The 54531-nt window shown below is 61.9% G+C and carries 60 protein-coding genes (1 of these 60 cut by a window edge); 31 read left to right on the top strand and 29 right to left on the bottom strand.

Annotated elements, in window-relative coordinates; translation table 11 throughout:
• The 8 genes from AC2YI2_RS25635 to AC2YI2_RS25670 form a co-directional block, all read left to right on the top strand.
• Positions 1-83: the 3' portion of a hypothetical protein gene (locus AC2YI2_RS25635; RefSeq protein WP_487389352.1), read on the top strand. It extends 856 nt beyond the left edge of the window; the window shows 83 of its 939 coding nt (coding positions 857-939); the start codon falls outside the window, past its left edge; its stop codon occupies positions 81-83.
• 112 nt (positions 84-195) lie between these two features.
• On the top strand, positions 196-1617 hold the full coding sequence (locus AC2YI2_RS25640) for an ArnT family glycosyltransferase (RefSeq protein WP_487389353.1): 1422 nt from the start codon (positions 196-198) through the stop codon (positions 1615-1617).
• Positions 1618-1901: 284 nt separating this feature from the next.
• Positions 1902-2345 (top strand): 30S ribosomal protein S6, encoded by a 444-nt coding sequence (rpsF, locus tag AC2YI2_RS25645; RefSeq protein WP_487389354.1) that lies wholly within the window; start codon positions 1902-1904, stop codon positions 2343-2345.
• A 12-nt stretch (positions 2346-2357) separates the two neighbouring features.
• Positions 2358-2612 (top strand): 30S ribosomal protein S18, encoded by a 255-nt coding sequence (rpsR, locus tag AC2YI2_RS25650; RefSeq protein WP_487389355.1) that lies wholly within the window; start codon positions 2358-2360, stop codon positions 2610-2612.
• 195 nt (positions 2613-2807) lie between these two features.
• Entirely contained in the window at positions 2808-3770 is a 963-nt protein-coding gene (locus AC2YI2_RS25655; protein WP_487389356.1) for a YybS family protein, read from the top strand.
• 14 nt (positions 3771-3784) lie between these two features.
• Positions 3785-4360, top strand: a complete 576-nt coding sequence (gene rplI / locus AC2YI2_RS25660) for a 50S ribosomal protein L9 (RefSeq protein ID WP_487389357.1) — start codon at positions 3785-3787, stop codon at positions 4358-4360.
• A gap of 319 nt (positions 4361-4679) precedes the next feature.
• Entirely contained in the window at positions 4680-5957 is a 1278-nt protein-coding gene (locus AC2YI2_RS25665; protein ID WP_487389358.1) for a cyclopropane fatty acid synthase, read from the top strand.
• Positions 5958-6205: 248 nt separating this feature from the next.
• Positions 6206-7705 (top strand): replicative DNA helicase, encoded by a 1500-nt coding sequence (locus tag AC2YI2_RS25670; protein WP_487389436.1) that lies wholly within the window; start codon positions 6206-6208, stop codon positions 7703-7705.
• Positions 7706-7738: 33 nt separating this feature from the next.
• Here the strand turns inward: AC2YI2_RS25670 and AC2YI2_RS25675 are convergent, their stop codons facing one another.
• From AC2YI2_RS25675 to AC2YI2_RS25690, 4 genes are all read right to left on the bottom strand, one after another.
• Entirely contained in the window at positions 7739-9682 is a 1944-nt protein-coding gene (locus AC2YI2_RS25675; protein ID WP_487389359.1) for a putative bifunctional diguanylate cyclase/phosphodiesterase, read from the bottom strand.
• A 255-nt stretch (positions 9683-9937) separates the two neighbouring features.
• Positions 9938-10240, bottom strand: coding sequence for an AzlD family protein (locus AC2YI2_RS25680; RefSeq protein ID WP_487389360.1), 303 nt, complete (start codon positions 10238-10240; stop codon positions 9938-9940).
• Positions 10237-10935 (bottom strand): AzlC family ABC transporter permease, encoded by a 699-nt coding sequence (locus tag AC2YI2_RS25685; protein ID WP_487389361.1) that lies wholly within the window; start codon positions 10933-10935, stop codon positions 10237-10239. The genes AC2YI2_RS25680 and AC2YI2_RS25685 overlap by 4 nt, the downstream gene beginning before the upstream one ends.
• Positions 10936-11014: 79 nt before the next feature.
• Positions 11015-11875, bottom strand: a complete 861-nt coding sequence (locus AC2YI2_RS25690) for an AraC family ligand binding domain-containing protein (RefSeq protein ID WP_487389362.1) — start codon at positions 11873-11875, stop codon at positions 11015-11017.
• Between the two features lie 88 nt (positions 11876-11963).
• Between AC2YI2_RS25690 and alr the strand changes: the two genes are divergently transcribed.
• The 5 genes from alr to pssA all read left to right on the top strand — a co-directional run bounded on the left by alr (position 11964) and on the right by pssA (position 15336).
• Positions 11964-13085: an alanine racemase gene (gene alr / locus AC2YI2_RS25695; RefSeq protein WP_487389363.1), complete on the top strand. Its 1122-nt coding sequence runs from the start codon at positions 11964-11966 to the stop codon at positions 13083-13085.
• 126 nt (positions 13086-13211) lie between these two features.
• A complete protein-coding gene (locus AC2YI2_RS25700; protein ID WP_487389437.1) occupies positions 13212-13343 on the top strand; it encodes a type II toxin-antitoxin system CcdA family antitoxin in 132 nt (43 codons plus the stop codon).
• Positions 13343-13645: a CcdB family protein gene (locus AC2YI2_RS25705; protein ID WP_487389364.1), complete on the top strand. Its 303-nt coding sequence runs from the start codon at positions 13343-13345 to the stop codon at positions 13643-13645. The genes AC2YI2_RS25700 and AC2YI2_RS25705 overlap by 1 nt, the downstream gene beginning before the upstream one ends.
• A gap of 104 nt (positions 13646-13749) precedes the next feature.
• Positions 13750-14448, top strand: a complete 699-nt coding sequence (locus tag AC2YI2_RS25710; RefSeq protein ID WP_487389365.1) for a phosphatidylserine decarboxylase — start codon at positions 13750-13752, stop codon at positions 14446-14448.
• Positions 14449-14457: 9 nt separating this feature from the next.
• Positions 14458-15336: a CDP-diacylglycerol--serine O-phosphatidyltransferase gene (gene pssA, locus AC2YI2_RS25715; RefSeq protein ID WP_487389366.1), complete on the top strand. Its 879-nt coding sequence runs from the start codon at positions 14458-14460 to the stop codon at positions 15334-15336.
• Here pssA and AC2YI2_RS25720 read toward each other — a convergent pair.
• The 9 genes from AC2YI2_RS25720 to AC2YI2_RS25760 form a co-directional block, all read right to left on the bottom strand.
• The gene (locus AC2YI2_RS25720; RefSeq protein WP_487389367.1) at positions 15313-17454 is read right to left on the bottom strand and encodes an AMP-binding protein; all 2142 of its coding nucleotides are present in this window, start codon (positions 17452-17454) and stop codon (positions 15313-15315) included. The genes pssA and AC2YI2_RS25720 overlap by 24 nt on opposite strands.
• 99 nt (positions 17455-17553) lie before the next feature.
• Positions 17554-18291 (bottom strand): SDR family NAD(P)-dependent oxidoreductase, encoded by a 738-nt coding sequence (locus AC2YI2_RS25725; RefSeq protein WP_487389368.1) that lies wholly within the window; start codon positions 18289-18291, stop codon positions 17554-17556.
• A 67-nt stretch (positions 18292-18358) separates the two neighbouring features.
• Positions 18359-19846 carry an amidophosphoribosyltransferase gene (gene purF / locus AC2YI2_RS25730; RefSeq protein WP_487389369.1) on the bottom strand — a complete coding sequence of 496 codons (1488 nt, stop codon included), beginning with the start codon at positions 19844-19846 and terminating at the stop codon, positions 18359-18361.
• Positions 19847-19890: 44 nt separating this feature from the next.
• Complete coding sequence (locus AC2YI2_RS25735) at positions 19891-20523, bottom strand: CvpA family protein (RefSeq protein WP_487389370.1); 633 nt, start codon at positions 20521-20523, stop codon at positions 19891-19893.
• A 92-nt stretch (positions 20524-20615) separates the two neighbouring features.
• Positions 20616-22019, bottom strand: a complete 1404-nt coding sequence (gene radA / locus AC2YI2_RS25740) for a DNA repair protein RadA (protein WP_487389371.1) — start codon at positions 22017-22019, stop codon at positions 20616-20618.
• 26 nt (positions 22020-22045) lie between these two features.
• The gene (locus AC2YI2_RS25745; protein WP_487389372.1) at positions 22046-22351 is read right to left on the bottom strand and encodes a type II toxin-antitoxin system RelE/ParE family toxin; all 306 of its coding nucleotides are present in this window, start codon (positions 22349-22351) and stop codon (positions 22046-22048) included.
• Positions 22338-22673: a hypothetical protein gene (locus AC2YI2_RS25750; RefSeq protein WP_487389373.1), complete on the bottom strand. Its 336-nt coding sequence runs from the start codon at positions 22671-22673 to the stop codon at positions 22338-22340. Before AC2YI2_RS25750 ends, AC2YI2_RS25745 begins: the two co-directional genes overlap by 14 nt.
• Positions 22674-22736: 63 nt before the next feature.
• Complete coding sequence (locus tag AC2YI2_RS25755; RefSeq protein WP_487389374.1) at positions 22737-24626, bottom strand: ABCB family ABC transporter ATP-binding protein/permease; 1890 nt, start codon at positions 24624-24626, stop codon at positions 22737-22739.
• 161 nt (positions 24627-24787) lie between these two features.
• Complete coding sequence (locus tag AC2YI2_RS25760) at positions 24788-27490, bottom strand: LysM peptidoglycan-binding domain-containing protein (protein ID WP_487389375.1); 2703 nt, start codon at positions 27488-27490, stop codon at positions 24788-24790.
• 160 nt (positions 27491-27650) lie between these two features.
• Here AC2YI2_RS25760 and AC2YI2_RS25765 point away from each other — a divergent pair, with 160 nt between their 5' ends.
• Positions 27651-28265, top strand: a complete 615-nt coding sequence (locus tag AC2YI2_RS25765; protein WP_487389376.1) for an LOG family protein — start codon at positions 27651-27653, stop codon at positions 28263-28265.
• A 12-nt stretch (positions 28266-28277) separates the two neighbouring features.
• On the opposite strand, the gene rarD is transcribed toward AC2YI2_RS25765, so the two are convergent.
• The 10 genes from rarD to cysS all read right to left on the bottom strand — a co-directional run bounded on the left by rarD (position 28278) and on the right by cysS (position 35909).
• A complete protein-coding gene (rarD, locus tag AC2YI2_RS25770; protein ID WP_487389377.1) occupies positions 28278-29195 on the bottom strand; it encodes an EamA family transporter RarD in 918 nt (305 codons plus the stop codon).
• A gap of 128 nt (positions 29196-29323) precedes the next feature.
• Positions 29324-29446: a hypothetical protein gene (locus AC2YI2_RS25775; protein WP_487389378.1), complete on the bottom strand. Its 123-nt coding sequence runs from the start codon at positions 29444-29446 to the stop codon at positions 29324-29326.
• Positions 29447-29503: 57 nt separating this feature from the next.
• Positions 29504-31123: a citramalate synthase gene (gene cimA / locus AC2YI2_RS25780; protein ID WP_487389379.1), complete on the bottom strand. Its 1620-nt coding sequence runs from the start codon at positions 31121-31123 to the stop codon at positions 29504-29506.
• A gap of 231 nt (positions 31124-31354) precedes the next feature.
• On the bottom strand, positions 31355-32311 hold the full coding sequence (gene pip / locus AC2YI2_RS25785) for a prolyl aminopeptidase (RefSeq protein WP_487389380.1): 957 nt from the start codon (positions 32309-32311) through the stop codon (positions 31355-31357).
• Complete coding sequence (locus AC2YI2_RS25790; protein ID WP_487389381.1) at positions 32308-32796, bottom strand: GFA family protein; 489 nt, start codon at positions 32794-32796, stop codon at positions 32308-32310. Before AC2YI2_RS25790 ends, pip begins: the two co-directional genes overlap by 4 nt.
• A complete protein-coding gene (locus tag AC2YI2_RS25795) occupies positions 32793-33308 on the bottom strand; it encodes a GFA family protein (RefSeq protein WP_487389382.1) in 516 nt (171 codons plus the stop codon). The genes AC2YI2_RS25790 and AC2YI2_RS25795 overlap by 4 nt, the downstream gene beginning before the upstream one ends.
• Complete coding sequence (locus tag AC2YI2_RS25800) at positions 33305-33775, bottom strand: GFA family protein (protein ID WP_487389383.1); 471 nt, start codon at positions 33773-33775, stop codon at positions 33305-33307. Before AC2YI2_RS25800 ends, AC2YI2_RS25795 begins: the two co-directional genes overlap by 4 nt.
• The gene (locus AC2YI2_RS25805) at positions 33768-34193 is read right to left on the bottom strand and encodes a PIN domain-containing protein (RefSeq protein ID WP_487389384.1); all 426 of its coding nucleotides are present in this window, start codon (positions 34191-34193) and stop codon (positions 33768-33770) included. Before AC2YI2_RS25805 ends, AC2YI2_RS25800 begins: the two co-directional genes overlap by 8 nt.
• Positions 34190-34441 (bottom strand): antitoxin, encoded by a 252-nt coding sequence (locus AC2YI2_RS25810; RefSeq protein WP_487389385.1) that lies wholly within the window; start codon positions 34439-34441, stop codon positions 34190-34192. The genes AC2YI2_RS25805 and AC2YI2_RS25810 overlap by 4 nt, the downstream gene beginning before the upstream one ends.
• A 58-nt stretch (positions 34442-34499) precedes the next feature.
• The gene (cysS, locus tag AC2YI2_RS25815; RefSeq protein ID WP_487389386.1) at positions 34500-35909 is read right to left on the bottom strand and encodes a cysteine--tRNA ligase; all 1410 of its coding nucleotides are present in this window, start codon (positions 35907-35909) and stop codon (positions 34500-34502) included.
• A 358-nt stretch (positions 35910-36267) separates the two neighbouring features.
• On the opposite strand from cysS, the gene AC2YI2_RS25820 reads away from it, so the two are divergent.
• Entirely contained in the window at positions 36268-36432 is a 165-nt protein-coding gene (locus AC2YI2_RS25820; protein WP_487389387.1) for a hypothetical protein, read from the top strand.
• Here the strand turns inward: AC2YI2_RS25820 and AC2YI2_RS25825 are convergent.
• The 3 genes from AC2YI2_RS25825 to AC2YI2_RS25835 form a co-directional block, all read right to left on the bottom strand.
• Positions 36429-37043 carry a LysE/ArgO family amino acid transporter gene (locus AC2YI2_RS25825; RefSeq protein WP_487389388.1) on the bottom strand — a complete coding sequence of 205 codons (615 nt, stop codon included), beginning with the start codon at positions 37041-37043 and terminating at the stop codon, positions 36429-36431. The genes AC2YI2_RS25820 and AC2YI2_RS25825 overlap by 4 nt on opposite strands.
• A gap of 309 nt (positions 37044-37352) precedes the next feature.
• Complete coding sequence (locus AC2YI2_RS25830; RefSeq protein ID WP_487389389.1) at positions 37353-37763, bottom strand: VOC family protein; 411 nt, start codon at positions 37761-37763, stop codon at positions 37353-37355.
• Positions 37764-37790: 27 nt separating this feature from the next.
• Entirely contained in the window at positions 37791-38132 is a 342-nt protein-coding gene (locus AC2YI2_RS25835) for a cupin domain-containing protein (protein ID WP_487389390.1), read from the bottom strand.
• A 159-nt stretch (positions 38133-38291) separates the two neighbouring features.
• Between AC2YI2_RS25835 and AC2YI2_RS25840 the strand changes: the two genes are divergently transcribed.
• Complete coding sequence (locus tag AC2YI2_RS25840) at positions 38292-38834, top strand: MarR family winged helix-turn-helix transcriptional regulator (protein WP_487389391.1); 543 nt, start codon at positions 38292-38294, stop codon at positions 38832-38834.
• A 51-nt stretch (positions 38835-38885) separates the two neighbouring features.
• On the opposite strand, the gene AC2YI2_RS25845 is transcribed toward AC2YI2_RS25840, so the two are convergent.
• Positions 38886-39665, bottom strand: coding sequence for an SOS response-associated peptidase (locus AC2YI2_RS25845; protein ID WP_487389392.1), 780 nt, complete (start codon positions 39663-39665; stop codon positions 38886-38888).
• Between the two features lie 65 nt (positions 39666-39730).
• On the opposite strand from AC2YI2_RS25845, the gene AC2YI2_RS25850 reads away from it, so the two are divergent.
• The 9 genes from AC2YI2_RS25850 to AC2YI2_RS25890 all read left to right on the top strand — a co-directional run bounded on the left by AC2YI2_RS25850 (position 39731) and on the right by AC2YI2_RS25890 (position 45291).
• Entirely contained in the window at positions 39731-40135 is a 405-nt protein-coding gene (locus tag AC2YI2_RS25850; protein ID WP_487389393.1) for an NUDIX domain-containing protein, read from the top strand.
• Positions 40136-40171: 36 nt separating this feature from the next.
• Positions 40172-40603: a TIGR02301 family protein gene (locus AC2YI2_RS25855; protein WP_487389394.1), complete on the top strand. Its 432-nt coding sequence runs from the start codon at positions 40172-40174 to the stop codon at positions 40601-40603.
• Positions 40604-40712: 109 nt separating this feature from the next.
• A complete protein-coding gene (locus tag AC2YI2_RS25860; protein ID WP_487389395.1) occupies positions 40713-40970 on the top strand; it encodes a hypothetical protein in 258 nt (85 codons plus the stop codon).
• Positions 40971-40982: 12 nt separating this feature from the next.
• Positions 40983-41741 (top strand): hypothetical protein, encoded by a 759-nt coding sequence (locus tag AC2YI2_RS25865; protein WP_487389396.1) that lies wholly within the window; start codon positions 40983-40985, stop codon positions 41739-41741.
• A 272-nt stretch (positions 41742-42013) separates the two neighbouring features.
• Positions 42014-42856 (top strand): CAF17-like 4Fe-4S cluster assembly/insertion protein YgfZ, encoded by an 843-nt coding sequence (gene ygfZ / locus AC2YI2_RS25870; protein ID WP_487389397.1) that lies wholly within the window; start codon positions 42014-42016, stop codon positions 42854-42856.
• A complete protein-coding gene (locus tag AC2YI2_RS25875; protein WP_487389398.1) occupies positions 42853-43470 on the top strand; it encodes a YfbR-like 5'-deoxynucleotidase in 618 nt (205 codons plus the stop codon). Before ygfZ ends, AC2YI2_RS25875 begins: the two co-directional genes overlap by 4 nt.
• Positions 43470-43982: a tyrosine phosphatase family protein gene (locus AC2YI2_RS25880; protein ID WP_487389399.1), complete on the top strand. Its 513-nt coding sequence runs from the start codon at positions 43470-43472 to the stop codon at positions 43980-43982. Before AC2YI2_RS25875 ends, AC2YI2_RS25880 begins: the two co-directional genes overlap by 1 nt.
• Before the next feature lie 55 nt (positions 43983-44037).
• Positions 44038-44544 (top strand): pyridoxamine 5'-phosphate oxidase family protein, encoded by a 507-nt coding sequence (locus AC2YI2_RS25885; RefSeq protein WP_487389400.1) that lies wholly within the window; start codon positions 44038-44040, stop codon positions 44542-44544.
• Positions 44545-44700: 156 nt separating this feature from the next.
• On the top strand, positions 44701-45291 hold the full coding sequence (locus AC2YI2_RS25890; RefSeq protein ID WP_487389401.1) for a DJ-1/PfpI family protein: 591 nt from the start codon (positions 44701-44703) through the stop codon (positions 45289-45291).
• 20 nt (positions 45292-45311) lie between these two features.
• Here AC2YI2_RS25890 and AC2YI2_RS25895 read toward each other — a convergent pair whose 3' ends face one another.
• Positions 45312-45596, bottom strand: a complete 285-nt coding sequence (locus tag AC2YI2_RS25895; protein ID WP_487389402.1) for a hypothetical protein — start codon at positions 45594-45596, stop codon at positions 45312-45314.
• Positions 45597-45740: 144 nt separating this feature from the next.
• On the opposite strand from AC2YI2_RS25895, the gene AC2YI2_RS25900 reads away from it, so the two are divergent.
• The 6 genes from AC2YI2_RS25900 (at position 45741) to AC2YI2_RS25925 (ending at position 53462) form a co-directional block, all read left to right on the top strand.
• A complete protein-coding gene (locus tag AC2YI2_RS25900; protein WP_487389403.1) occupies positions 45741-47045 on the top strand; it encodes a diguanylate cyclase in 1305 nt (434 codons plus the stop codon).
• A gap of 557 nt (positions 47046-47602) precedes the next feature.
• Positions 47603-47911 (top strand): hypothetical protein, encoded by a 309-nt coding sequence (locus AC2YI2_RS25905; protein ID WP_487389404.1) that lies wholly within the window; start codon positions 47603-47605, stop codon positions 47909-47911.
• 313 nt (positions 47912-48224) lie between these two features.
• Complete coding sequence (locus tag AC2YI2_RS25910; RefSeq protein WP_487389405.1) at positions 48225-48869, top strand: DUF47 domain-containing protein; 645 nt, start codon at positions 48225-48227, stop codon at positions 48867-48869.
• Positions 48869-49870, top strand: a complete 1002-nt coding sequence (locus AC2YI2_RS25915) for an anion permease (RefSeq protein WP_487389406.1) — start codon at positions 48869-48871, stop codon at positions 49868-49870. Before AC2YI2_RS25910 ends, AC2YI2_RS25915 begins: the two co-directional genes overlap by 1 nt.
• A gap of 88 nt (positions 49871-49958) precedes the next feature.
• Positions 49959-52259 (top strand): Tex family protein, encoded by a 2301-nt coding sequence (locus AC2YI2_RS25920; RefSeq protein ID WP_487389407.1) that lies wholly within the window; start codon positions 49959-49961, stop codon positions 52257-52259.
• Between the two features lie 99 nt (positions 52260-52358).
• Positions 52359-53462 (top strand): acyltransferase family protein, encoded by a 1104-nt coding sequence (locus AC2YI2_RS25925; protein ID WP_487389408.1) that lies wholly within the window; start codon positions 52359-52361, stop codon positions 53460-53462.
• Positions 53463-53464: 2 nt separating this feature from the next.
• On the opposite strand, the gene AC2YI2_RS25930 is transcribed toward AC2YI2_RS25925, so the two are convergent.
• A complete protein-coding gene (locus AC2YI2_RS25930) occupies positions 53465-54466 on the bottom strand; it encodes a glutathione S-transferase family protein (RefSeq protein WP_487389409.1) in 1002 nt (333 codons plus the stop codon).
• Positions 54467-54531 lie beyond the last annotated feature (65 nt).

The raw sequence follows: 54531 nt of genomic DNA on the forward strand, positions 1-54531 counted from the left end.
TCGACAAGGGCGCGCTCGAGGGCAAGGTCCCGAGCTTCAGCTTCGACATGGACAACGGCAGCTACGTGCTGCGCATCCGATAGGCCCTCGCCGAGGCGATTTCCGGCCGGGCGGCAATTCGTCCCTCTTTCGCAGGTTCACAAACCTTGCGGCACCTCTGTATAAGGAGCGCCGTCCGCGAAAGGTCCTCGCCGAATGAATGCCAGAATTGCCCTCTTCCTGATCATCGCCGTCACGGTCTGGCGCATCGCGCTCCTGCCCTATGGCACCGACCTGTTCGTCGACGAGGCGCAGTACTGGTTCTGGGGCGAGAATCTCGATCTCGGCTATTATTCCAAGCCACCCATGATCGCCTGGGTCATCCGGACATTTACGACGCTTGCCGGTTCGGACGACGCCTTCTTCATCCGCCTCGCCGGCCCTCTCTTCCACATGGGTACCGCGCTGGTACTGATGGACTGCGCACGGCGCGTCGCTGGTGAAGCCTATGCCGGCTGGACAGGCGTCACCTATGTCACGGCGCCTGCGGTGGCCTTCGCCTCGGTCTATATGTCTACCGACACGCTGCTGCTGTTCTTCGTGGCAGTGACGCTCTGGGCCTATATCGACCTGACTCGTCGCGCCTCGGCGGGACTTGCCCTGCTGATGGGCGTCGCGTTCGGACTTGCCTTCCTGTCGAAATATTCTGTCCTGCTACTGGTGCCTGGCGGTCTGGCGGCACTTCTGCTGGTCAGGGAAGCCCGCATCGGCTGGCGCGATTTCTTCGTCTCCGCGATTGCCGCAGCGGTGATCGCCTCGCCGAACCTGATCTGGAATGTGCTCCACGACGCGACCACGGTGCGCCACACCACCGAGCTCGCCGAATGGGCGACCATGCATCTCGATTTCGGCAATGCGCTGGAATTCTTCGGCGCGCAGTTCGGCGTCATCGGCCCGGTCACCTTCGCCGCGCTCATCTGGGCCAGTCTCGGCGTGCTGGGCGGCAAGGCACTGCCCTGGCAGAAAATCCTGTTCTGGCTCTCGATGCCGGTCGTGGCGCTGATCACGCTGCAGGCGCTGACCGGCAAGGCCTATGCCAACTGGGCAGCGCTCGGCTATGTCGCGGGCGTGCCTCTCGCCGTCTGGTGGCTTGGAGACCGCTGGAAGACCGGCCTCTGGATCTCGCTCGCCTTCAATGGCTTCGCGACAATCGCCTTCCCGCTGATCACGGTCTTTCCGGACGCGGTGACGCTGCCGAACGGCAATCCCGTGCTCAAACGCCATCTCGGCCGCAGCGAGATCAGCCTCTGGGCCGCCGACGCCGCCCGCAAGGCGGGTCTCTCCGTCATCGTCACCGACAACAGGGACATGGTGGCCGACCTCTTCCACACGCTGCGGGGCGATTCTTTCAAGTTCTATGCCCGCGCGCCGGCTGGCTTCCCCGGAAGCTACTACGAGCAACTTTTTGCTCTACCGGCAGACCTTAGTGGCGACGTGGCCTACCTCACGCGCGATCCATTGACCTGCGCCGCGCAGCCCCCGCAACAAGTCGCGACCATCACGCCGGATCACGGCCACTTCGATGGAAAGCAGATCTATCTCTACAGGACCACGGCTGCCTGCCTGCCGGTGCAGTGAGCGAGCGGGAGGGAATGTGCCCCCACCCCTTGCTTTTGCCGCATTTGACTGTATAAGCCGGCCTCATCAAACACCCGGCCGTCGGCTGGTGGCTTTACGGAAGGCCGGTCTCGCGATTGAGACCGTCAGGAACCAGAGGGTTCCGGTTTCCCGTGTCTCCGCTCTCGACCGTACCGAAATAAACGCTTTTCTTGCCGCGGCATCGCCGCTTCCAGGATCAGTCGTTGAGGCTTGGCGCCGTGACCGGGTGGGATTGATGGCAACGCAAGAAAGGCACATGTTTCATGGCTCTCTATGAACACATTTTCCTTGCCCGGCAGGATATAGCCGCTCCGCAGGTCGACACGCTCGTCGAGACCTACAAGGGCGTGATCGAATCCCTCGGTGGCAAGGTTGGTCGTATCGAGAATTGGGGCCTCAAGTCCCTCACCTACCGCATCAACAAGAACCGCAAGGCCTTCTACGTCATCATGGACGTCGACGCTCCGGCTGCAGCGATCCAGGAAGTCGAGCGCCAGCAGCGCTTCAACGAAGACATCCTGCGCTTCATGACCGTCAAGGTCGAAAAGCACGAGGAAGGCCCGTCTGCCATGATGCAGAAGCGCGACCGCGACGACCGTCCGCGCCGCGAAGATGGCGACCGTCCATTCCCGCGTCGTGATGGCGACCGTGGCGATCGTCCGCCGCGCCGCGATGGCGACCGTCCGTTCCGTCCGCGCGAATCGTAAGGAGATCCTGATATGGCTGACACTTCATCCGCTTCGGCCGGAGCACGCCGTCCGTTCCATCGCCGCCGCAAGACCTGCCCCTTCTCGGGCCAGAACGCACCGCGGATCGACTACAAGGACGTCAAGCTGCTGTCGCGCTACATTTCCGAGCGCGGCAAGATCGTACCGTCCCGCATCACGGCCGTTTCCCAGAAGAAGCAGCGCGAACTGGCCCAGGCCATCAAGCGCGCCCGTTTCCTCGGCCTGCTGCCCTACGTCGTCGCTTAATAGGCGACTGACTCGTTGCGAGAGCATGGCTCTCCGGCAACTGACTCTGCGGAAGGCGAATATCGCCTTTCGCCTCCCTTCCAGGATGGGCCTGGATCGGAAAACTCTAAATCCCATGTTGGGGACCTGAATCTTTTTCTCAGGAACTTCCCCTAACTGCTTCATTCGATTGAATGGACAGGACAGCGAGACCTGATGAACAAGACTGCCAACCCCGTTGTGATCGGCATCATTGCCGGACTGGTCGCTGCCATTGGCACGCTCGGTTCGCTCAGCATGCCGCTTTTTGCGCAGCTGGTTGCCATGATCGCGCTTTTCATGGCTGGCCTCGGTTTCGGTCGCGTCGCGGGCCTCGTGGCGGTTGCCACGGCCGCTGTCGCGCTCGGCGTCTATACGTCTTCCGTCTTCGCCACCTTCATCTTCGCAATCACGCTGCTGCCGGCGGCCGTGATGAGCCAGCTTGCACTGCTCGCCCGTCCGGCGAGCGAGATCGGCGGGCCGGACCAGGCACTCGCCTGGTATCCGCTGTCGGACATTCTTCTCGCCGGCGCCATGATCACGGCGGTTGCGGCCATCACGCTGCTGCTCCTTCAGCCGGTCGACGCACTCTACTCGGTCGTGATCGACCGCGCGGTGGAAGTCATCGGCGGGGCGAATCCCGAGATGGTGATCACGCCGGAGCAGAAGGCCGAGGTGCTTTCGATGCTCAAGGTCTTCGGCCCGGTGTCGCAGAGCTTCGGCAACATGATCATGCTGTTTGCCGGCTTCTATTTTGCAATGGTGATCCTGGCGGCCATGAAACGCAACGTTCGTCCGCGGGAAGATATCCGCGTGGCGTTGCGCATGAGCCGCATCTCCGTCGTGGTCTTCTTCGGCGGCCTCGCGCTGATGCTGATCGGCGGTACTGCCGGCATAATCGGCGCGAGCTTTGCCGGTGCCACCGGTGCGGGCTTCACGCTCGCGGGCTTCGCCGTCATCCACAATGCGCTGCGCGACAAGACCTTTGCGCTGCCGGTGCTGGTGCTTGTCTACATCATCACCTTCATCATTCCCCCTCTCGTGGTGCTCGTGGCACTGGCGGGTGGGCTTGCGAATCCGCGTCGGGCCATCGCGCTCACGCCGAATAAACCCAATGAAACTTCCGAAACCAAGAACTGAAAGGAACTCCTGTCATGCAAGTCATTCTCCTCGAACGCGTCAACAAGCTCGGCCAGATGGGCGAGACCGTGAAGGTCAAGGACGGCTACGCCCGTAACTACCTGCTGCCGCTCGGCAAGGCACTGCGCGCCAACGAAACCAACAAGAAGCGTTTCGAGACCGAGCGTGCAACGCTGGAAGCCCGCAACCTCGAGCGCAAGTCCGAAGCTCAGAAGATCGCCGACAAGCTCGAAGGCAAGTCCTTCGTCATGGTCCGCTCCGCCGGCGAAACCGGCCAGCTTTACGGCTCGGTCGCAGCCCGCGACATCGTTGAGGCGCTCGAAGCCGAAGGCTTCAACATCGGTCGCAACCAGGTCGACCTCAACACTCCGATCAAGACGATCGGCCTGCATGAAATCAAGCTGCACCTGCATGCCGAAGTCGAGATCGAAATCTCGCTCAACGTCGCCCGCTCGGCCGACGAAGCCGCCCGCCAGGCCAAGGGCGAGAGCCTGACCTCGGCCGACGCCATCTACGGTGTCGACGAAGATGCCCTGAAGCCGGAAGATTTCTTCGATGCCAGCGAAATGGAGCCGGGCGAAGAAATGTAAGAGCATCCAGCTCGTCATTTTCGCATTCTTTGAGACGCCTCCGGGAACTTTCCGGGGGCGTTTTTGCTTTTTTGGCGTTTTCGGGAGGTGCGTGGTCGGTGGGTTTTGCCCCGTCGATGTTAACCATATCACAAAATTGAATGCGAAGATGTGCATTCTTGAACATTTGACCAGTCAAGCCCCATTGAAAAGTGGCAATTCTTTGTTAGATTTTACCTTCTGTTAATGTTTTGGACATGCTTACCGCCCGGTGCGCATCCATTACGCATCGGTCACCGGCCTGCTGTGAGTTGTACGTAGTTATGCGTGGAGCTGGCATATGAACCGCATTCTGGACCGTTTTCTGCATTCAATCGTCCGCCAAGGACATCTCATCATCACCTACGCCAATGGAGCCAAGCGAACGTATGGCGGCGGCATTGGCAAGCCGGTGCACGTTCGTTTCAACGCCTCGAAGGCCGAATGGCTCGTCGCTTACGACCCCGAGTTCTATCTGGGGCATTGTTACGCAGAAGGCATGCTCGACATCGTCGAGGGCGACATGTACGACCTGCTCAAGACAGCTTTCACCGGCAATCCGGATGGCGGGCTCCGATTCAAACCCTGGATGAAGCTGCTCGCAAAGATCCGCTATGGATTCCGCTTCTTCCGGGAAAACAACGTCACATCGCGCGCGCGCAAGAACGTGCAGCACCATTACGACCTGACCGGCGAGCTCTACGACCTGTTCCTCGATGCTGATCGGCAATATTCCTGCGCCTATTTCGAGACGCCGGAAACCGATCTCGAGGAGGCCCAACTCGCCAAGAAACGCCATATTGCCTCCAAGATGGTCATGAACCGCCCGGGCCTTTCTGTGCTCGACATCGGTTGTGGCTGGGGCGGCATGGGGCTTTATCTCGCGCGCAATCTGGGAGCCAAGGTCAAGGGCGTCACGTTGTCGGACGAACAGCTCGCAATCGCCCGCAAGCGCGCGCGCGATGGCGGGCTCGACGGCGACATCCGCTTCGATCTCCAGGATTATCGCCATGTCGAGGAGAAGTTCGACCGCATCGTGTCGGTCGGAATGTTCGAGCATGTCGGCCGGCCCTACTACGACACCTACTTCAAGAAGTCGGCGCAGCTCCTGAAAAAGGACGGCGTGATGCTGATGCACACGATCGGCCGTGTCGACGTGCCAACTGCGACCAATCCGTTCATCGACAAATACATCTTCCCCGGCGGCTACATCCCGTCGATGTCGGAAGTGATGACCTCGATCGAGCGCTCTGGCCTCACGATCACCGACGTCGAGGTGCTGCGGTTGCACTATGCCGAGACGCTGAAGGCCTGGCGCGAGCGCTTCATGGCACGGCGCGAAGAAGCCAAGAAACTCTACGACGAGAAATTCTGCCGCATCTGGGAGTTCTATCTCGCCTCTTCCGAAAGCGCCTTCCGCTGGCAGGGGTTGGTGGTGTTCCAGTTCCAGCTCGCCCATGACCAGCAGGCGGTTCCGCTGACCCGCGACTACATCCAGGACGCGGAAAACTGCCTGCGCCAGATCGAGAAGAAGAACGACGCCGGCTCGATCCGCTTCCCGCACGAGGCGGCCGAATAGGCCGATTCTCGCCGAACGTTTTGAGAAGCCTGCATCTTTGCATGCAGGCTTCATTGTTCTATATATGTTCCGAAAGCTTGGCGTAATCGAGTCAATGGAAAGATGCGTCAATGGTAATCTTATCCACCGTTGCCCCAAACTGTGGACATCGTCCAAAAGTCAACGATTGGTTAAGATTTCCCTGCGTCTAGGAGTGGCCCGGTCTATAGGATCGGGTGAATCACGACAGATCTATGACGGGACAGACAATGAAGGATGTTGCGCGGAAACTAGCCGCCATCAGCAATACTGAGGCGACGCCGCATTATCGCGAGGCGCCCGGCAACCTTGAAGCGGAACAGGCGCTGCTGGGAGCAATCCTGGTCAACAATGACGCCTTCTATCGCGTCTCGGATTTCCTGAAGCCCGTGCACTTCAATGAGGCGCTGCATCGCCGCATCTATGAGGTCGCGGGCGACATTATCCGCATGGGCAAGATCGCCAATCCGGTGACGATCAAGACCTTCCTGCCCGCCGATGACAAGGTGGGCGAGATGAGCGTGTCGCAATATCTCGCCGCTCTGGCGGGCTCGGCGGTGACGATCATCAACGCGGAGGACTATGGCCGGGCGATCTACGATCTGGCGCTCCGCCGCTCGCTGATCACCATCGGCGAGGACATGGTCAACATCGCTTACGACGCGCCTCTGGACATGCCGCCGCAGACGCAGATCGAGGACACCGAGCGCCGCCTGTTCGAACTAGCCGAGACCGGCCGCTACGACGGCGGCTTCCAGGCCTTTTCGGACGCCGTGGCCCAGGCGATCGACATGGCGGGCGCCGCCTTCGAGCGCGACGGCAATCTTTCGGGCGTTTCAACCGGCATTCAGGCGCTCGATGCCCGCATGGGCGGGCTGCAGAAATCGGACTTGATCATCCTTGCCGGCCGTCCCGGCATGGGCAAGACGTCGCTTGCCACCAACATCGCCTACAATATCGCGGCAGCCTATGAGCCGGAAGTGATGCCCGATGGCTCCTTCAAGCCGAAGAATGGCGGCGTGGTCGGCTTCTATTCGCTCGAAATGTCGGCCGAACAGCTCGCAACCCGCATTATCTCGGAGCAGACGGAAGTGTCGTCCTCCAAGATCCGTCGCGGCGACATCACCGAGGCCGATTTCGAAAAGCTCGTCGCCTGCTCTCAGATGATGCAGAAGATCCCGCTCTTCATCGACCAGACCGGTGGTATCTCGATCGCCCAGCTCGCGGCCCGCGCCCGTCGCCTCAAGCGCCAGCGCGGCCTCGACGTGCTGGTCATCGACTACGTCCAGCTGATGACAGGCTCGAAGAAGGCCGGCGAGAACCGCGTGCAGGAAATCACCGAGATCACCACGGGCCTCAAGGCGCTCGGCAAGGAACTCGGCGTGCCGATCATCGCGCTCTCCCAGCTGTCACGTCAGGTGGAAAGCCGCGAAGACAAGCGCCCGCAGCTCTCCGACCTGCGCGAATCCGGTTCGATCGAACAGGACGCCGACGTGGTGCTCTTTGTGTTCCGCGAGGAATATTACGTCAAGAACATGGAACCCCGCGATCCCGACGATCCGAAATACACCGAATGGGAGCAGCAGATGGACAAGGTGAAGGGCACAGCCGACGTGATCATCGCCAAGCAGCGCCATGGACCGACCGGCACCGTCAAACTCGCCTTCCAGGCGGAATTCACGCGGTTCACCGATCTCGCGGATCAGAGCTTCACCCAGTATGAGCATTGAGGAAAGGGCGGCGGCGATGCCGCCCGCCTTGCGTCAGCCGATCAATCTCAGCGTCGGCTGCTCAGCCAGATAGCGCATGGCATCTTCGGCGCTGAGCGGCTTGGAGAAATGATAGCCTTGAACCAGGCCTGCACCCAAGCCATGGACCACGGCAAGTTCGGCGGATGTCTCGACGCCCTCGACGACGGCGTCGAGTTCCATGTCGGCGCAAAGGGTCAACAGCGACTTGACGATCTTGAAGCTCGCCGGCTGGTTCTGGATGTCGCGGACGAAGCTGCCGTCGATCTTGATCTTTGTGAGCGGCAGCTTGTGGATATGGTGCAGGCTCGAATAACCTGTGCCGAAGTCGTCGAGCGCAACGCCGCAGCCCAAGCGCCGCAGCAGCTGGACTGAAGCCTGCGCCTGGTCGAAATCGTGCATCACGGCCGTCTCGGTGATCTCGAAGACGATGCGCGCCGGGTCGATCCCACTGCCGCTGACGATGCCGACGATGCGCAGCATGCCCTCGGCTGAAACGAGATCATGCGCGGAAAGATTGAAGGACAATATCATGCCTTCGGGCCATGTCTTGGCCTGTTCAAGCGCCTGTTCAAGCAGCAGCCGCGTGATCATGGTTATCCGGCCGCTATGCTCGGCCACCGGCACGAATTCGGCGGGCGACACCTTGCCGATCAGCGGGCTTTCCCAACGCGCCAGCGCCTCGAAGGCGACGCAGCGGCCGGTCGCGGCGTGGACGATGGGTTGATAGACCATGGAGAGTTCGCGCTTGAAGTCAGCCGCCGCCATAGCGTCCTCGACCACTTTCTGGCGGGAAAGCTCACCTGCCTGCTGCGCATTGAAGACAACTACGCCGGCGCGGTGATGGCGCTTTGCGGTGTAGAGGGCATAGTCGGCCCGTTCGTAGAGCGCTTGGCCATCCGTGCCGACATCGGGAAAGATCGCAAAGCCGATCGAACCGGTGACCTGCACGGTTCCACCGCCGATATTGATTGGTTCACAAATGGCTTCGCAGATCGCGGATCCCAGCTTGTGTACCTCCGCCTCACCCTCAGGGCCCTGGAAAAGGACGCCGAATTCATCTCCGCCCATCCGGAACACGCAGAGCCGATCCGACATATGTCGCGATAGACGGTCGCCGATCTCCACGAGAACCTTGTCGCCCGCCGCGTGGCCATACATGTCGTTGACGGGCTTGAAGCCATCGAGATCGATGACCCCGACGACCAGCGCTTCCCCCGCCATACGGGCATGGTTGAAGCGGTCTTCGAGCGAGCGGAAGAAGCTGCGACGGTTCTGGAGCGAGGTGAGGCTGTCCAGATTTGCCAGCCGAAGATTTTCATCGGACAGGGCCTGAAGTGCCAAGCGAGATTCGTTGAGCCGGCGGAAATCCCGATAATGCGTCATCAGGATCGCGATCATCGCGATAGTGACGAGAATGACATTGACGCCCATCGCAATGAAGGTCGGCCCGCCCATGATCAGCATGGTCACGAGGAAGGGCACGTTGACGATCACGGTGACCGCAAGCGCAGCAGAACGCAGATGCATCAGGCAGAAGATGCAGCCGATGACGGTGATCGCCATGAAGAAGGCGACGTGGCTGCGCTGGGCCGCATCGCCATAGGGCAGCAGCATCAACGCCCAACCCGTGAAGATCACAGTGATCGGGCCGGTAACAAGATTCGTCGACCAGAGCTTCCGATAAGCCTCGACGGCGTCGACCTTCCTGTTGGCCGAGCGCAGCCAGGTGATCATTCGCCCGAAGCCGATCGCGCCCATGACGCCTGGCAGAAAATAGACGAGCCATGCCGGAGCCACGGACGCATGCGTCGACGCAAGGGCCACCATGTTGGTCAACAGGATGGCATACATCAAGGGGACTTGTTTCGAAAACGCATCGTACTGCGCAACGGTCAGCGCAGGGTTGTCCTTAGGGACAACAAAGAGCCGAACGGCCTCCCTGAATAGGCTTCTCACGACAATTCTCGTCATCAACTACCGCGTCCCACCCAACCAACAGGCATTTTGCCGTGCAACGCGTCGCCAAGCAGCGCTCCGGTTGCAATTCCGGAAAGAATACGACGAATGATCTTAAATTACCCATAACATGCGGCGAATCTGCAACCGCCTGATCGGAAGAGTTGCGAGCGGTGGGAAGGACGTTGGGATCTGATCGGTTTCATGACAGGCAATCCCATCGGCGTAAGTGGAATTGCATGCGAGTGCGAACCTTCAAAGCGCCGCCATTCTTAATGCCACCACCGTGGCCACGCCGACTGCGACGGACAGCAGCAACGGCAACCGGAGCGCTACAAGAGCCGTCATCGCACAAGCAATGGTTTCAGCCCAACCGGTTGCAAGTGCGGTCGGCGCGATGACCGCCATCAGAACGGCAGGCGGGATGGCGTCGAGCGCCTCCCGCGTCTCCTCGCCGATCGAGAGATAGCGGAGAAGGAATATCCCGGAGACGCGGGTCAGGATCGTCGCGGCCGCCATGGCGAGGATGGCGAGGAAAGTATTGAGATCGAGCGTCATTGTGTCACCGCCACCTTTCTGAAGCGACCGGCGCCAAAGGCTGCGACGAGACCGGCCGCCGCGCCCGCTGCGATGTACCAGGCGCCAGGCACCGTGAGATAGACCGCGATTGACGCAAGCGCGCTGGCGAGCAGCACCAACCCGGTGGCTGGCCCTTTCCAGAAGCTCATGACCAGCACGATGAAGACGGCGGGAAAGGCAAAATCGAGCCCGATCAGCGCCGGATCACCGAGAACGGCGCCGAGCAGCGCGCCGGCAAGGCTACAGACCAGCCAGTTGAGATAGAAGAGCACCGACAGGCCGGCGAAGAAGGCCGGCGTCAACGGGGCCTTGCGTGCTCGGGCCTCGGCCATCGCCCAATTCTCGTCCGCCATGACGAGGGCACTGGCATATTTCTGCCAGGGTTTGAAGGCCTCCATCTTGCGGCCGAGAGAGGCGCCCATCAGCACGTGACGGATATTGACGAGAAAGGCCGCGAAGCCGAGCGTGGTCCAGCTCGCCGGATGGGTCCAGATGTCCATCGCGACGAATTGCGAGCCGCCGGCAAAGACGAGCGCGCTCATGAGCAGCGTCTCGAGCGGCGAGAGGCCCTTACCGGCCGCGACCGCGCCGAAGACAAGGCCGATCGGCATGGCCGCCACCAGGACCGGGGCGATTGATTTCAACCCGGCCAGAAATTCCGATTTCCAGTTCATGCATCCTCCGAAGATTGGACATTCGGATAACGCATGCCGACGCATCTGGTCTTGAATGAAAGTGCTCGACCGCCGAAAATCAGCCCTTGCGGAACGCCGCCGGCGTGACGCCGGTGCGCGCCTTGAAATGGCGCGTCATATGCGCCTGGTCGGCAAAGCCGCATTCCAGGGCGGTGTGTGTCGGCGATGCACCATCGCGCAGCAGGCGCCGGGCGTGGCGCACCCGCATGTCGGTCTGGAAGGCATGCGGCGTAATGAAGAACTCGCGGCGGAAAGCGCGGATCAGGTGCGCGCGGCTGAGGCCCGCGACTCCGGCCAGTTCCTCGAGGCCGATCTCGCTCGTGAAATTCTCGGCGATGTAATCGCGCGCGCGGCCTGCCCCGGTCCGCCCGGTTTCGCCTGGCGGCGAGATGATGACGCTGCCATAGCGCGCGAACATGCGGGCGAGAACGCCATACATCGCTTCCTCGGCGAGGAGCTGGTCCGTTCCCGCCTCCACCAGCCGGTGTGCGCGCTGGAAATCGAGCGCCAGCGCCTCGTCGCGCAGCAACTGGCGCGAAAAGCTCGGCGTGCCCTGGAACGCGCGACCCGTCACGTCTTCCAGAATGCCGGTCAGGAGTTCGATATCCGGATAGATCATCCGGTAGCGATAACCCTCGCTGACACCGGGCGCGCCATCATGGATCTCGCCGGGGTTGAGCAGGTAAAGCGCGCCAGGGCCGGTATATTCCTGTTCGCCGCGGATGCGGGCGATCTGGCAGCCGGCTTCGATCGCGCCGATCGAGAATGTGTCATGGGCGTGCGGGGCGAATTCGTGGGTGACGAAGGTCGCGGCCATGCATTCCATGTTCCGGAAGCGGTTGGCTCTCCAGAAGGCTGTCCTCTCCCGTTCGGTCACCGGAATGGCTTCGGTGGCCTCCGCCTGCGAAACGTTCTGCATCGGCAATGCATATGTCATTCCGACAGGCAGGTCTTGAACAAAAGTTGCATACTTGCCGTCGCGGAAACGAAGGATTATGAGCGCGAGCATGGATCAGACGCTCGTAAAGCCCAAAGCCTTCGACATCGCTGCCGCCCGTGTCACCATCGATACGGCTGCGGTCGCCGCCAATTGGCGAACCCTTGCGAAGATTTCCGGCGAGGCCGAGACGAGCGCCGTGCTCAAGGCGGACGCCTACGGGTTGGGTGCCGAGCCGGTGGCGCGGGCCCTCTCCCGTGCCGGCTGCCGCACCTTCTTCGTGGCGACCGTTCCCGAAGGTGTCCAGCTTCGCGCCGCATTACCGGAGGCCCGTATATTCGTGCTCCTCGGTTTCTGGCCGGGCTGGGAGGCGTCGATCATCGCCTCGAATCTGGTTCCCGTCCTCGCATCATCCGAACAGCTCGCCACCTTCCGCGCGATGTGTCGCGACCACGCCTTCGCGCTCAATTTCGACACCGGCATGAACCGCCTCGGCTTCACCCTCGATGAGGCGCCCGCTCTCGCGGCGATGGCTGAAAAGCCGGTCCTGGTGATGAGCCATCTCGCCTGTTCCGACGAGCGCGACCATCCGCTCAACATCCTCCAGCGGGAGTCTTTTCAAGAGGTTCGCCGCTGCTTTGAAGGTGTCGAGTCAAGCCTTGCGAGTTCCGGCGCCATCTATCTTGGCCCGGATTATCACTGCGACCTGACCCGCCCCGGGATTGCACTCTATGGCGGCGAGCCGATGTCGGGTGAGGCCAACCCTATGCAGCCGGTCGTGCATGCGGAGGCACGGATCCTGCAGATTCGGCAGGCAAAGGCTGGCGAATTCGTCTCCTACGGCGCGACGCACAGATTGGACCGCGACAGCCGGCTCGCCGTGATCGGCGCGGGCTATGCCGACGGCTGGCAGCGCGCGCTGTCCGGCTCCGGCGTCCCGCTGAGGCAAGGGGCCAAGCCGGGTGGATATGGCTTTGTCGCCGACTGCAGAGTGCCCATTCTCGGCCGGGTGACGATGGACCTGACGACATTCGACGTTACCGATGTCGCCGAAAAGGACGTCCGGACAGGCGATTACGTCAGCCTGTTCGGAAATGGAATCACGCTGGACGACGCGGCACGGTCGGCCGGCACGATCGCTTATGAATTGCTGACGAGCCTCAGTCAGCGCTACGAGCGGCGGTATGTGTAGGAGTTGAAATCCTGAGAGTTGGGCATAAGATGTGCCCCATAACTGCGGAGCGCTCATGTCCAACAAGCAGAAGCCGGACGTACCAGGGGACTTCAAGGCAGCGGTGCGAAGCCGTCGCGCCGACCGATTGGCCAGGCCTGCCGCCGAACGGGAAGAGGAAGAGCGTCTTTACAAGATGAAAACGCCGAGGCGTTTGCCTCGCTCAACGCATGGGTTGAGGAGCACGGGCTTCCGTTGGCAAAATATCGTCAGTTCTGATGGCCCAATTCGACGTCTATTCCCTTCCAAACGATCAGGGCATGCTGTTCGTCGATCTCCAGTCAGGTGCTGTCGATGAGTTCAACACCCGCCTCATGGCGCCGCTGATTCCACTGGATCCAGGAATCAAGCCATTGAGACGGGTCAATCGGGAACTGACCTTCGACTCCAGAACTTTTCTATTCATGTCGCAACTCATGTCGGCCGTCCGAACCCGGGATCTTGGCAAACCAATCGGCAATATCGAAGACCAGCGCGATCGGATCGTCGGCGCCCTCGACGTTCTGTTCGTCGGCGTCTGATGGCAAGACAGCCCCGCCTCCACACCCTTTCCACCTTGAACAAGGTTGAGTGTGACCCCATTTCGCGCTAGTCCGGTGCCGGTCATCAGGAGCCAGAGAACCGAATGAGCCTTATCAACACCTTCCGCAAGACACTCGTGCCGATCCATCCGGAAGGGCACAAGTTCATTGTCGCCTTCTTTGCGGTGTCGTTGATATTAGGATTCCTCTGGATGCCGTTATTTTGGGTCGGCATGATCTTCACCGCCTGGTGCGCTTATTTCTTCCGGGACCCCGAGCGCTCGGTGCCGCAGGAGGACGACTACGCGATCAGCCCGGCCGATGGCACGGTGTCGCTTGTCGCGATGACGGTGCCGCCTGAGGAACTGGCGCTCTCCTCCGAGCCGATGCTGAAGATCTCGATCTTCATGAATGTCTTCAATTGTCATGTGAACCGCGCCCCGATGAAGGGCACCATCGATCACGTGGTCCATCGCGAGGGCAAGTTCCTCAATGCCGATCTCGACAAGGCCAGCGAAGACAACGAGCGTAACGGCCTGGTGATCGATTCGGCCCATGGCCGGATCGGGGTCGTGCAGGTCGCCGGCATGGTTGCGCGCCGCATCGTCTGCTGGGTCACACCTACTATGCATGTCGATGCCGGCCAGCGCTTCGGCCTCATCCGCTTCGGCTCGCGGCTCGACGTCTACCTACCCGAGGGCTTCACACCACGCGTCACTGTTGGCCAGTCGGCCATCGGCGGCGAGACGGTTCTTGCAGAATTCGGCAGCGACAAAGGGCCGGTGCTCAGCCGGCGCATGTGAGGTACGGCGATGGATAGCGCAGCGACACCGCCCGGCAGCCAGAAAGACGACGGCTCTCGCGGCCCCCGATTGCGGGAAATCCCGCTTCGCATGATGGTGCCGAACCTGATCACGGTCCTGGCGATCTGCGCGGGCCTGTCCGGCATTCGCCTCGCCTTCGAAGGCCGCTATGAACTCGCCGTATCGATGGTGTTGCTTGCTGCCTTCCTCGACGGCATCGACGGCCGCATTGCGCGGATGATGCGAGCGACGTCGAATTTCGGCGTGCAGATGGATTCGCTCGCCGACATAGTCAATTTCGGTGTCGCGCCGGCGCTGGTGCTCTATGTCTATGTGCTCGACCAGGCGCGCTCCTTCGGCTGGATCGCTGCGCTGATCTTCGCGATCTCCGCCGGCCTGCGCCTGGCACGTTTCAATGTGATGGTGGACCGGCCCAACAAGCCGAAATGGCTGTCGGAGTATTTCGTCGGCGTTCCCGCACCGGCCGGCGCGTTGCTCGTCATGCTGCCCGTCTATGTCGGCTTCCTCGGCGTCGAGCCGTCGCCGATCTATGCTTACGCGTCCGCGGCCTACACCGTGGCGATCGGCTATCTGCTCGTCTCGCGCATTCCCGTCTGGTCAGGCAAGGCACAGGGCATGATCCGGCGCGAGAACGCCCTGCCCTTCATCCTCGTCGTCGTCGTCTATGTGGCGCTCTTGATGAGCTTCACCTGGGAAGTGCTGGCGGCGACGTCGGTCCTCTATCTCTGCACGATACCGTTCGGCGCCCGCGCGTGGCACCGGAAATTCGGCTCTCTTCCGCCGTCGGAAATCCATGTCGAAGAAGGAGTCGTGCCCGACGATGGCACCCCTCCCCTCGATCCCTCAGACGGCAGGGCTCGCGACTAGCCGGCTCGTCGCCGCATAATCGACCTTGCCGCTGCCCAGCACCGGGATGGCGTCGACATTGACGATATCGTCGGGGATCATCATTTCGGTTGCGCCATAGCGTTTCGAATAGGCGATGAGCTCGTCCTTGCGGGCCGGCGACTGCGTGGTGATCAGCACGATGCGCTCGCCGCGCCGCTTGTCGGGAATGGCAATCGCGGCGTGATCCGCCTCCGGCCAGAGTTGCTTGACCATCATCTCGACGGCTCCGAGCGAAATCATCTCGCCGGCGATCTTGGCAAAGCGCTTGGCACGGCCCTTGATGGCAATAAATCCGTCAGTGTCGACCGAAACGATGTCGCCCGTGTCGTGCCAGTTTCCGTCGCGCAACTGAAGGACGCCGGGCCGGTCATCCTTCATGTAGCCGAGCATCAGGTTGGGGCCCGAAACATGCAGACGGCCGCCCTCTTCGATGCCTTCCACCGGATCGATGCGCATTTCCATTCCGGTCAGCAGACGACCGACCGTTCCGTCGCGACTGAAGGTCGAGGAATTGACGGCAACGACGGGCGAGCACTCCGTCATCCCGTAGCCCTCGACGATCAATGCTCCGAAGCGCTCGCGATACATCTTGCGCGTCTCCGGCTTCACCGCTTCGGCACCGGCAACGATCATCCTGAGGCTGTCGAAATCGCCGTCCTTGGCGGCGCGTGCGTAGCCGTTGAGAAAGGTGTCCGTACCGAACATGACGGTAGGCGCCACCTTGCGCGCCACCGTGGGAATGAGCTTGTAGTGCAGCGGCGATGGATACAGGAACAGCCGTACGCCATAGAAGAGTGGCAGGAAAGCGCCCCCGAGCAGTCCGAAGGAGTGGAACAGCGGCAGCACGTTGAAAAGCGTATCGGTGCAGGAGAAGTCGATCCGGCTATCGACCTGCGCAGCATTGGCCATGAAGCTGCGGGAGGACAGCACGACGCCCTTCGGTGTCCCCTCGGAACCCGATGTGAAGAGGATGACGGCTGGGTCTTCGGCATTTCTTGCCACGAGCCGCCTGCGCCAGAACAGGAACGCCTTTGCCTTCTCCATCCTGGTGATTGTGTCCCTGACGTCCTCGATATTCACGACCTTGACGCCGGCCTGCCGGATGCGCTCCACCAGTTCGCCGAGATCGGCCTTTTCGATGAAGCTTTTCGATGTCAGCACCATGCCAATATTGCCGGTCGAAAGCGCCGACAGAACGGATGCCGTGCCTGCGGTGTAGTTCAAGAGAGCCGCAACGCGGCCGCCGGACAGGATGGCAAAGAGAGCTACGACGATGCCGCTGGAGTTGGGGAGCATCAGGCCGATCGCGGCACCCGGCTTGCTATCCGCCGCAAGCCGAACGCCGAGCGCGCGTACGCCGATCAGCAGCTTCCCATAGGTCAGCCTGCTGCCAAGCGCGTCCTCGAGAATTTCCCGTGACGGGCCATAGAGCCGCGCCGCCGCGACCAGTGCCTCGAACAGCGTGACCTTCAGGTTCACCGAGTCGAACTTGGCCCGCGCCATGCCGTCGAGCATGGCGGTCGAATAGCCGTCGTCGTGATTGCCGGCGAGCGAGAATTCCGGGCCGGCGGTGATCGTTACCTGAGGCAGCAGGCTGCGCGGCGCTTGTTCTCGGCTGAGCACTGAGAAGAGCGAGAAGCGTGTGCCGCGTAGGAAGATCGGCACGATCCTGGCATTGGCTTCGCGCGCGGCGGTTCCCGCATCCTCGAGCAGTTGCATTGTGGCGCTGGAAGCCTCAATCTGCGGCGGCAGGTATAGGCAGGCAATGCCCTGCCCAGCCATGACGGACTTGAACAGCGTCAGCGCGTGTGTCGTGTCGCCACCCTGGCTGGCATCGACCTGAAAAGTCTGGGCAGGCAGGAAGGCACGAAGGATGTATGTGTCGAGCCGCGATTGCGCAGGCACGCAATAGACCAATGGCCCACGCGATTCGAGCTTGGGATCGAAGCCGAAATGCCGGATTCCGAGGAAAAAACGATAGAGCGTGAACCGGATCGCCTGTGAATAGGTGATACCGCCAGCACCTTTTTCACGCGCCGCGGCGATAAGCCAGGCGACGATCGCGGCGAACAGGACGGCGAGAATTGCAGTCTCCAAACCTTTTCCTCCCAAGGGGACGAGAGCAACCGCGGATCAGTTACTTAGCCAAGTTCTGGAGCCAGATGAAGAGGGAGGAAATGCGGCAGCCAGCCGAACTTAGGGCATCACGTAATCGGCGAAGCGCTTTTCCCTGACGATGTAGAGCTTGCCGGTTTCACGCATGTCGGGACCAGCAAGAGCCGCGATCTCTTTGGCCACATCGGAGGGATGCGGCACCGTCGCAGGATCCTCGCCCGGCATCGCCTGGGCCCGCATCGCCGTGCGGGTCGCGCCGGGGTCGATGCTGACGATGCGGAGCGGCAGGCGTTCGGTCTCGGCAGCCCAGGTGCGGGCCAGCGCCTCGACGGCGGCCTTGGAGGCCGAATAGGGTCCCCAGAACGGCCGGCATTTGTGGGCGGCTGCGGACGACAGCAGCAGCGCGCGGCCAGCCTCGGACTTCTGCAGCAGCGGGTCGACCGAGCGGATCAGCCGCCACGTTGCGGTGACATTGACCGCCATCACCTTGTCGAAGACCTTCGCCTCGACATGACCGATCGGCGAGATCGTGCCAAGCACGCCGGCATTGGCCACCAGGATGTCAAGCTTGCCCCAGCGTTCGAAGATCGCGCCGCCCAGTGCATCGATCGCCTTCATGTCGGTCAGGTCCATCGGCACCAGGGTCGCGCCGCCGCCACCCTTCCGGATCTCGTCATCCAGTTCCTCGAGACCACCCACAGTGCGCGCCACGGCAATCACATGCGCGCCGGCGCGCGCGAGTTCGAGCGCCGTGAAATAGCCGATGCCGCGCGAGGCGCCGGTGACGAGCGCGATACGGCCCTTGAGGTCGATGGTCATGTTTCCCCTGCGATCGAATGCTTGGCAGAGCTTCCCGCCCTCCCATTTGTAAGGTGCGGCGGCCAGATCAGCCGTGGCTCACCATGACGGAGAGCTTGTTGCCCATCGCCTCGCCATCTTTGTCGAGCAGGCGGGTGGGATAGTCGCCGGTGAAATAATGGTCGGTGAACTGCGGCTTTGCATTGTTGCGCTTCTCGCCGCCGACGGCCTCATAGAGTCCGTCGATGGAGAGGAAAGCCAGCGAGTCGCAGCCGATGAACTTTGCCATGGCTGCCGCATCCGCATATTGGTTGGCCAGCAGCTTGTCCCTGTCCGGCGTGTCGATGCCGTAGAAGTCCGGATGGAAGATCATTGGGCTGGCGACGCGGATATGCACTTCCTTGGCACCCGCTTCGCGGATCATCTGCACGATCTTGACCGAGGTCGTGCCGCGCACGATCGAGTCGTCGACCAGAACGACGCGCTTGCCCGCGATCATCGCACGATTGGCGGAATGCTTGAGCTTGACGCCAAAGGCACGGATCTGCTGCGTCGGCTCGATGAAGGTGCGGCCAACATAGTGATTGCGGATGATGCCATATTCGAAAGGAATGCCGCTCTGCTGCGCGTAACCGAGTGCGGCGGGTGTGCCGCCATCCGGCACCGGCACGACGACATCGGCCTCGACAGGCGCTTCCTTGGCGAGATTGAGGCCCATATTCTTCCGCGCGACATAGACGCTGCGGCCGCCGACCACCGAATCCGGTCGGGCGAAATAGACATATTCGAACAGGCAGAGACGCTCGGGTTCCGGTCGCGCCTGCTTGCGGGATTCAATCGCGATGGTTCCGTCCGGCTGCGTTTCGCAGATGATGATCTCGCCATTCTCGACGTCCCGGACATATTTTGCGCCGATGATTTCGAGCGCGCAGGTTTCCGAACAGAAGATCGGCTTGCCGTCGAGGTCGCCCATGACCAGCGGCCGGATGCCGATCGGGTCGCGTGCGGCGATCAGCTTGGTGCGGGTGAGCGCGACCATCGAATAACCGCCTTCCATCTGGCGGATCGCGTCGATGAACCGGTCAGTCGTCGACGAGTGCCGCGAGCGGGCGATGAGGTGGAGCACGACTTCCGTGTCGGACGTCGACTGACAGATCGCGCCGGTCGAGATGATTTGGCGGCGGAGCGTCAGGCCGTTGGTGAAATTGCCATTGTGTGCGATGGCAATGCCGCCGACTTCGAGCTCGGCGAAAAGCGGCTGGACATTGCGGAGCGCCACTTCGCCAGTCGTCGAATAGCGGGTATGGCCGATCGCCATCTCGCCCGGCAGCTTCGCAAGCGTCGCCGGGTTCGTATAGTGATCGCCGACCAGCCCCATATGCTTCTCGGCCCGGAACTGCTTGCCATCGAAGGACACGATACCGGCGGCTTCCTGGCCGCGATGCTGGAGCGCGTGCAGACCGAGCGCGGTCAGGGTCGCCGCGTCGGGGTGCCCCAGAATGCCGAACACCCCACACTCTTCATGCAGGGTGTCGCCATCGAGTTCGTCTTCGAACCGGGAAAAACTGTCACTCATCGAAACTCGCCTTCATCAGGGGTCAGCGCCGGGATCTCTCTCGGCTATTGCTGCGGCGTCGTGGTGTCTTCCTCCGCCGGAGCCGTATCGGTCTTGTTATCGGCCGGTGCGGTATCCGTTGACGTTTCGGCAGGAGGCGTCGCGTTCTCCTTGCCGTCGTTCAGCTTCTCTTCGATCTTCTTCCGCAGAAGGGCTGCCACATCTTCCGGCAGTGCGTTCTTCAGCTTCTCCCCGAGATCGTCGAGAAAGGGCTTCGATTTCGAACCGGCGATCCAGGCCGGGTGATTTGTCGGCGGCACCCATTCATTGAAGAACTGGACAGCGACGACAATAATGAGGATACCCCGCGCGGCACCGAAAATGAAGCCCAGCGTACGGTCGAGCGCGCCGATACGACTGTCGATGATCATGTCGGCAATGCGCATGGTGATGAAGGAAATCACGATCAGTGCGATGAGGAAAATCGCCGCCGCCGAGGCGATGATGGCGAATTTCTCGTCGGCGATGAAATTCTTCGCGTAAGGCAGGCCGTAGGGGTAGAGCTTGTAGGCGGCATAGGCCGAACCGAACCAGCTTACCAGGGAGAGAACTTCGCGGGAAAAGCCACGAACCATGGCGAGAACGGCGGAGAACAGCACTACGGCCAGAACAATCCCGTCAAAACCTGTAATGGGCATATATCTCTCCAAACAACGGCGGGACGTATCCTACCGTTAACAAACCCTTTTTACGCGCCCATATAGCATCGGCGGTAGCCGAAACGAAAGTGTCAATCCGTGTCGTCTTCGGCACGGCCCACATGTTTCGACCCGGCAATGCCGACAACGAGGTCGGCGAGGCTCTCGATCTGCGTCCAGCGACCGGAAAGCCCTTTCGGCAGCTCCGCCGAACCCGATGGCAGCACGGCGGTCTGAAATCCTAATTTCTCGGCTTCTTTAAGGCGCACGCCGGTATGTCCGACCGGCCGGACCGCGCCCGACAGGCTGATTTCGCCGAAATAGACACAATCATGCGGAAGGGCAAGGGAGGCGAGCGAAGAAACCAGCGCCGCGGCGACCGCGATATCTGCCGCGGGTTCGGAAATGCGGTAGCCGCCTGCGACATTGAGGTAGACATCATGGCTGCCAAGCCTGACGCTGCAATGGGCCTCGAGCACTGCCAGGATCATCGCAAGCCGCGACGAATCCCAGCCAACCACGGCGCGACGCGGCGTGCCGAGCGAAGTCGGCGCCACCAGCGCCTGGACCTCGACGAGGACAGGTCGCGTGCCCTCGACACCCGCGAAGACCGCTGCGCCCGGCGACTTCGCATTGCGCTCTCCGAGGAAGAGCTCGGAGGGGTTGGAGACCTCGCGCAGCCCCTTATCGGACATCTCGAAGACGCCGATCTCGTCGGTCGGCCCGAAACGGTTCTTGACCGTCCGCATGATGCGGTGGTGGTGGCCGCGATCACCTTCGAAATAGAGCACCGCGTCGACCATGTGTTCGACCACGCGAGGACCAGCGATCTGGCCATCCTTGGTGACATGGCCGACCAGCACGATCGCGGCGCCGGTCTGCTTGGCAAAGCGGATCATGGCCTGCACGCCGACGCGGACCTGCGTCACCGTACCGGGCGCCGCTTCGGCAAGATCGCTCCATAGTGTCTGGATGGAATCGATGATGACGAGATCCGGACGCTTGCCGTCGGCGAGCGTGGCGAGAATATCCTCGACATTGGTCTCGGCGGCGATCAGCACGCCGGCGTCGGCGGCGCTCAAGCGCTGCGCGCGCAGCCGCACCTGCGCGACCGCTTCTTCGCCAGAGACATAAATGACGCGATGGCCCTTGCGGGACAGAGCCGCGGCCGCCTGCATCAGCAGCGTCGACTTGCCGATGCCGGGATCACCACCGACCAGCAGTGCCGAACCGCGCACGAAACCGCCGCCCGTCACCCGGTCGAGTTCGGAAATGCCGCATTCGATCCGCGGCGCCTCTTCGATGTCGCCGTCAAGGGTCGTTAGCGCCACCGGCCGGCCCTTCTTCGGGCTGCGGTTCGGCCCACCACCGATGCCCGCCGTCGGGTCTTCCTCGATGATCGTATTCCACGCGCCGCAGCCATCGCATTTTCCGACCCAGCGGGAATGCACGGCGCCGCAGTTCTGGCAGATGAATTGGGTGCGGGTCTTGGCCACTCTTGTTGAACCTTTACGAGGCGAGGCTATCGGTCGAGCGGCGTTGATTGCGATTTGAGCTTTTGCCGCGTGCCTCTGATGTCGAGGATCAGAACCCCATCGGAGACCGGCCTGTAGAAAACGAGATGCGCTTGATAGAGAAATCGCCGGATGTCCGCGCCAAGTTCTAACGCTTCTCGCCCCAGCAAAGGGTTGTCCGCCAGGAGCTCAAAAATATCGTGCAGCCCAAGAAAATATTCATCAGCCTGTGTCTCGCCAAAATTAAGAACCGAATATTCGTAGATGGATGCAATCTTCTGGTCCGCGATATTCGAAAGCCTATAGCGCGCCATTTGTCCGCAACTTTGCCTTCACATCCCCCATGATGTCCCGCACGTTTCGTTGGCTCATGCCACTGGCCCCACTCTCGGCGAGGCTGCTTCGAAGCTCTTCAGCGTCTTCAAAAGCGTATGGGATGGCCTCGTCCGCCTCGCTGAAGCCGGAAGGTGGAAACCCTGCCGCAGCAGAGGTCGTTGCGAGCGATTGACGTTTGAGAGCAGCCAACCCCGCATGAAGCAACTCCTCTTCATCGGCATACTTTCCGGCCGCGAGCTGGCCGTCAATGAACACCCGCTCGTCATGGGAAATGGAGATCGAAATCACGTTGTCGTCCATAGCCTTGTCTCGAGGTTCCTCGTTTCGACGGAAGCTACCAAACCAAGAACAAAATAGCAACACTCACTCTGCCGCCGGCGCCTTGCGTTCGACGACACCGAGATCGTCTTCCTCGCGCGCCTTCTTCAGCCGCTCCTCGGCCTCCGTGGCCTCGCGCTGGCGGCTCCACATCTGGGCATAGAGGCCGCCCTGCTCCAACAGATCGCTATGCTTGCCGCGTTCAGCGATGACGCCTTCCTTGAGGACGATGATCTCGTCGGCGTTGACGACAGTCGAGAGACGGTGGGCGATGACCAGCGTCGTTCGGTTCTTCGACACAAGGTCGAGCGCTGCCTGGATTTCCTGTTCGGTATGGGTGTCGAGCGCGGAGGTTGCCTCGTCGAGGATCAGGATCGGCGGAGACTTCAGGATGGTACGGGCGATCGCCACGCGCTGCTTCTCGCCACCCGACAGCTTCAGGCCGCGTTCACCGACCATCGACTTGTAGCCCTCTGGCAAAGACTCGATGAACGTGCCGATCTGGGCGATCTCGGCAGCCTGCACCACCTCGGCCTCGCTGGCCGAAGGGCGGCCGTAGCGGATGTTGTAGGCGATCGTGTCATTGAAGAGCACTGTGTCCTGGGGAACCATGCCGATCGCGGCGCGTAGAGATTTCTGCGTCACGTCGCGCACATCCTGGCCGTCGATGGTGATGGAACCCTGCTGGATGTCATAGAAGCGGTAGAGCAGTCGTGAGATCGTCGACTTGCCGGCACCGGACGGACCGACGACGGCCACCGTATGACCAGCGGGCACCTCGAAACTGATGCCTTTCAGGATCGGGCGCGCCGGATCATAGGCGAAATGCACATCCTTGAAGGCGATGGCACCTGAGCCGACGACAAGCGGCTTGGCGCCGGGCTTATCCTCGATCTCGGCATCGACCTCCAGGAGGTCGAACATCTGCTCGATATCGGTGAGGCCCTGACGGATTTCGCGATAAACGAAGCCGATGAAATTGAGCGGGATCGACAGTTGCATCAGCATGGCGTTGATGAAGACGAAATCGCCGATCGTCTGCGTGCCGTTCTGCACGGCAAGCGCCGACATGACCAGCATCACCAGCGTGCCGATGCCGAAGATCACGCCCTGGCCGAAGTTCAGCCAGCCGAGAGAGGTCCAGACCTGGGTCGCCGACCGCTCGTATTTCGCCATGGAAACATCGAAGCGCTTGGCCTCCATCTCCTCGTTGCCGAAGTATTTGACGGTCTCGAAATTGAGCAGCGAGTCGATCGCCTTGGTGTTGGCGTCGGTGTCGGAGTCGTTCATGTCGCGGCGGATGTTGATCCGCCAGTCGCTCGCCCTTATCGTGAACCAGATATAGACATAGACGGTGAAGGCCGTGACGCCGAGATAGGTCAGGCCGTAGCCCCACCAGAAGATGATGGCGGTGAGGATGAATTCGATCAGCGTCGGCGCGGTGTTGAGGATGGTGAAACGGACAATCGTCTCGATGCCTTTGGTGCCGCGCTCGATCACACGCGACAGCCCGCCGGTGCGGCGCTCGAGATGGAAGCGCAGCGACAATCTGTGCAGATGGACGAAGGTCTTGAAGGCGAGTTGCCGCACGGCGTACTGGCCGACACTGGCAAACATTGCATCGCGCAGCTGGTTGAGACCCCACTGCAGCAGCCGCGCGACATTATAGGCGATGACAAGCATCAGCGCGCCGAGCATGAACTCGGGCAGCAGGCCGGGCGCATCAAGCTTCCCGTTCAGCGCGTCGGTCGACCACTTGAAGAAAAAAGGGACGGCGAGAAGGATGATCTTGGAACCGAGCAGGTAGAGCGTGGCCCAAACCACCCGCATTTTCAGGTCTGCCCGCTCCGACGGCCACATATAGGGCCAGAGGTTGCGTATCGTCTGCAGCGTCCTGCCGGATTCGGCGGAGACGGTCTTTTTTTGCGATGCCATGCAAATCACCGGAGGGAGCGAACGAGTTGGGCGGCGCCAGAGGGTTCCGGACCGCCGCCCAATCGTCAGATAGTGCCGCCAATGCGGCTTCGCAACCGACAGTGCCGATTTTGTCGTCGGTTACTGACAATAACCGTCAGAGCCGACGCCGCGCATCTTCGTCACGGCTTATGGTGATGCAGCCGCTCCTTGTGCAGCTCTTCGGCGTTGTCGAGCCACTTGCCCGGCATGGAGAAGATCTGGCCGGGCATGATACGATCCGGATCGTTGATCTGCGTCTTGTTGGCGACGTAAATCGTGGTGTAACGCACGCCCTTGCCATAGACGCGGCGCGATATCTGCCAGAGCGTATCGCCACGGCGGATGATCACCGAGCCTTCGCTCTGCTTGAGCGGCGCCTGTTCGATCACCTTCGGCTGGTCGGCCGAAGCGGTCTCCTGGCTCGCGGTCTGGTCGCCGATGGTCGCTCCGGTGTCGGCTGCGGTCTTGGTTTCGGTCGTCGTCGTGGTCGAGGCGGCGTCTGCCGGCTTGTCGGCGGGTTCCGTTGCGACTTCCGTCTCGGTCTTCGCCTGTTCCTTCGCCGTCGCCTCGGTCGACTGCGCCAGGCGGTCGACCTTGGCCGTCACCTGCACGTCGTTGGAGCTGAGCTGGTCTCCTGTTTTGTCGACGGTCTGAGACGCGGCCGTCCTGGTGTCGGCCGGCTTTGCCTCGTCGGCTGGCTTTGCCTGGTCGGCAGCTACCGGCTCCTGCTTGGCAGGCTCCTTCGCGGCCTTGGCCGCATCATTCGCACTTGCCACTTCGGTGGCCGGTTTCACGGCCGAACCAACAATCGTCTCGACCTCACCGAGAGCGGACTTGAAAGCCGCGACATCAGCCGGGACAGCCTTCAGCCTATCAAGCGCCTTGCCGGCCTCTTCCGACGCCTTGGTGGCCATCGCCGCGAGCGCAGGGTCGACATCCGCCGGCACGCGCACTTCGGCCAGCGACTTGAGCGCGATCTCCGCGGACGACCGCGCGGCCGCGAGTTCCTCGGCCGACGGCATCTGGTTATTGGCATAGAGACCCTGGAGCAGCCCGAGCGCCTTGCCAGCCTCGTTGCGCGCCTTGTCGAAGGTGCCATCCGCCAGAGGCTCGATGGCCGGTTTGTCCTTCGCCGCATCGTTGCTCGCCACGGCGGCGAGATCGCCTTCAGGGCGGAAGAATGGTACGGAGGCACGTAGTTCGACCTTGGAGCCATCACCGCTCAGCACGTCGGCACGGATCGTGTGGTTGCCGACCGCGAGCTTGATCGTTCCATCCGCAACGAAGCGGCCATCGCCGTCCGCCGTCGCTTCGGCAACGACCTGATCGTCGGCATAGAGCCGGACGGTGGCGCCGGGCCGTGTGGCACCGGCGATGAAGATCTTGTCGCCTTCCAGTTCAACGGCACTGACCATCACTTCGGGCGCGCCGACCGGCTGCTTCTGGTCAGCCTGTGTCACGGAGTCGGCCGGGGTCGCGACGGACGTGTCAGGCGTCACTTGCTCGACCTTCGCGACCTGTTGCTCCTGGGTCTTGCCCCCCGCATCATCCTGCGAAACAGCAGGCGGGGTCGAAGCGATATCCGACGCGCTGGCCGGCAGATCCGGCGTCTCGACGGTGACCTTCGCTGTGGTATCAGCCGCTTTCGCCGCCTCTTCGATCTTCGTCACATCGGCCTTGGCCGCATCCTGTGTCTCGGCCTTTGCGGCTTCCTCGACCTTTGCGGCCTCCTGCGTGGTCGCACCGCCGTCGGCGGTCTTCGTTTCTTTCGAGGCGTCCGGCGTCACGCTCTTGTTGGACGCTATCTCCGTGTCCTTGACCTCGGGCATGGTCATGATCTTGGACGCTTCGCCGGGCTTGGTCACCATGGCGAGCAGTTCCCCCGAGGCATCTTTGGGAACCGACACCGTGGCGACTTCCTCCGAGGTCGTGGATTTGCCGTCCTTGCTGGTCGCCTTGAGCACGATCGAATGGTCGCCAGCCGTCAGCGGATTGTCGAGCACAGCGGCGAAATCGCCGGCGACATCGGCATTGGCCGAGGCGATCACCTTGTCGCCGTCGACGATCTCGACCTTGGCGCCAGGGTCGGCACGGCCGGCGATGACGGTCGAGCCGTCCTTCTCGACCCGCAAGATGTCGAAGGCGGGCACGGCTGCTTTGGCCGCGTCAACCGGCTGGTCGACCTTGGCGGTATCGGCCGGCTTGGCGGCTTCTGTAACGCCGTCGGCCTTCTGCTCGTCTTTCTTGGCATCCGCGGTCACCGCGCCGTCTTTGGTGGCGACAGGCTGAGTCTCCTCGAAGGGCGCAAGAGCGGCGCCTTCGGGGAGGCTCGCAAGGAGCTTGGACCTGATATCCGCCAGCGCCTTCTTCGCGGCCGCAGGATCGGCGGGAAGCTTGTCGAGCTCGGCGACTGCCGCCTTTGCCTCTGCGGTCAACTTCGCCAATGCTGCGACGGACGCGCTATCGGCATCGGCCGGAAGGCTAAAGTCGGACGCCTCCAGAAGCCTGGCCCTGAGCTTGGCCTTTGCTGCGGTGATTTCCTCGGGCGTCGGTGTAGTCTTGTCGAGCAGGGCCTGCAATTCGTCGGTTGCCTTGGTGGCATCCTGTCCGATCCGCGCCATCTTGACGAAGGCGGTCGCCTTGGCCTCCTCGGCGCCATCGGCGACTTCCTCGACCTGCTTGCCGGCGTCGTTGACCGCCTGCTTCACATCCTCGACCGTGTTCTTGGCGATATCCTCGACCGTCTTGCCGTCCTTCATCTGCGGCAGAACAACGAAGTACATGAGCACCGCAGCGACTGCGATCACTCCAACCACCAGCCAGATGGCCCCGCTTCTTTTCATCTATTTTTCTCCGGGCGGGACTCCCCCGCCAAAACCCCTTAACGACTGCTAACTTTTTCTCTTGCGCTTCTCAAGCATTTAGCCCGATTCTGCCCGTAATCTCAGGCATTTTCTTGGTTTTTTTGTTGACGGACATATCTCCGAATTGTCATCTCGGGACATGTCTGACGAAAAATTCCCGATTCGATCCATCTGTGTCTATTGCGGCTCACAGCCCGGCCGGAACCCCGATTACATGGAAGCGGGCCGCGCCTTGGGCCGCGCCATCGCGGAACACGGCCTGAGATTGGTCTATGGCGGCGGTACGCGCGGCATCATGGGCGCCGTGGCCTCGGGGGTCATGTCCTCGGGCGGTCGGGTGACCGGCATCATCCCGGAATTCCTGATGGACAAGGAAGCCTCGAAGCACTCGCTATCGGCGCTCACCGAGGTCATCGTGACGCGCGACATGCACGAACGCAAGCATAAGATGTTCGAACAATCCGACGCTTTCGTGACGCTGCCCGGCGGCATCGGAACGCTTGAGGAGATCGTCGAAATCATGACCTGGGGCCAGCTTGGCCGTCACAAGAAGCCGATGGTCTTCGCCAATATCAACGGATTCTGGAATCCGATGCTTGAACTCGTCAAACATATGACCGACGAGGGCTTCATCCACACCGCCCATCTCGTCAAGCCGCTGATCATTGATCGTGTCGAGGATATCGTGCCCGCCATCATCAAGGCCGGCCGCGCCTCCCGCGAGGGTGACGCCTCGGTTCTGGAAAAGATGTGAGCTCGATCCGTCCTAGGCCCGACGGCCGCGATACATCGATACCGAATACACAATCAATGACGTCCAGATGAACACGAAGGCGACGAGCTTCGTTGTCCCGAACGGCTCATGGAAGATGAAGATCGCGATCAGGAAAACGAAGCTTGGCGCGATGTATTGCATGATGCCGATGGTCGACAATCTCAGCAGCTTCGCCGCATTGGCGTAGATCATCAGCGGAACGGCGGTGGCGACGCCGGCAAAGGCGAGCAGCCAGGGATCATGCAGCCCGGCTCGGACAATGAAGTGCCCTTCACCGCCAGCTTCGAGATAAATGATGTAGGCCAGCGCCGGGAGGGTCAGGATCAGCACTTCAAGGAAGAAGCCCTGGTTCGGCCCGAGCGGCAGCGTCTTACGGAACAATGCATACAAGCCCCAGGTCGTGGCGAGCGTGAGCGAGATCCAAGGCAATCCGCCCGCGTCCCAGGCGAGAATGGCAACCGCGATCGCCGCAAGGCCGATGGCAACCATCTGCGCGGGGCGCAGCTTCTCCTTGAGCACGACGGCGGCGATCACCACCGAGATCAGCGGGTTGATGTAGTAGCCGAGCGCTGCGTCCACCGTATGGCCGGAACCGATGGCATAGACATAGACCAGCCAGTTCGCGGTCACGAGCGCTGCAGTGATCAGCGCCATGCCGCTCTTGCGCGGCTGCTGGATCAGCTGCCACACCTCGCCGACCCGCCCTCGCAGCAGCAGTGCGGCAGCCGCGATGGGCAGCGACCACAGCACGCGATGCGCCACGACTTCGAGCGGTGGAATATGACTGACCATCTTGAGATAGAGCGGCAGCGCGCCCCAGAGGAGATAGACGAGAAGCGCGAGGCCCAGGCCCTTGGGCGAATCTTCGTCGCCGATCGCCGGTTTTGCCGCAGAATCCGTTGCCGCCATCGCCGCATTCCTCCGAAAGCGGCGGTGTATGTCAGGATTGGGCAACCGACCAATTCATTCGGGTGATGGGAGTATCAATCAGGACAAACGGTCACGGCGATATCAGGTGCCGCCGGCCGACCCGTCGATCAGAGGAACTGGAATTCCTCGACGCCGTGCACCGTGACGGTGCCGCCCCAGACGGAATGGATGATCACGTCGTCACCTTGCTGCTCGAGCGTGTAGCCTTCCGAATTGGTGATGATGAGCACATCATGCCCGCGGCCGCCAAAGACTTCGAACTCGAATCAGGTGGCGCGGTCAAATACTCACGCCGCCGCGATCTGCCCCACCTGCTCGCGGTTCTTCATCAGCTTGTAGATGATGCTGTCCATCAGCGCCTGGAACGAGGCGTCGATGATGTTGTCAGAGACGCCCACCGTCCACCAGCGGGCGCCTGTGGCATCGGTGGATTCGATCAGCACGCGCGTCACCGCCGCGGTCGATCCGTTGAGGATGCGGACCTTGAAGTCGGCGAGTTCGAGGTCGCCGATTTCGGACTGGTATTTGCCGAGATCCTTGCGCAGCGCGATGTCGAGTGCGTTGACCGGTCCGTGGATGGATTCGGCGACCGACATGGTCATCTCGCCGTCGATCTTGACCTTCACCACGGCCTCGGAGACCGTCTTCAAATTGCCATTGGCGTCGAAGCGCCGCTCGATCATCACGCGGAAGCTTTCGACCTCGAAGAAATCGGGTACCGATCCCAGGGTGTGGCGCGCGAGCAGTTCGAAGCTCGCATCGGCACCCTCATAGGCGTAGCCGGTCGCCTCGCGTTCCTTGACGATTGAGATCAGGGCATCGAGCTTGGGATCGTCCTTGGGGACCACGATGCCGCGGCGCTTGAGCGCGTTGATGAAGTTCGACTTGCCGCCCTGGTCGGAGACCATGACCTTGCGCAGGTTGCCGACCGTCTCGGGCGGGATGTGCTCATAGGTGCGCGGGTCCTTGAGCAGCGCCGAGGCGTGGATGCCAGCCTTGGTCGCGAAAGCCGAGGCGCCGACATAGGGCGCCTGGTGGTCGGGCGAGCGGTTGAGCAGCTCGTCGAAGGCATGCGCCAGCTGGGTGAGGCCTTGCAGCTTCTCTGTATCGATGCCGGTTTCGAAGCGCTCGCTGAAGGCCGGCTTCAGCACCAGCGTCGGAATGATGGTGACGAGATTGGCATTGCCGCAGCGTTCGCCGATGCCGTTGAGCGTGCCCTGCACCTGCCGCACACCCGCCTCGATCGCGGCCAACGAATTGGCCACCGCCTGGCCCGTATCGTTATGGGCGTGGATGCCGAGATGGTCGCCCGGAACGCCGGCCGCGATGACGGCGGCCACGATGTCGCGAACCTCCGACGGCTGCGTGCCGCCATTGGTGTCACAGAGCACGACCCAGCGCGCGCCGGACTCATACGCTGTCTTCGCGACAGCCAGAGCGTAATCCCGGTTGGCCTTGTAGCCGTCGAAGAAATGTTCGCAATCGACCATCGCCTCCTTGCCGGCCGATATCGCAGCCTTCACGGATTGCTCGACGGATTCGAGATTTTCCTCGTTGGTACAGCCGAGCGCGACCTTCACATGGTAGTCCCAGCTCTTGGCGACGAAACAGATCGCATCCGATTTCGCCTGCAGAAGCAGGGACATGCCGGGATCGTTTGAGACCGAGATTCCGGCGCGTTTGGTCATGCCGAAGGCGACGAAGGCAGCGCGGCCGGTGCGCTTCTTCTCGAAGAAACGCGTGTCGGTCGGATTGGCCCCGGGATAGCCGCCCTCGACATAATCGAGGCCGAAGGCGTCCAGCATGTTGGCAATCGAAATCTTGTCCTCGACTGAAAAATCGATGCCAGGCGTCTGCTGCCCGTCCCGCAAAGTGGTGTCGAAGAGGTAGATGCGTTCCTTGGACATGTCAGGCTCCCGCCCTCTGCGTGCTTACTGGGTCGGGGCTACCCCCCTCTGTCCTGCCGGACATCTCCCCCTCAAGGGGGGAGATTCGCAAGAAGCGGCGCGCGCGCGCTTCGTTCAATCTACCGCCCTGAGCAACGGACGGCAGAATGGGGCGGCGTGCATGCCCCATCGGATCTCCCCCCTTGAGGGGGAGATGCCCGGCAGGGCAGAGGGGGGTATCGCCGCGAGTCATCAACTCACCTTCCCCGCATATTTGTCCGTCGCCGCAATCAGCGCATCGAGAATGCCGGGCTCGGAATAGGCATGCCCCGCCCCCTCGATCAGCCGGAAATCCGCCTTCGGCCAGGCCTTGTGCAACTGCCAGGCATATTTCGCCGGGCATGGCATGTCGTAACGGCCATGCACGATCGTGCCGGGAATGTCCTTGAGCTTATGCGCGTCACGCAGCAGCTGGCCTTCATCCATCCAGCCGGCATGGACGAAATAATGGTTCTCGATCCGGGCAAAGGCGATGGCGAAATCGACTTCGCCAAACTTGTCCGAGGTCGAGGGTTCCGGCAGCAGCGTGATCGTCTGGCCTTCCCAGGTGCTCCAGGCGATCGCGGCCTCGACCTGTTTCTCGCGGTCGGTACCAACAAGGCGTTTGCGATAGGCAGCCATCATCTCATGGCGCTCGTCTTCGGGGATTGGCGCAAGGAAGCTCTCCCACTTGTCGGGAAACATTTCCGAGACGCCGAACTGATAGTACCAGTCGAGCTCGGCCTTGGTCAGCGTGTAAATACCGCGCACGACGAGCTCCGAAACCCGTTCCGGGTGCTTTTCGGCATAGGCGAGCGCCAGGGTCGAGCCCCAGGAGCCACCGAAGACCTGCCATTTCTCGACGCCGCTCATCTCGCGGAGCTTCTCGATATCGGCAACGAGATCCCAGGTCGTGTTGTTGTCGAGCGAGGCGTTCGGCGTCGACTTGCCGCAGCCGCGCTGGTCGAACAGCATCACGTCATAGAGTTTTGGATCGAACAGCCGGCGATGAGTGGGCGAAAAGCCGCCGCCCGGGCCACCATGCAGGAAGACCGCGGGCTTGGCACCCCTCGTGCCCGACCTCTCCCAATAGACCCTATGGCCGTCGCCGGTGTCGAGGAAGCCGGACTCATAGGCGTCGATTTCAGGGTAGAGCGTACGCAGTGTCATGCCTTGGTCTCCACGGGCCAGATTGATGTATCGTGGTCCGGATGCTGGTGATTGGAGTTGCGGATATCTCTGTAGCGCGCGCCGCCGCCGTCGCTCGCGTCCTGCGCGCCCTCATCCGGCAGGCCGAAAAGGTCGTTGAACCAGGGCATGCGCGCATAGCCGTCGGAATGCGCGGCCGGCTTGACATCCTGTGGCCGGTCGAGCGAGCCGAGGGTGATGGCGACGTGGCCGGCGCCGATCGTCTCGTAGGTCAACGGCGTGCCGCAGCGGGCACAAAAGCCGCGCCGCACGATATCGGACGAGTGGAAATAGGCGATCTCGCCGCGGGTGATTTCAAAATCCTCGCGTGCCACACCGCCAAGCGCCATGAAATAGTTGCCCGCCGCCTTCTGGCACATCCGGCAATGGCAGAGATGCGGTTCCGTCGGCGCTTTCGCCGCGCGATAACGCACCGCCCCGCATTGGCATCCGCCCGAAAAGCTCATACGCCCTGTTCCTTCGGTCTCCAGTGGTCCGCCTCCGGTGCCGATTTCGGCGTCCAGTCCACGGTGTCATGGTCGGGGTGCTGGTAGCTTTCCAGGTCGGTCAGGTAGGGCGCCGTCGAGACGTCATCGAGCGTGTCCTGCTCAGGCAGTTCATTGAGATGATCGACATAGGGGATCTTGGCTTCGACGCCGAATTGTATGGCGGGCTTTACCCGCCCCGGTTCATCGAAGGCGCCGATCGCCAGACCGACACCCTCCGGCGCCTCGAAGGACAGAGGGGTGCCGCAATTGCCGCAGAAACCGCGCCTCACATAGTTCGAAGACTGGAAGAATTTCGGCTCGCCCCGTGTCCAGGCGAACTCGACATCGCTGACGCCGACGAGCGGCGCATAGAAATGACCGAATGCCTTCTGGCACATGCGGCAGTGACAGATCGAGGCGTCCTTGAGCACGCCCCGGATGCGGAAGCGCACCGCGCCGCATTGACAGCCGCCGGAATAGGTCTCGCTCATTTCTCTTCCTCCGGCCACTGCGCTGTATCGTGATCGGGATGCTGGTAGCTCTCGATGGTCGCAAAGAACGACGCATAAGGCTCACCCTCGACCTTGGGCTTGTCGAACAGCCGGTCGATCCAGGGCAGGCGCTGGTGATAGTTGACCTGCACCTCGGGCTCGAGCTTGTCCGCCTCGTCGAAAGCACCGATCGACATTTCGATGCCGCCGGGATGGCGATAGGCGAGCTGCGTGCCACAGCGCGCGCAGAAGCCGCGATGGACCTTGTTGGAAGACTTGAACCAGTTCGGTTGGCCGCGCGTCCATTCGAGATGCGCCTGATCGGCGGTGACGAAAGGGCCGAAGAACGAGCCAAAGGCTTTCTGGCACATGCGGCAATGGCAGATCGAGGGACGGCCAAGCTTGCCGGCGCGGAAGCGAATGGCGCCGCACTGGCAGCCGCCGGACATTGCGTGTGTTTCAGTCATCGGATGGCTCCCGTTCGATCCAGTTTTCGAGTTTCAGACCGTCTATACGGGAGAATTCGCGGATGTTGTCAGTGACGAGCGTGAGGTCGAGCGAGCGGGCGTGGGCGGCGATGAAGAGGTCGTTGCTTCCGATGAGCGTGCCACGTTCTTCCAGCCGAGTGCGCAATTTGCCGTACACAGTCGATGCCAGATCGTCATATGCCACCACAAGCAGCCGCGTAAGCACATCTTCGACTTGGCGCGCAAGGCGTTCCGAGTTCTTTCTGGCCGCGCCAAAACGCAGTTCCGAGGCAACGACGGCGCTGACGCAAACGCTCGCCTCGCCAACCAACGAAAGCTGAGTCTGAGCTCGGCCATCCGGCTGTCGAATTAACGCCGACACAATGTTGGTGTCGAGCATGTAGAGCACGCCAATCATATGTTCACATCATCAGGAGGCGGATCCCGCAGATCCATCTCGGGAAACTCCTCGTCGTCGGGCCAAGGCTCCTGTTGAGCCAGCCACTCCAGCAAACCCGACGTTCGCTTCCGCACCGGTCGAATTAAGATGCTTTCGCCCAGCTTGCTGATCACGACCTCTTCACCGGGAAGGACAAAATCCGATGGAATATGGATCATCTGCCCGTCGCCATCGCTCTCTAGTCTTATCTGCCGTTCTACTCCCATCAGCGCCTCCGTCGATTGAACCTGCCGCCGAAAATACCACAATAACGCAAGACAATACTCACCGCTTCACTTCCCACGTGGTCACCCGCTCGCCCGTCGCCGCATCCTTGCCGTCCTTGAGCTGAATGCCCTTGGCGAGCAGATCGTCACGGATCCTATCTGCCTCCGCAAAATTCTTCGCCTTCAGCATTTCGAGCCGCATCTGGATGATGGCGTCAAGACCCTCGGCGACAGCCGACGCGATCTCCACCTTCTTCGGCGCGACGCCCAAAAGTGCCGCACTCGCCGCATAGGCGGGATCCCCCGACTGAGCGAGCGAATGGATCGCCTGGATGGCCGCCGGCGTATTGAGATCATCGGCCAGTGCCGCAACCACGCTGTCGTGCGGCGCCGCGTCCGATGCCGTGACCTCCGGCCATTTCGCCAGCAGCCGCTCCGCCTCTTCCAACCGCTTTATCGAAAAGTCGATCGGCTCGCGGTAGTGTGTCATCAGCATAGCCAGACGCAGCACCTCGCCCGGCCAGGTCCGCCCGCCAAACGTCTCCGTCTCCAGCAACTCATGGATCGTGACGAAATTGCCGTCCGACTTCGACATCTTCTTGCCCTCGACCTGCAGGAAGCCGTTGTGCATCCAGACATTGGCCATCACGTCGCGGCCATAGGCGCAGCGCGATTGGGCGATCTCGTTTTCATGATGCGGGAAGATCAGGTCGAGTCCGCCGCCGTGGATGTCGAAGACTTCGCCGAGATGAACCACCGACATGGCCGAGCATTCGATATGCCAGCCGGGCCGGCCGAAGATCGCGGTCGTCCTCCCGTCGATCGTGTAGTCGGCATGCCAGCCGGGCTGGTCGCCGGTCGATTCCTTCCAGAGCACGAAATCGGCTGGGTTCCTCTTGTGCGCCTCGACGGCGATGCGGGCGCCGGCCTGCTGCTCGTCGAGCTTGCGCTTGGAGAGCTGGCCGTAATCAGGCATCGAGCCGGTCGCGAACAGCACTTCCTTGCCCTCGTCGCCCTTGGCGACATAGGCATGGCCCTTGTCGATCAGCATCTGGTTGATCTCGACCATCTTGGCGATGTGCTCGGTGGCGCGCGGCTGGACGTCGGGGGCCAGGCAGCCGAGCGCCTTCACATCCTTCTGGTACTGGTCGTAGGTCTTTTCGGTGACCAGCCGGATCGCGGCGTTGAGGTCCATGTCGGGATAGTCGCGCAAGGCGCGGGCGTTGATCTTGTCATCGACGTCGGTGATGTTGCGGACATATTTGACGTGAGCCTCGCCATAGACATGGCGCAGCAGCCGATAGAGCACGTCGAAGACGATGGCCGGCCGGGCATTGCCGATATGGGCATAGTCATAGACCGTCGGGCCGCAGACATACATGCGGACATGGTTGGGGTCGATCGGCGCGAAGACCGATTTTTCCCGTGTCAGCGTATTGTAGAGCCTGAGTTCCGGCGCAGCGCCCATTGATCTCTCCCGAATTGCAACAAGATGACACTCCGCCTGGCCGGGGCGTTTTGAGCTCTTGTCTGTCAGGAGACGAAAACGGCCGGGCCAGCGGGAGCGCTAGCGAATAATGATCCGGCAAATGCAGACAATCGTTTTCATGGCGCTTGTATCGCGCGTTCTTCAGCCCCCGTCAAGCTGGCCCCGTCATGCTGATCCGGTCAGGCTGGACTGTGTCACATCGGTAACAGATTTCCCCCGCGCGATTGGTAAGTTGTAAATCACCTCGTTCTTTCCTTCTCGGCGTCACGCTTTCGTCCAATTCGGAGGGGCATAAGGGAAGGGAGGGCGGAAGCTCACAAACTGGATTGGGACGACAATGCAAAAGATTGAAAACCGTAAAGAAAACCTTAACGCTCTGCTGGCGAATTACCGACCGATCGGGCCTCGCCACCTGCTCGCTGCAGCCCTGATGGCGCAGGCCAAGAAGGACGATGAGCACAAGGAAGACTCCAAGGCTGACCACAAGGCCAAGGCTGCCTAAGACAGCGTGACGGCAAGGCTGAAGGCGAGACCCGCCATCACAAGGCCGATGATGATGTCGAGCACCCGCCATGCGGCGGGTCTGGCGAAGACGGGTTCGAGCAACCGGGCGCCGTAGCCCAGCCCGAAGAACCAGACGAAAGATGCCAACGCCGCGCCGGCGCCGTAAGCGATCCGCCCTGTCCCCTCGAAGCGGGCAGAGAGGCTGCCGAGCAGCACGACCGTATCCAGATAGACATGCGGATTGAGGAAGGTGAAGGCAACGCACGCCGCCACCGCCGCCCTCAGGCTCCCGCCCGCGGTGTTCGCCGCCTTCATCGCCTCGGGATGGAGCGCGCGGCGGAAGGCAATCACGGCATAGGCGCTGAGAAACAGCACACCTCCAACTGTCACCACCATGATCAGCACCGGCGCCTGCGAAACCAGCGTGCCGAGACCGCCGACGCCGAGCGCGATCAGCGCTGCATCCGATGTCGCGCAGATCAGGCTGAGGATGAACACATGCTGGCGCAGCAGGCCCTGCCGCAGGATGAAGGCATTTTGGGCGCCGATGGCGATGATGAGGGAAGCTCCGAGCAGAAAGCCGGAGAGGGCTGCGGAGACAAGCGGCATCGGGATTGGCCAGTATTGCGACGGGCCGCCTTCCAAGCACACAGTGCGGGCGGAGTCCATGGCGGGGCGGCTTCCGGTCTCATTGGCCCCTCACTCTGGCCCTCTCCTCGCAACTGGCAAGCTATAAAATATAGGATGTGGGGCGGTGCTGTTTGCTCCCTCTTCTCCCCACCGGGGAGAAGTGCCGAGCGCATGCGAGGCGATGAGGGGGCTTTCTTGCTGTGACGTTTGGCGCGCCGCGCACCCCCTCATCCGACCCTTCGGACCCCTTCTCCCCACCGGGGAGAAGGGGGAGCCTTCAGTACCGCCTCAGCCCGCCGGCATAGCGCTCATGTCCATGAACACGGCCTCGAAAACATGGCCGTTCGGATCCTGGAAGGCCCGGTTGTACATGAAGCCGAGGTCCATCGTCTCACGGATGTCGTTGCGGCCGCCATTCTTCGCCGCCGCCTCGGAAATCGCATCCACCTCGGCGCGGCTGTCCATCGAAATCGCGAGCAACACCTGGCAGGTCTTCTGGGCATCGGCGACCGGCCGTGCAACGAAAGTCGAGAAATAGTCCTCGGCAAGAAGCTGGAAGGTGATCGCATCGGACCAGACCATCGACGAGGCCTTCTCGTCGCTGAACTGCTCGTTCCTGGTGCAGCCGATCGCCTCATAGAAGCGGGTGGAAGCCACGATATCCTTCACCGGCAGGTTCACGAAAATCATTCTGGGCATGTCGGTTCCTTTCTTTTTCTCTCTCGGTCAAGCCTCGACAAGGTCTTGCACGATCGTGTCGTTGGGATGAATGCAGACGATTTCGAGCCTGTCATCTCCGACATTCTCGAAGCGGTGCGGCACATTGGCGGCGGCAACCACGATGTCTCCGGGATAAGCGCGTGTCCTCTCTCCGCCGACGGTGAATTCGGCTTCGCCCTTCCGCACGACCCAGGTCTCGGAATAGGGATGGACATGCAGTGCCGATCCCCTGCCCGGCTCCGCGTCGACAAGAAATAGCGAAACCTGGCCGCCGAAATCGCGCCCTTCAAAACGGACGGTGCGGCTCGTGCCGGGCTGGGGTTCCTGGTGACGATGGACCATGAACATTGCTTGACCTCCTCGAATTGGCTCGCGCTGAAATTATCTTGACGAGAAGATACATGCGTCAATTTTATCTTCTCGTCAAGATAAATATCTTCCCGCAAAGATATATTTGCGATCGCATCGGCAGCGTGTATGTCTTGGGGGAGAATGCGGGGTGGAATCATGGTGGCAGGCAAGCGGGATCCCAAAACCAAAGAGGACCATGTCGACCGGTTGCGGCAGCAATGGGCAAAGGAACTGCCTGACCTCGATACCGAGCCGATGGCGATTCTCGGCCGGGCATTTCGCCTCTCCAACATGGTCCGCCCCGGCATCGAGGCGACCTTTGCCGGCTATGGTCTCGACCGCGGCGAATTCGACGTGATCGCGACGCTCCGCCGCTCGGGCCCGCCCTATCGTCTGACACCGACGGAGATGTACAGCCTGCTGATGATCTCGTCCGGCGGCCTGACCCACCGGCTCGTGCGGCTCGAAAAAGCCGGCCTCATCCGCCGCGAGCCCTCGCCGGATGACGGACGAAGCCTGCTGGTGGCGCTGACCGACGCCGGCATCGCACTCGCGGAAAAGGCTTTCCGGAAGGACATGGCAAGTGAGGCGAAATTTCTGGAGCCGCTTTCCACGAAGGAACGGGAGACCTTGGCTGCCCTTCTCAGGAAGCTGATCGTCGAAATGGAGAATGACTCGACGGAAAACGGCCAGCCATAGGCTGACCGACGGCGCGCGCATCGGCACATCTCACACCGAAGTCTCTGGGCGCTAGAAAAGATCGAGCTGGCTGCCGCCATCGCCGCCCGCCGCCTTCTTGGGCGCCGGTTTCGGCGCCACCGGAGCGGCTTCCGCCACCGGCTCCAGCAGCTCCGGCCCGGTATTTGCCACCTTGTTGACGAGGTCGGAAACCGGAATCGCTTCGAAGAGATCGGGCTGCGGCGGCACCATGAGGTCGGCGACCTCTCGCGGTTCCTGCGTCTTGCAGTCGAGCCAGCGGGCAAAATCCTCGGGCTCGATCACGACAGGCATGCGATCGTGGATATGGCGGAAATTCGGCGTGGCGTCCGCCGTCAGGATCGCCCCGGTATCGACCTCCGAGCCATCGGCCGACGACCAGGTTTCCATCAGCCCGGCAAAGGCGACTATGCCGCCGCGCTTCGGCCGCACCCAATAGGCCTGGCTCTTTTCCTTCGAGCCCTTTTCCGGCCGGCGCCATTCGAAAAAGCCGGATGCCGGGATCAGGATACGCCGGTGACGCATGGCAGCTCGAAAACTCGCCTTGCCGATCGCTGTTTCCGCGCGGGCATTGATCAAGAGCGGGAATTCTTTGGGATCCTTGACAAAACCCGGGATCAGGCCCCAGCGCAACAACAGCGCGCGGCGCGCGGGACGGTTGGAGCCGGGTTCCGGCGGGTCGGCCTCGATGACCGCGAGGATCGGCTGCGTCGGCGCGATGTTGTAGCGCGCCGGAAAATCTTCCAGCTCCATCAACGCAAAGGCCTCCTGCACGTCTTCGGGCAGGGAGAGAAGAGCGAAACGTCCGCACATGGGATTTACTTGGCACCTGAAGGAAGTTGGGTCAATGTCCGGCCAAAACGATTCACGAAGTCCCGATGCCCGAAGCCGCCTCCTCCGCCATCCTGATCCGCGACGGCAAGATCCTGCTGATCCGCCGCCGCAACCCGCCCTCCTTCGACATGTTCGCCTTTCCCGGCGGCCGGGCCGAGCCGGGCGAGACGCCGCCCGAGACGGCGATCCGCGAATTCCTGGAAGAAACCGGGATAAGAGCGCATACGCCGCGCGAATTCGCCTTCTACGACCTCCAGGCCGAAAATCCGGGCCGGCATTTCCACCTCACCGTCTTCCTGGTCGACGCCGAAGCCTCCGAAATCGCCGAGGCGCGCGACGATGCCGCCGATGCCGGCTGGTATACGCCTGAGGAAATCCGCCTTCTCAACACGCCGGCCAGCGTGCTCGATTGCGTCGACCGGCTGGAGCGCGAAATCCTGTCGGTCTGATTTGCCGATGTCGCGCGACTTTGCTATGCCCGAACCATGCTCAAGCGCGTCCTCACCCTGACCCTCATCGCCGGCCTTGCGGTCGCGCCTGCCCTTGGCCAGGAGCGAAAGAAGAAGGCGGCTGCGGAGGAGACCAAGGTGGAAACGCCGGCCGTCGCCGAAAAGCCCGCGCCCTATGATCCGAAGCTGATGCGGCTCGCCGAAATCCTTGGCTCGGTCTCGTATCTTCGCAATCTCTGCAAGGGCAACGAATCGGAATGGCGCGACCTGATGCGCGAGCTTCTCAGCGAGGAGACACCAAACGAGCCGGAACGCACCGCCCGTCTCACCGCCGCATTCAATCGCGGTTACCGCTCTTTTGCCGCCACATATGTAAAGTGCACCCCGCAAGCCATCGCCGCGGAGGAAGCTTACCGTGCCGAAGGTGCAACACTTGCCATAGAAATTACTGCGCGCTTCGGAAATTAACCGATTGTTTACCGCTTTTTATTGCGCACAGTGCCGAATTGAGAAAACCTTGGTAAGCGTATTAACGGTCCGGTAAGGTGTGACTGGACCTGCGAGTTAAGGAAATGCCATGGAAGCGAGCCTCAAGGAAATCGACGACCTGATCGTCCATGAGAAAATGCAGGCTGCGCTCGAATACCAGACCGAGGCCTGGGCAGACGGACGCGCCGATGGCATCGAACCTGAAATCATCGCCGAAGCGGCGGTGTTGTTCGCGATGCGCGAGACCGTGCGGCTGCAGGGAGAATCGGGGGCCGAGGCCCTGCTCGACCAGCTCAAGGAACGTATTCTTTCGGGTGAGTTTTCTCCCAACCGCACGATTCAGTAAGGGAATTCAGTGATGCCCGGCAGGGGGGCTCTTTCCACGTTCCGCTTCGGACGGTCGGTTCTCTCCGTCACGTTGGCAGTTCTGCTGGCCGCGAGTGCGGCCGCTTTCTCCGCCCACGCCTTGACCGAGCCCAAGAAGGAGCCCGATCCGGTCGAGCAGGAGGACCCCGGCAAGGCCCAAGTGCCCGCCGAGGAAGACCAGACCGGCAGCAGCCAGACCCTTCCCATGCCCGACTCGCTGATCAAGAAGCCGGGCGACGATACCTCCACCGATGTCACGACGCCCGCCGATACGCCTGAAGTGCCGGTGGAATTCGTCAATGATCTCGACAAGCTCCCCGAGCCCGTCAAGAAGATGCGCACCGCGCTGGTCGAAGCCGCGGCATCGGGCGACATCGAGAAGCTCCGCCCCCTGTTCGGCACCGGTGAAGACGAGACGCAGGTGTCTGTGGGCGATGCGCCCGACGATCCGATCGCAGCCCTTAAGAGCCTTTCGGGCGACCCGGACGGCCGCGAAGTACTCGCTATCCTGCTCGACATCATCTCGACGGCTGCCGCACATACCGACAAGGGCACGGCGCAGGAAGCCTATGTCTGGCCCTATTTCGCCGAAAAGAATCTCGACGCGCTCTCGCCGCCCGAAATGGTCGAGCTCTACCGCATCGTAACCGCGGGCGACGTCACCGACATGAAGGAATTCGGCGGCTACAACTTCTACCGTCTCGGCATCAGCGCCGACGGCAAATGGAAGTTCTTTGTGGCGGGCGATTAAAGGCATCACGCTTTCTGAGCAAAGACTCCTCCCAAACCGTCCCCACAAGGGGGAGGGCTTAAACTGTTGTTCCCCCACTGCCACAATTCGGGCCGTCTACTTGCTAAAGCGGTAGATGCGAGCCGTCTCCTCGCCACAGGTTAGGCCCTCCTCCTTGTGTGGGGTTTGGGAGGGGACTTTCCTGAAGGCGCCGCGCCAACAGATGAGGCACCCTCCCCTTGCCGCGCCCCTTGCGAAAGACTACCTCTTCTCCGACAACCCGGATGTCCGTCATGCCCGCCACTACGCTCGAAAACCGTGCCTTCATCGCCGTGACCGGCGACGAGGCCGAAGACTTCCTTCAGGGAATCATCACCACCGACGTGCCCTCCATCGGCCAGGGCGAGGCCTATTCCGGCGCGCTGCTGACGCCGCAGGGCAAGATCATGTTCGAATTTATGATCTCGCGGAGCGCCGATGGCTTTCTGATCGAGACCGACGCCACCGCCGGCGATGCCTTCGCCAAGCGCCTGACGCTCTACAAGCTGCGCGCCAAGGTGGTGATTGCCAGACTCGAAGCCAACACCACCGCCGTCTCCTGGGATGAAGCGCCTCCGTCCGGCGCCATCAGGGACATGCGCTTCGCAAGGGCCGGCGTCGACCTCTTCCGCACGCTAGGTGCTACCGGCGAAGCGCCCCTCGCCGCCTATGCCGCGCTGCGTATCATCAATGGCATTTCCGGTGGCGCGGAAGACGGCGACGCGACCGACTTCTTCCCGCATGACCTGATGATGGACCGCAATGGCGGGCTCAATTTCAAGAAGGGTTGCTATGTCGGCCAGGAAGTCGTCTCGCGCATGCAGCACCGCGCGACGGCACGTCGCCGGCTGGTGACGGTCACCGCCGAGAGTGCCCTGCCCGCATCCGGCACCGCGATCTCGATCGGCGGTCGCGAAATTGGTGCGCTCCGCACGGTCGAAGGAACCACTGCCCTCGCCGTCGTGCGCATCGACAAGGCGGGCGAAGCCATGGCTGCCGGCACACCGATCCTGGCCGGCGACGTCACGGTCACGCTCGCGCTGCCCGCCTGGAGCGGCCTCGACTTCCCGGCAGCAGCCGACGAAGCCGCATCATGACGGGAGCCAGGCCTGCAGCCGGCATCCGCGCCTGGCAGCGCATGCTGTCCGGCCGGCGGCTCGATCTGCTCGACCCCTCGCCGGTGGATGTCGAGCTGTCCGACATCGCCCACGGCCTCGCCCGCGTCGCCCGCTGGAACGGCCAGACCCATGGCGAGCACGCCTTTTCCGTCGCCCAGCATTCGCTCGTCGTCGAGCAGATCTTCCGGCTGCAGAATCCCGATTGCACCGCCACCGACTGCCAGATGGCGCTGCTGCACGACGCGCCGGAATATGTCATCGGCGACATGATCTCGCCGTTCAAGGCCGTGGTGGGCGGCGGCTATAAGGCGGTCGAGCAACGGCTCGAAGCGGCGATCCACCTGCGCTTCTCCCTGCCGCCGCATCCAGCGGCAGGGCTCAAGGCCCTGATCAAGAAGGCGGATGCTGTTTCCGCCTATTTCGAGGCGACCCGGCTTGCCGGTTTCTCCGAGGCCGAGGCGCGGAAGTTCTTCGGCCAGCCGCGTGCCGTGACAGTCGAGATGATTCCCATACAGCCGATGGCGACTGCTAAGGCACAAGCGCTGTTCTGTGAGCGCTTCGCGGAGATCGAGACCTGGAGGCATAAGGTCTGATGCCCCGCATAGTCGTCTCCCCCCTCAAGGCCATCGCGGAGATGGCTGTCCGCCACAAGGCGCGCGAGATGATCACGCTGATCGCCGAGAAGCATGACTTCCACCGCCCCGGCGTCATCGACCCGACCCGCCATCTGTCGATATCGGTCAACGACATCGCCTTTGCCGGCAAGGACGGGCTGATCGCGCCGCAGGAGGCGCATGTGAGCGAGATCATCGCTTTCGCCCGGAGCTGGGACCAGACGAGCCCGCTGCTCATCCATTGCTGGATGGGCGTTTCGCGCTCGCCGGCTGCAGCGCTGGTCGCGGCGCTGGCCGCAAACTCCGACCTCGATGATGCCGAACTCGTACGCGCGCTTCGCGCTGCCTCGCCACAGGCGACGCCAAACACCCGCCTTGTCGAGATCGGTGACACCGTGCTTGCCCGCTCAGGCCGCCTCGTGGCAGCGGTGAAGGCCATCGGCCGTGGTGCGGATTATATGGGCGATGCGCCCTTCGTGCTCGATTTCTAACCGGAACCAATTTGACGCCGCACGGGTTTTCCGCTCGACAAGAAGGAGACCTGACATGAGCAATATTTCCGACGCCAAGAACGATCCGATCGGCCAGATATGGGACAAGTTGGACAAGGTCCATGCCGTGATGCTGGGCAGCCCCGATCATCGCCACCACATGCAGCCCATGGCGCCACAGACGGCACGCGACGAAAACGCCGTGTGGTTCTACACCAAGACCACGACCGACATCGCCCGCGCCGCCGGCGGTGGCGGCGGTCACGTGCATATGTGCATCATGGGCGACAACGACTGGTATGCCTGCCTCGACGGCCATCTCGAAACCATGCGCTCGACCGAGCACGCCGAACGTTTCTGGTCGTCGATCACGGAAGCCTGGTATCCCGGCGGCAAGGATGATTCCGAACTGATCATGCTGAAATTCACACCTTCGACAGGTGAGATTTGGGCGAGCACGTCTTCGACGATCAAGTTCGGCTGGGAGATTGCCAAGGCCAATCTCACCGACGAGGAGCCCGACGTCGGCTACAAGACGGCGGTGACCTTCCGCGCCGCCTGATCCCGTTCCGGGAGGCGGCTGGGCACCTGCTGTCCGGCCGCAAACGGGCAGGCCGCCAATCGCGAATTAAAACGCTGACGGCGGCCTGCCTGATACTGACAATATCTGGCAGTTACTCGCAGTAAAATGTCCACGTCAACAGAGATGGAGGACACCATGACGACGATCGCAGCCATCCTCACTGACAGCTTTGCAGACTGGGAATTCGGCCTCATGGCCGCCGCCGCGCGTGGCTTTTGCGGCCTAGACGTCATCACCGCCTCGCCCGAAGGCACGCCTGTCGCTTCGATGGGCGGACTGAACGTGACGCCGGACATGGCAATTCACGACATTGATCTCGCACGCGTGGACGCCATCGCGATCATCGGCGGCGCAGTCTGGGACCGCCCCGACGCACCCGATCTCACGGAACTGCTCACCATCGCCCACGGCCATGGCAAGCTGATCGGCGCGATCTGCGGCGGCACGCGCGCCCTTGCGGCGTCCGGTCTGCTCGACGCCATTCCGCATACCAGCAACGAGCCCGGCTATCTGGCCAATGTCCGCGGCTATCGGGGCCACGGCTATTATGTGACCTCCCCGGCGGCGCTGAAATGTGGCCACATCATTACCGCTTCGGGCCTTGCCCCGGTCAGTTTCATGCGGTCAATGATATCAGCGCTCGGCAGGGGTGGCCCGGAACTCGAATATTATTCCGACTCGTTCGGCATGGAGTTCGAAGGCCGGGACGAACGGCGAGCGGCGTAAGGATGAGATCGATGCTAGGCTCAGGCAACGTCCTGGCCCGGCGAGACGCCATCTTCCGACTGCAGAACTGCATCGATCTCCTGACGGGTGAACAACCGGACGCCGCGATCGTCAAAGACCGGCGTCCCGAGAGCCTTGTCGAGGAGAAACCAGGTTCTGGTCGCTTCTGGATCGTCAAGGCTGCACATGGTGCGCGCGATGTAGCGGCGTTGCTGCATTTTCTGGTCCAGGGGTTCGTCGCCGCCACAAGGTGACATCAAACGGCGCACGTCAAGCCGCAACGCCCAGCGGAGCGCGTCAGCCATAGGCATTCGTACGCTATCGCACAGAACTGAAGCGCTTCAATTTTTTTGTCGATGTTGGCCTATTCGTTAGGATTTCCTCAATAAGATATTGGCGGAAATGTTTGGTAGAGCCAACCGGCTTGAGTCCGGGCCAGAGATCGACTTATGAGCGCGTGGTCAAAGCAGCGTCCGGAACCTGATGCGGACGAAACCTCCCCGGAGCGTTTTCCGCAGGGCAAGACACGCGACGAACTCGATTTCTGGATCAATGCCGTCGGCTCGCCCCTCCTCGTCGTCGAACGCCGCAACCTCATCGCACGCTCGGGCAATCGCGCAGCCGAGATGATGTTCGGGATGCCGGCCGAAGAACTCGACGGCAAGCCGCTCACCGACCTCGTCGGCCCCGAAGCAAACCAGTTGCTGGGCCAGATCTGGACCAATGCCCCGATCGGCGTGACCGGCGAGCCCTTCCTCGTTCGCGCCCAGGTCTTGGGCCTCGAGCGCCTGCTGATGGTGCAGGTGTCGAAAATCGTCGTCGAGCATGAGGAACTCCGGCTCTTCACGCTGATGGACGCCCCGCCCCAGGGTTCTGTCGCGCTTGCCGGCTGGCAGGAAAAGATCATCGACATGCTGAACTGGCTGCCCTTCGGCTTCGAGATCGCGAGCTACGACGAGCAGATCCAGTTCGCCAATTCGCAGTTCAGCGCGCTTTTCGGCTATTCGCAGGACGAGATCGCCAGCATCGAGGATTGGTGGCGGCTTGCCTATCCCGACCCGGAATATCGCCTGTTCGCCCGGTCGACATGGGAGGGCGAACTGGCCAAGGCGCGCGCCGAGGACCGAGAAATGACCCCGTTCGACCTCGAGGTCAGGACCGCCAGCGGGCAGGACCGGACCATTCAGTTCCGCCACCGCACGGTCGGCAATTTCAACGTCAACCTCTATCTCGACGTCACTTCGGAACGCGCCGCCGCCCGCGAGCTCAAGCGCCTCTCGGAGATCGATCCGTTGACCGGCATCATGAACCGCCGCCGCTTCTTCGAGCAGGCGGAGAAACGCTATGCCGGAGAAGCCGACCAGTCCCTTGCCGTGCTGGTCCTCGACCTCGATGAGTTCAAGGCGATCAACGACCGCCATGGCCACACGGCCGGCGACGTCGTGCTCCAGGAATTCGCCCTGCGCTGCTCGGATGCGATCGGTGAGGATGGCCTTTTCGCGCGCTTCGGCGGCGAAGAATTCGTCGCCCTGCTGACCGACACCCCAGCCCGCCCCGTAGCCGAGGCGGCCGAAGCCATCCGCGCCGCCATTGATGGCCGCGACTTCGCGATATCAGGCGGCTCACTGCACGTCACCGTCAGCGGCGGCCTCGCCACACGATGCGGCGACGAGGAACTCGGTCAGACCATCTCCCGCGCCGACGAAGCGCTCTATGCGGCCAAGCACGCCGGTCGAAATAGGATCTGCTGTTAGGCTCTCGGCCAGCGAGGCCGCTGCGGCCGCGCGTCTGCCACAAGTTACCCACGGCACATCCTGATCAAGCATAAATCGCTAAAGGAATCCCGGTTGAAACCGGAGCTACATTCATGCCCACGCGATTTAGAGTCGCACTGAGCTGCCTTTACGCAGTTGCGTTCTTGTCCATCGCCATGATGTGCCTGGGGTTCCGCATCACCGAATGGGCGCTTGCCGAATACGGCCTCTCCCTGACCCTTGCGGGTCTCGCAATATGGGTCGTGGTTTTGAGCGGCTCGATCCGCTTGATCAACAAGATCTACGAGGATTGGCCGACCCTGTCGCTTCCCCCGAACCCACCTATTCCCCGGAATTGCCGATGGAGTCCGTCCTGATGGCGGCGCAGATCGACGTACGATCCGTCGGCTCTCGCGCGGCGCAGTATCCAGGCACCGCAAAGACCGAGCAGATGTCGGAAAAATGCTGAAGCGACTGGCCCGGATACTGGGCGCCTATCTCCTTCCTGCTGCGTGCCGCATATTCCGCTCTTCCTGTTCAGCGGCGACCTGAAATTCATGATCGGCATGCTTCATCCCACGACCATTTTCGTCGTCGCGGTATTTGCCGCCTATGCCACGTTCATACCCGCCACCGTGGTCATCACCGTCGGCGAATTCCTCAGCCTGCGGCGGTGGTATTACTACGTGCTCGGCGCGGGCATCTCCTTGCAGCCGCAGGTTCTGATTGCCGCCCAAGACAACAAGCCAAATCTCGAGATGGCCGGCCTCTTCTTCATCGGAGGATGCCTGTCCGGCCTCGTCTACTGGGCGCTCGCTGGGAGGGTGGCGGGCGCAGCCGAATCCCGCAAAATCCAGGAGGTCTAGCGAGACCATCCAGGCGCACGACGTCACATGCCGTGCCCCTGCCGATATCCCATGCGATAGCGGAGCGATCGGGAAGGCCTTCATGGTCAAGCCACGGGGCGGATCGGCTCGCGTGAGCGGGGAGGTGTGTGCCGGGCCTGGAGATTAATCCGCAAATGTTGGAACAAGCTCCAGCGCGTCGCTAGCTGAGACCCAGAACCGCGGAGCGCCCTGCTCTCCACAGCTTTCCGCCAACCCTTGACCATCCCGCACTTTTGCTGCAACTCGACGGCCTTTATGACAGTTTTATGACAACCATAAAATGGACCGTCCCATGATCAGCCTGTTCAAGAAACTCATGCCGCGCGAGGACAAGTTCTTCGATCTCTTCGAACGGCATGCGCGCGTGGTGCAGGGCGCGGCCGATGCGATGCGCGACATCTTCGGTGGCCAGGGCGATATCGAGGCCCATTGCCGGAAGATCGTCGATCTTGAGAACGAAGCGGACGACATCACCCGCGAGGTTCTGCTCGCCGTGCGCCGCAGCTTCATCACGCCCTTTGACCGCGGCGATATCAAGGATCTCATCCAGTCGATGGATGACGCGATCGACATGATGCACAAGACGGTCAAGACGCTGCGCCGCTTCGAACAGAAGACCTTCGATCCCGGCATGAAGGAAATGGGTGTGCTGATCGCGGAAGCCGCGCGCCTGATCTCCGAGGCAATCCCGCTGCTCGACAAGATGGGCAGCAATTCGGCGCGGCTCACGGCAATCGCCGAAGAGGTCACTCGCGTCGAAGGTCGCTCCGACGAACTCTACGAGCAGGGCCTCAAGGACCTCTTCCGGGCGCATGGCAACGGCAATGCGATGGCCTATCTTATCGGCAGCGAGATCTATTCCGAGCTTGAGAAGGTGGTCGACCGGTTCGAAGACGTGGCCAACGAGATCAGCGGCATCGTGATCGAGAACGTCTGATGGAAGCGACGCTCGCCCTCCCCCTGCTTATCGCTCTGATTGGCGTTGCACTGTTCTTCGATTTCCTCAATGGCCTGCATGACGCGGCCAATTCCATCGCCACCATCGTCTCGACGCGGGTACTGAGGCCGCAATATGCCGTGGCCTGGGCAGCCTTCTTCAATTTCATCGCCTTCCTGTTCTTCGGCCTGCATGTCGCGGAGACCATCGGCAAGGGCATAATCGATCCCGGCATAATCACCCCGCAGGTGATCTTTGCAGCACTGATGGGCGCGATCATCTGGAACATCGTCACCTGGATCTTCGGCATTCCGTCGAGTTCGTCGCATGCGCTGGTCGGCGGGCTCATCGGTGCGGGCGTTGCGAAGACCGGTGGTTCGGCCATCGTCTTCTCCGGCGTCTTCAAGACGGTGCTCGCCATTTTCATGTCGCCGATGATCGGGTTCCTTCTGGCGCTCTTCCTCGTTCTCGTCGTCTCCTGGATCTTCGTCCGCCAGACACCCTTTGCCGTCGACAAGACCTTCCGAATCCTACAGTTCATCTCCGCCTCGATGTATTCGCTCGGCCATGGTGGCAACGACGCGCAGAAAACCATGGGCATCATCGCCGTGCTGCTCTTCTCGCAAGGCTATCTCGGCAGCACCTTTCACGTCCCCTTCTGGGTGGTGATCTCCTGCCAGGCGGCTATGGCCATCGGCACATTGTTCGGTGGCTGGCGCATCGTGCATACGATGGGGTCCAAGATCACCAAGCTCAACCCGATGCAGGGCTTCTGCGCCGAGACAGGCGGCGCGCTCACCCTGTTCGGCGCGACATGGCTCGGCATTCCGGTCTCGACGACGCATACGATCACCGGCGCAATCGTCGGCGTCGGCGCGGCCAAGCGCGTCTCCGCGGTACGCTGGGGACTGGCCAGCAATATCCTGATCGCCTGGATCGTTACGCTGCCCTCGGCTGCACTGATTTCGGCGACGTTCTATTTCATCACGTCTATGTTCTGATCTGGCCGCGCCTGTGCAAATCGCTGCTCCGCCCTTCCCTTTTCGCATTCCGGGACTATCTTCCGGCAACCTGATTTGAGGAATGCCGATGCCCGCAAATATGACCCGCCTTGCCGCCACGATTGCCAGCGAGATCAACGCCCGGCCACAGCAGGTGACGGCAGCGGTGGCGCTGATCGACGAAGGCGCGACCATTCCCTTCATCGCCCGCTATCGCAAGGAAGCGACGGACGGGCTCGACGATACCCAGCTCCGCACGCTCGCGGAGCGGCTCGTCTATCTGCGCGAGATGGAAGCCCGGCGCGACACGATCCTCGATTCGATCGAGGGCCAGGGCAAGATGACCGATGAGCTCAAGCGGCAGATCCACGCCGCCGACACAAAGTCTGCGCTCGAAGACATCTATCTGCCCTACAAGCCCAAGCGCCGCACCCGGGCCCAGATCGCCCGCGAGCGCGGTCTTGGCGACCTCGTCGAGCAGATCCTCGCCAATCGCGCCGCCTCGCCACAGAGCCTCGCTGGCCCCTTCGTGAAGGAAGAGGTCGCAGATGTGAAGGCCGCGTTGGAAGGCGCCCGCGATATCATTGCCGAGGATCTCTCCGAGAATGCCGCGCTGCTCGGCCGCCTGCGCAACCATATGCACCAGAAATCCGAACTCGTTGCCAAGGTCGCGGATGCCAAGAAGGAGAATGCAGAAAAATTCTCCGATTATTTCGATCATCGCGAAGCCTGGTCCAAGGCACCGGGCCATCGCGTTCTGGCCATGCTGCGCGGTTGGAACGAGGAAGTGCTTTCGGTGACGATCGAGGTCGATGCCACCGACACCTCACCCGTCAATCCGTCCGAAAGCATCGTTGCCGCCGCACTCGAGACCCGGACCAACGGCGCCGGCGACACCTGGCTGCGCGAGGTCGCTGGCTGGGCCTGGCGGGTGAAGCTCGCGCCTTCGCTGTCGCTCGACCTGATCCGCGAGATGAAGGAGCGCGCCGAGGAAGAGGCGATCCGTGTCTTCGCCCGCAATCTCAAGGACCTGCTGCTCGCGGCCCCCGCCGGCACGCGCACAGCGATCGGCCTTGACCCCGGCATCCGCACCGGGGTCAAGGTCGCCGTCGTCGATGCCACCGGCAAGCTGCTCGACACCACGACCGTATACCCGTTCCAACCGAGGTACGACCTGATCGGCGCGCAGGCCGAGATCGCCCGGCTCATCCGCAAGCACAATGTCGAGCTGATCGCCATCGGTAACGGCACGGCCAGCCGCGAGACGGAAAAGCTCGCCGCCGACCTGATTGCCAAGCTGCCGGCGCCGAAGCCGACCAAGGTCATTGTTTCCGAAGCTGGCGCCTCGGTCTATTCGGCCTCTGAACTCGCGGCGCAGGAATTCCCCAAGCTCGACGTGTCGCTGCGCGGTGCGGTCTCGATCGCCCGGCGCCTGCAGGATCCGCTTGCCGAACTGGTGAAGATCGAGCCGAAGTCGATCGGCGTCGGCCAGTATCAGCACGATGTCGACCAGGGCAAGCTCGGCCGCTCGCTCGATGGCGTGGTGGAAGATGCGGTGAATGCCGTCGGGGTCGATCTCAATACCGCCTCGGCGCCGCTGCTATCGCGAGTCTCCGGCGTCGGCGGCTCGATCGCCGAGGCGATTGTTGCGTTCCGCGACGAAAACGGTCCGTTCAAGTCACGCAAGGATCTAATGAAAGTGCCGCGCCTCGGCGCCCGCACGTTCGAGCAATGCGCAGGCTTTCTCCGGATCACCGACGGCAAGGAACCGCTCGACGCCTCGTCGGTGCATCCGGAAGCCTATGGCGTGGCGCGCAAGATCGTCGAGGCCTGCGGCCGCGATCTGCGCACGCTGATGGGCGATAGCGTGGCACTGAAAAAGCTCGACCCGCGTCAGTTCATCGACGAGAAATTCGGCCTGCCGACGGTGAAGGACATCATCGCGGAGCTCGAAAAACCCGGCCGCGACCCGCGCCCTGAATTCAAGACCGCCACCTTCGCCGAGGGCGTGAACGAGATTTCCGACCTGCGCCCCGGGATGATGCTCGAGGGCACGGTGACCAATGTCGCCGCCTTCGGCGCCTTCGTCGATATCGGGGTGCACCAGGATGGCCTGGTCCATGTCTCCGAACTCGCCGACCGCTTCGTCAAGGATCCGCACGAGGTGGTCAAGGCCGGCCAGATCGTGAAGGTCCGAGTGGTCGAGGTGGATCCCAAGCGCAAGCGCATCGCGCTTTCGATGAAGGCGCAGGCCTCGGGTCCACGCGAGCCGCGGGAGGAGCGGCGCAGCACTGCCGCGCCGGCTCCGAAGCAGATGCAGTCCAAGCCGCAGGCACCGAGCCAGGGCGCATTCGGCGCGGCGCTGGCCGAAGCCATGAAGAAGAAATAGTGCGGCGCACACGCATTTTGCGACGCAGCATGTTGACTTGGGTGGCCGGGTCGGGTCCATAGTGACGCCTTGTCGAATGAAGCAAGGAGGCCGGCGCAAATGTCAGGCACCCCAATTCCTTCACTGCAGTCGCTTCGCGCCTTCGCCGCACTCGCGGTCGTCGCGCATCATGCGATGCGGGCCGTGACCGTCAACGCCAACCCCGACCTCAACCTGCCGGAGCCGCTTTTCCTTACCAACCATGCGATGATTGAGCTGGGCGCCGTGGGCGTCGATCTCTTCTTCATCCTGAGCGGTTTCCTGATGGTCTATATCTCGACGCCCTATGTCGAGGGGCGTCGATCGATCGGCAACTTCGTGCTGCAGAGGGCCATCCGAATCTGGCCAATGTACATCCTGGCGACCGGCCTGTATCTCTGCCTCAACATCGCCGTGCGGCTGTCCCAAGGCCGCGAACTGCCGTTCGACGCCTCGCCGCTCCGGCTGCTGAGCTTCATCTTCATACCGTCCTTCAATGCCGCCGGTGACCTTCAGCCGATTCTCGGCGTCGGCTGGACGCTGAATTACGAGATTCTCTTCTATCTGGTTTTCGCGCTTGCATTGGCGGTTGGCCGTAGCGCGCTCGTGCCGACCATATCGGCGATCCTTGTCGTGCTCTTCCTCGCCGGTGCGGCGGTGCCCGGAGGAACCGTGGTCAATGCCTTTCTCGGCAATCCCATCCTCTTCGAATTCCTGTTCGGCGCGGTGGCCGCCAGGCTCTTCATGAGCGGGCGGCTGGCAATGGTGCCTCCAACAGCGGCCATCATCGGAGGAATTGTCCTCATGGCTGCCTTCGCGTGGCTGCCGAATGAAGGTTATCTGCGTGCGCTCTATCGCGGCGTTCCGAGCCTGCTGATCTTTATCGGCCTGCTCAATATCGATTCCGGGATCACCTGGCCGAAATGGTGGATCCATGTCGGCGACGGCTCATATTCCATTTACCTCTTCCACCTGATCTTCCTCTATCCGCTCGTCGGTCTGATGCTCCGGAAGCTCGTCGCGGCCGGTTTTGGGCACGGCGCGGCCGAAGTAACGGCGCTTGTCGGCTTCCTCGTGGTGACGGTGATCGGGCTTGTGATCCACCGTATCATCGAGAAGCCTACGACGAACGTCCTGCACAACCTCACCCGTAAGGAAAAGAAGCCCGCGCAGAACGCCGCCTGACATCAGCCGCGCTCGAACACGCCCTTGCCCGCCAGCCCGCTTCGTCCGTGCGGCGCATCGAAATTCTGCTCCGGCCCCAGCGGCACGATCCTGGTCGGATTGATATGGGCGATCGAATAGTAGCCCCGCTTGATCTGGTCGATCCGCACCGTCTCGCGGATGCCAGGCCATTGGTAGATCTCCCTGACAAAGCCGGAAATGTGGGGATAATCCGAGAGACGACGGATGTTGCATTTGAAGGCGCCGTGATAGGCGGCGTCGAAGCGAATGAGCGTCACGAAGGCGCGGATGTCGGCCTCGGTGAAATATTCGCCGGCGACGTAGCGGCTCTTCGCCAGATGCGATTCGAGCGTGTCGAGCGTCGCGAAGACGCCGAGCGCCGCTTCCTCGTAGGCCGCCTGCTTCTTGGCGAAGCCGGCGCGATAGACGCCGTTGTTGAGCGTGTCGTAGATCAGCGCATTCCACTCATCGATGACCGGTCTCAACTGTTCGGGATAGAAATTCCGCCGATCACCGGTGATGCCGTCGAAGGCAGTGTTCAGCATGCGGATAATATCGGCGGATTCGTTGTTGACGATCCGGCCTTCCTTGCGATCCCAGAGGACAGGCACGGAGACCTTGCCGGTATAGGTCGGCTCGCTCGCAGTGTAGAGCTGGTGCTGAAACCTGATCGGCGCGATCTTGTCGCCCGCGTCCTGTGGCTCTGCATATTCCCAGCCATTCTCGCCGATGCCGGGTTCGGTGATGGCGACCGGGATGATCTCGGTCAGGCCCTTGAGGCTGCGCATCATCAGGGTCCGCGAGGCCCAGGGGCAGAGATAGGAGACGAAGAGCTGGAAGCGGCCAACCTCGGCCTTGACGCCTGACTGGCCGTCGGGGCCCTGCCCGCCATCCGCCGTCAGCCAGTTGCGGAACTTGGTCGGCTCACGATGAAACGCGCCGTCCTTCATTTCGGATGCCGCGACGTCGTCGCTCACCCATTTTCCGTTTACAAGCTGCGGCATTGTCGACCTCGATCAAAAGAACCTGACATTCAAATGATGGAAATCCCGGAAGGATTCAATGCAGG

This window comes from Rhizobium sp. SRI_017 (genome assembly GCF_057586295.1).

Excerpts from the sequence above, each read along its gene's own strand:
- AC2YI2_RS25640 (WP_487389353.1), top strand. The coding sequence starts at position 196 with ATGAATGCCAGAATTGCCCTCTTCCTGATCATCGCCGTCACGGTCTGG.
- rpsF (WP_487389354.1), top strand. The coding sequence starts at position 1,902 with ATGGCTCTCTATGAACACATTTTCCTTGCCCGGCAGGATATAGCCGCT.
- rpsR (WP_487389355.1), top strand. The coding sequence starts at position 2,358 with ATGGCTGACACTTCATCCGCTTCGGCCGGAGCACGCCGTCCGTTCCAT.
- AC2YI2_RS25655 (WP_487389356.1), top strand. The coding sequence starts at position 2,808 with ATGAACAAGACTGCCAACCCCGTTGTGATCGGCATCATTGCCGGACTG.
- rplI (WP_487389357.1), top strand. The coding sequence starts at position 3,785 with ATGCAAGTCATTCTCCTCGAACGCGTCAACAAGCTCGGCCAGATGGGC.
- AC2YI2_RS25665 (WP_487389358.1), top strand. The coding sequence starts at position 4,680 with ATGAACCGCATTCTGGACCGTTTTCTGCATTCAATCGTCCGCCAAGGA.
- AC2YI2_RS25670 (WP_487389436.1), top strand. The coding sequence starts at position 6,206 with ATGAAGGATGTTGCGCGGAAACTAGCCGCCATCAGCAATACTGAGGCG.
- AC2YI2_RS25680 (WP_487389360.1), bottom strand. The coding sequence starts at position 10,240 with ATGACGCTCGATCTCAATACTTTCCTCGCCATCCTCGCCATGGCGGCC.
- AC2YI2_RS25685 (WP_487389361.1), bottom strand. The coding sequence starts at position 10,935 with ATGAACTGGAAATCGGAATTTCTGGCCGGGTTGAAATCAATCGCCCCG.
- AC2YI2_RS25690 (WP_487389362.1), bottom strand. The coding sequence starts at position 11,875 with ATGCAGAACGTTTCGCAGGCGGAGGCCACCGAAGCCATTCCGGTGACC.
- alr (WP_487389363.1), top strand. The coding sequence starts at position 11,964 with ATGGATCAGACGCTCGTAAAGCCCAAAGCCTTCGACATCGCTGCCGCC.
- AC2YI2_RS25705 (WP_487389364.1), top strand. The coding sequence starts at position 13,343 with ATGGCCCAATTCGACGTCTATTCCCTTCCAAACGATCAGGGCATGCTG.
- AC2YI2_RS25710 (WP_487389365.1), top strand. The coding sequence starts at position 13,750 with ATGAGCCTTATCAACACCTTCCGCAAGACACTCGTGCCGATCCATCCG.
- pssA (WP_487389366.1), top strand. The coding sequence starts at position 14,458 with ATGGATAGCGCAGCGACACCGCCCGGCAGCCAGAAAGACGACGGCTCT.
- AC2YI2_RS25725 (WP_487389368.1), bottom strand. The coding sequence starts at position 18,291 with ATGACCATCGACCTCAAGGGCCGTATCGCGCTCGTCACCGGCGCCTCG.
- purF (WP_487389369.1), bottom strand. The coding sequence starts at position 19,846 with ATGAGTGACAGTTTTTCCCGGTTCGAAGACGAACTCGATGGCGACACC.
- AC2YI2_RS25735 (WP_487389370.1), bottom strand. The coding sequence starts at position 20,523 with ATGCCCATTACAGGTTTTGACGGGATTGTTCTGGCCGTAGTGCTGTTC.
- AC2YI2_RS25745 (WP_487389372.1), bottom strand. The coding sequence starts at position 22,351 with ATGGCGCGCTATAGGCTTTCGAATATCGCGGACCAGAAGATTGCATCC.
- AC2YI2_RS25750 (WP_487389373.1), bottom strand. The coding sequence starts at position 22,673 with ATGGACGACAACGTGATTTCGATCTCCATTTCCCATGACGAGCGGGTG.
- AC2YI2_RS25755 (WP_487389374.1), bottom strand. The coding sequence starts at position 24,626 with ATGGCATCGCAAAAAAAGACCGTCTCCGCCGAATCCGGCAGGACGCTG.
- AC2YI2_RS25760 (WP_487389375.1), bottom strand. The coding sequence starts at position 27,490 with ATGAAAAGAAGCGGGGCCATCTGGCTGGTGGTTGGAGTGATCGCAGTC.
- AC2YI2_RS25765 (WP_487389376.1), top strand. The coding sequence starts at position 27,651 with ATGTCTGACGAAAAATTCCCGATTCGATCCATCTGTGTCTATTGCGGC.
- rarD (WP_487389377.1), bottom strand. The coding sequence starts at position 29,195 with ATGGCGGCAACGGATTCTGCGGCAAAACCGGCGATCGGCGACGAAGAT.
- cimA (WP_487389379.1), bottom strand. The coding sequence starts at position 31,123 with ATGTCCAAGGAACGCATCTACCTCTTCGACACCACTTTGCGGGACGGG.
- pip (WP_487389380.1), bottom strand. The coding sequence starts at position 32,311 with ATGACACTGCGTACGCTCTACCCTGAAATCGACGCCTATGAGTCCGGC.
- AC2YI2_RS25790 (WP_487389381.1), bottom strand. The coding sequence starts at position 32,796 with ATGAGCTTTTCGGGCGGATGCCAATGCGGGGCGGTGCGTTATCGCGCG.
- AC2YI2_RS25795 (WP_487389382.1), bottom strand. The coding sequence starts at position 33,308 with ATGAGCGAGACCTATTCCGGCGGCTGTCAATGCGGCGCGGTGCGCTTC.
- AC2YI2_RS25800 (WP_487389383.1), bottom strand. The coding sequence starts at position 33,775 with ATGACTGAAACACACGCAATGTCCGGCGGCTGCCAGTGCGGCGCCATT.
- AC2YI2_RS25805 (WP_487389384.1), bottom strand. The coding sequence starts at position 34,193 with ATGATTGGCGTGCTCTACATGCTCGACACCAACATTGTGTCGGCGTTA.
- AC2YI2_RS25810 (WP_487389385.1), bottom strand. The coding sequence starts at position 34,441 with ATGGGAGTAGAACGGCAGATAAGACTAGAGAGCGATGGCGACGGGCAG.
- cysS (WP_487389386.1), bottom strand. The coding sequence starts at position 35,909 with ATGGGCGCTGCGCCGGAACTCAGGCTCTACAATACGCTGACACGGGAA.
- AC2YI2_RS25820 (WP_487389387.1), top strand. The coding sequence starts at position 36,268 with ATGCAAAAGATTGAAAACCGTAAAGAAAACCTTAACGCTCTGCTGGCG.
- AC2YI2_RS25825 (WP_487389388.1), bottom strand. The coding sequence starts at position 37,043 with ATGCCGCTTGTCTCCGCAGCCCTCTCCGGCTTTCTGCTCGGAGCTTCC.
- AC2YI2_RS25830 (WP_487389389.1), bottom strand. The coding sequence starts at position 37,763 with ATGCCCAGAATGATTTTCGTGAACCTGCCGGTGAAGGATATCGTGGCT.
- AC2YI2_RS25835 (WP_487389390.1), bottom strand. The coding sequence starts at position 38,132 with ATGTTCATGGTCCATCGTCACCAGGAACCCCAGCCCGGCACGAGCCGC.
- AC2YI2_RS25840 (WP_487389391.1), top strand. The coding sequence starts at position 38,292 with ATGGTGGCAGGCAAGCGGGATCCCAAAACCAAAGAGGACCATGTCGAC.
- AC2YI2_RS25845 (WP_487389392.1), bottom strand. The coding sequence starts at position 39,665 with ATGTGCGGACGTTTCGCTCTTCTCTCCCTGCCCGAAGACGTGCAGGAG.
- AC2YI2_RS25850 (WP_487389393.1), top strand. The coding sequence starts at position 39,731 with ATGCCCGAAGCCGCCTCCTCCGCCATCCTGATCCGCGACGGCAAGATC.
- AC2YI2_RS25855 (WP_487389394.1), top strand. The coding sequence starts at position 40,172 with ATGCTCAAGCGCGTCCTCACCCTGACCCTCATCGCCGGCCTTGCGGTC.
- AC2YI2_RS25860 (WP_487389395.1), top strand. The coding sequence starts at position 40,713 with ATGGAAGCGAGCCTCAAGGAAATCGACGACCTGATCGTCCATGAGAAA.
- AC2YI2_RS25865 (WP_487389396.1), top strand. The coding sequence starts at position 40,983 with ATGCCCGGCAGGGGGGCTCTTTCCACGTTCCGCTTCGGACGGTCGGTT.
- ygfZ (WP_487389397.1), top strand. The coding sequence starts at position 42,014 with ATGCCCGCCACTACGCTCGAAAACCGTGCCTTCATCGCCGTGACCGGC.
- AC2YI2_RS25875 (WP_487389398.1), top strand. The coding sequence starts at position 42,853 with ATGACGGGAGCCAGGCCTGCAGCCGGCATCCGCGCCTGGCAGCGCATG.
- AC2YI2_RS25880 (WP_487389399.1), top strand. The coding sequence starts at position 43,470 with ATGCCCCGCATAGTCGTCTCCCCCCTCAAGGCCATCGCGGAGATGGCT.
- AC2YI2_RS25885 (WP_487389400.1), top strand. The coding sequence starts at position 44,038 with ATGAGCAATATTTCCGACGCCAAGAACGATCCGATCGGCCAGATATGG.
- AC2YI2_RS25890 (WP_487389401.1), top strand. The coding sequence starts at position 44,701 with ATGACGACGATCGCAGCCATCCTCACTGACAGCTTTGCAGACTGGGAA.
- AC2YI2_RS25895 (WP_487389402.1), bottom strand. The coding sequence starts at position 45,596 with ATGGCTGACGCGCTCCGCTGGGCGTTGCGGCTTGACGTGCGCCGTTTG.
- AC2YI2_RS25900 (WP_487389403.1), top strand. The coding sequence starts at position 45,741 with ATGAGCGCGTGGTCAAAGCAGCGTCCGGAACCTGATGCGGACGAAACC.
- AC2YI2_RS25905 (WP_487389404.1), top strand. The coding sequence starts at position 47,603 with ATGATCGGCATGCTTCATCCCACGACCATTTTCGTCGTCGCGGTATTT.
- AC2YI2_RS25910 (WP_487389405.1), top strand. The coding sequence starts at position 48,225 with ATGATCAGCCTGTTCAAGAAACTCATGCCGCGCGAGGACAAGTTCTTC.
- AC2YI2_RS25915 (WP_487389406.1), top strand. The coding sequence starts at position 48,869 with ATGGAAGCGACGCTCGCCCTCCCCCTGCTTATCGCTCTGATTGGCGTT.
- AC2YI2_RS25920 (WP_487389407.1), top strand. The coding sequence starts at position 49,959 with ATGCCCGCAAATATGACCCGCCTTGCCGCCACGATTGCCAGCGAGATC.
- AC2YI2_RS25925 (WP_487389408.1), top strand. The coding sequence starts at position 52,359 with ATGTCAGGCACCCCAATTCCTTCACTGCAGTCGCTTCGCGCCTTCGCC.
- AC2YI2_RS25930 (WP_487389409.1), bottom strand. The coding sequence starts at position 54,466 with ATGCCGCAGCTTGTAAACGGAAAATGGGTGAGCGACGACGTCGCGGCA.